Source organism: Neoroseomonas soli, from assembly GCF_018129065.1.
Taxonomy (GTDB): Bacteria; Pseudomonadota; Alphaproteobacteria; order Acetobacterales; family Acetobacteraceae; genus Neoroseomonas; species Neoroseomonas soli.
On the sequence record NZ_JAAEDM010000040.1, the window covers coordinates 1 to 43,703 of the forward strand.

Genomic DNA, 43,703 nt, shown 5'->3' on the forward strand with positions numbered 1-43,703 from the left:
CGAGCAGGCGGCGGCCCTCGCCGGCCTCGAGCAGCGCGCCCTCGCGCAGCGCCAGCACGCGTCCGGCGCCACGCAGCAGCCCCTCCCGGTGGGAGGTGAAGATCACCGCCGTCCCCGCCGCCGACAGCGAGGCGATCATGGCGGCGACCGCCGCCTCGCCCTCCGCATCCAGGAAGGCGGCGGGCTCGTCCAGCAGCACCAGGCGCGGCCGGCCATAGACGGCGCGCGCGAGCGCGACGCGCTGCCGCTGCCCCATGGACAGGCCGGCCCGTCCGCCGATGCGCGTGGCGAAGCCCTGCGGCAATCCGGCGACCATCCGCATCGCGCCCGCGAGCCGCGCCGCCGCGATCACCGCGGCCGCGTCGGGTGTTTCCTCGAGGCGCGCGATCGCCTCGGCGATCGTGCCTTCGGCCAGCATCGGGTCCTGCGGCAGGTAACCGACATGCCGGGCAAGATCCGTGCGGTCCCATTGCGCGGTGGCGTGGCCGTCGAGGAAGACCTCCCCGGCGTTGCTCCCCTGCAGGCCGAGCAGCACGCGCAGCAGGGTGGACTTGCCGCTGCCGGGCGGGCCGGCGAGCGCCACCACGTCGCCCGGCCCCACCACCAGGTTCACGTCGCGCAGGAGTGGCCGCGCCGCGCCGGGGAAGACCAGCGTGACATGCTCCACCACGAGCCTCCCCTCGGGGCAGGGAAAGGCGCGCATCGCCGGGACCGGCGCGGCCTCGTCCGCCGCGAGCAGGCGGTCGAGCCGGCGCCAGGCCGCACGCGCCGCCGCCGCGTCCTCGAACTGGCTGCCGACGCGCGAGAAGGGTTCCATCACCCGGGCCGTCAGCAGCAGCCCGGCAAGGATGCCGTAGCCGATCGAACTGCCGCCTTCGACGATCACCAGCACGCCGACCGCGACCGCGCCGCCCTGCGCGACGCCGAACAGCGTGGCGGTCGCCGCCTGCGCCATGCGGGCCGTGCCCTGCGCCCGCCGCAGCCCCTCGGCGCCACGTGCCAATTGCCGCGCCCAGCGGCCGACCAGGGCGGGCAGCATCCCCATGGCCTCCACCGCCTCGGCGGCGCGCGCCGCGTCGGCGACCATGCGCGAACTGCGCGCGGAGGCCTCGTTGGCCTCGACCAGTGCCTCCCGCGTGGCGCGCTCGGCGCCGAGGCCGAGCACCAGCGCCACCATCGCCGCAGCGGCGGCGAACAACACGAAGGCCCAGTGGAAGTAGGCGAGCAGCACCAGCAGCGCCGGCACCAGCACCGCATCCAGCGCGATGGCGGAAAGCGGGCCGACCACGCCGCGGCGCACCGTATCGATGTCGCGCAGCGCCTGGTCCGCGGCCACGGCCGGCACGGCGGCCCGCGCGGTCGCGGCGGGCAGCACGCGGGCCGCCAGGCGGCGCACCAGGCGCTCGGCACCGGCGAGCAGCAGGCGTTCGCGGATCAGCGTCAGCGCGACCACCACCACCGCCACCAGCGCGAAGCCGGCAGCAAGGCCGACCGCGGTGGACAGGCTGCCGGTCGGCACAACCAGCGCGTAGAACTGTACCGTCAGCATCACCAGGGCGAAGGGCCCGAAGGCCCCTGCCAAGCCAAGCAGCGCCGAGATGCGCGCAGTGCGCGCCAACTCGGCGGACAGCCCGGCCATGGCGGCGGAAGCCATCCTCAGCCCGCCCGCAGCCCGTGCGCTATCACGAGGGCCCCGATACCGATCGCGGCAAGCAGAAGCGCCAGCGCGGCGGTCCAGCCCCCCCGGCGGCGCCCCGCGGCACGCGCCGGAACGGCCGGGATGGTCGCGAGGCGCTCATCCATCCGGGTCAGCCAGAGGGTCAGCGTTTCCAGCCGCTCGCCAAGGTCACGCTGCCCCAGCGTCAGCGCATCGAGTGTCTCCCGCTCGCCGGCCTCGGGGACACGGGCGGCAATGGCGCGCATCTCCTCGAGCAGCAGCCGCTGGCCCGCGGCCAGGGACTCGATCGCGCGTTGCAGCCCCGATTCCGCGCGCTCGCCGGCGGGACGCGGCACGCGGATGGGCAGCGCCACCTCGGTGCCGTCGGCGGCGCGGGCGACGACGGACAGGTCCGCGCGCCGTTCCACCCATTCAGGCCTGAGGGGGATCTCGAAGGCATGGGAACCGTCCCCGATGCCGGCCTTGGCCAGGTCCGCGCGGGCGAAATCCGCGACGGTGCGGCTGACGCTCTCGCTGCCGAGACGCAGCTCGATCGCGACCCGTTCCTCCGGGGCGGCGGTGTTCCAGGCCCAGCCGCAGAGCTTGTCGGCGGCGGCGTTGTCCACCAGGCCGCGCAACTCGGCGGGGCGGGCCTGCGGTGCGTCAGCGTGGGGCGATGGGGTCGCGGGATCGGACGGCACGATACGTCCTCCTGGCTCTGGTCGAAACGAGGTCGCGGTAGAGGTCGAAATGGGCGGCCGCGGCCGCGGCGAAGTCGGGCGGCGGGCGGATGCCGGCGCGCAGGCGGTCCCACAGGCCCGGTGTCTCCGCCGCCTCGCGCATGACGGCGGCGAGGCCCGCGGGGTCGCCGATCGGGGCATGCAGGCCGTCGATGCCGGCGCGCACCGCTTCCGCCATGCCGCCGGCATCGCCGCAGATCACCGGGCGGCCATGGCGGAAAGCCTCGAGCACCACGAGCGGCGCGTTCTCCCACCAGATGGAGGGCACCACGACCCAGTCGGCGGCGGCGATGCGCGCGGCGACCTCCTCCGGCGCGTAGGCGCCGCGGTGCGCGGCATCGGGCGCCGCGGCGAGCGCCTCGGCGAATTCGGCGCGGAACTCCTCCGAGGTCCAGGCGGTGCCGCCGTGGATCTCCAGCCGGTGCGCGACGCCATCCCGCGACAGCCGCGCCGAGGCGCCAAGCGCGACGAGCGTGCCCTTGAAGCGGTTGACATTGCCGAAGACGGCGAAGCGGTCGCGCCTTTCGTCCTGCGCGATGCGCGCGGGCGCCGGCTCGGCCGCCGCGACGGCGTTGCGCATGATGCGGATGCGCTCCCCATCCCAGCCGGCGGCGAGGAACCGCCCGCGCAGGAAGTCGCTCGGCGCCAGCAGGGCGTCAAAGGCCGCGAAGGCGCTGCGGATGCCGAGGTCGCGCAGCGTGAAGTCGCTGCCGTCGCGGTCCGGGATGCAGCGCCGGCAGGCATCGGGCGACGGGCCATGGCAGAGACGCCCTTCGGCCGTGAGCAACTGGCCTTCGCGCGGGCAGAGCGCGAAGTAGTCGTGCAGCGTCGCCACCATCGCCGCGCGCGGCGCGGCGCGCCGCATCATGTCGATGCCCTCCACGCCCCAGAGCAGCGGGTGGTGGAGGTGGATGACGTCCGGCGCCAGGCGCTCGATCATCGGCGCGAGGGAAGCGAGGCCGTAGACATCGCTCTGCGAGAGATGGAAGCGGTCGAAATGGTCGAGCGAGACGAGCATCTCGTCGTTCGCCGCCCCCGCCGCCTGCAGCAGCGTGCCGGGGCGCCGTTCGCGCAGCAGCGACGTGGTGCCGGCAAGGAACAGGCCTTCGAGACCGATCTCGTCCCGCAGCGCGCGGAACAGGCCGAGGGCGAAGGCCTCGGTGCCGCCCGGCTGCAGCCGCGGATGGTTGTGGGTGAGGAAGAGCACGCGCATCGCCGTCACGCCGCCGGATGGCGCGCCATCAGCGCCGCGATGTCGCCGGCCCAGCGACGATGATGCAGGCGGCGGTTCACGGCGCCGGCCAGCGTGCGCGCGTGGCCGTCATGCAGCGCGATGGACTGGCGCTCGAAGTGGAAGAGTTCGGCCGCCGGCTCGTAGGCGATCCCCCCGCCCGCCGCGCGGAAGCGAAGGCAGAGGTCGGAATCCTCGAAGTCGCCGACGATGTAGTCGGTGCAGAAGCCCCCTGCCCGCTCGAAGGCCGCGCGGCGGGCGAGCAGCGCCGCGCCGGTCACGGCCGGCACGCGCCGCGCGCGCAGCGCATCCTCGTGATGGCGCGGATAGCCCTTGCAGTAGTGGTCGTTCAGCCAGGTCCCGTCCTGGCCAAGACGGAATAGCAGCCCCGCATGCTGGATCGAGCCATCGTCGAACAGCAGCCGCGGTCCCACCGCTGCCAATCGGGAATCGCGCCCGAGGCGCGCGAGCATCGCGCCGAGCCAGCCTGCCCCGGCCGGCAGCACGTCCGAGTTCAGGAACAGCAGCGCCGGCGCGCGCGCCACCGCCGCCCCCGCGTTGCAGGCCGCCGCGTAGCCGCCGTTGCGCGGCATCACCAGCAGCCGTAGCGGCAGGCCGAGCATCGCCGACATGCCGCGCAGGAGGTGATCCACCTCCTGCCGCTGCTCCGGGCTGTCGAGCACGTAGATGATGTCGGTTGCGCAGGTTTCCGCGTCGCGCGCGAGGGCTGCAACCTGGAAGCGCAGGAAGCGGAGATTGCGATAGAGCGGCACGATGAGGCTCGCGCGCGGGCGCGCGGGTGGCGAGCCGTAGGACAGGTGCTCCGGCGTGCCGGCCGCCTCCCGCTGCGCCGCGGCGTGCAGCAGCGCCGCTGCCGGGGCGATGCAGGAATCGAGCAGCGCGGCATCCGCTGCCGAGGGATGCACCGCGCGCAGCACAAGGTCGCGCGCCACGGCCGCCGGCATCAGGCCGGGTGGTGCGGTCACCTCCACCGTGCCGCCGCCACGCAGCCGCAGCGCAAGCCGCCACTGCGCCATGCCTGCGGGGTCGGCGCCCGCCAGATGCGCGAGGAAACCCGGACGATCGCCGCCCGCGCCGAGCGGCGCGCGCGCGAACGTCGGCGCCAGGTCGGGGCGCGGCACGCGGTGCAGCAGGTCGGCGGGCACGTCCCGCTCGACGCCCGGCGCGCGGATCGCCATGCCTTCGACCAGGCGCAGCGGGTCGCGCAGCCAGCCGCAGAGGAAGACGCCGCCGCCATGGTCCGGGAGCGCGAGTTCGAGTGCAGCGCCGAGCGGCCCCGCGGGGTCCTCGACGCGTGTGACGCGCGCCGGGTGAAGAAGTTGCGCTTCCTGCAGCAGTGCACGGAGGCGGGGCGCCTCCGCGGCGCGCCCCGCCAATGCGGGCAGGAGCGATGCCGCTGGGCTGCGCCCGGCGAGCGCCTCCCGCACCACCACGCGCAGCGGCTTCTGCGCGGCGCCTGGTTCGAGCCGCAGGCCGGCGAGCGGCGCCGGCGGTATCACAACGGCCCCGCGTGGCGGCCTGCCGTCAAGGATGAGTACATCGCCCACTGGCGGGAGCAGCGAACGGATGCCGGCGGCCGAGACGAGCCTCCAGGCCCCGGCAGGCGCAGGCGGGACGTGCCAGAGGGTCAGCCCGGCCTCGGGCCGGGCCAGCAAGGGTGCCACGCGGGACGGTGCCGCGAGGGCGACGCACAACGCGGCAAGGCCGGGATCGGCCGCCGCGCGCAATGCGGGCGCGCCCGTGGCGACGAGGAAGCGCAGCAGCCGCTGGCGATCCTCCGGCGCGATGCCGGCGACGAAGTCGGGCACCGGCAGTGGCGCGGGCAGGACAAAGGATAGCGTGCCCCCACCGGCGAAGGCGACCGCCCCCGCGGCGCCGGGCCGCGCCGCCGCGGGCATCCGGGCAAGATGCATCAGCCGCGGCGACTCCTCCCCCCCCAGGAGCGCCGAGGCGCTGGGTGGCGGCAGGTCGACGCCTTCGACCGACAGGCTTGTTCCGCCGGACGCCACCCCGCCGGGCAGCGGAAGGTCCAGCAGCGCGAGGCCGGCCGCCGTCGCGTAGTGGCGCGGCGCCGGGGAGCCGTGCGGCCGGCCGGGGCGCGAAGCCCCGGCCGGCAGCGTCCGCGTGGCGAGATCGCCGTTCAGGGTGACCTCAGACGATCTTGACGTAGCTGGAGAGGTTGTGGAGCAGGTCCTGGCTCGAGATGCCGACCAGCTTGATCTGGTCGCCATGGCCGAGGTCGATGACCGCGCCGGTGCCGCTGCTCGAGATGCGGCCGGCGAGGTCGTCCGCGCTGTTGATGCGCGTCCCGTTGATGTTCGCCTGGATGGCGATCACGTCCTCGCCGGGGCGGAAGTCGAGCACCACGTCGCGGCCGAAGCCGCTCTCGAAATAGAAGGTGTCGCTGCCGCTCTGGCCCGCCAGCGTGTCGTGGCCGGCACCACCCACCAGCGTGTCGCTGCCCGCCCCGCCGAGGAGGAGGTCGTTCCCCTTCCCGCCGTACAGCAGGTCGGCACCGTCATCGCCGGCGAGCAGGTCGTTGCCGTCCTCGCCGAAGACGACGTCATTGTCCGCGCCGCCGCTCATGACGTCGTTGCCGGCGCCGCCGAAGAGAACGTCGTTGCCCTCCTCGCCGAACACCCAGTCGCCGTCCTTGCCGGAACCCAGGCCGGGGGCGCCGTGCTGGTGATCGCCACCCGACGGACCGTCGCGATGGTCGTCGTGGCCGCGCCCGCGGCCCTGGTCGTTATCGTGGCCACGCCCGCGGCCCTGGTCGTTATCGTGGCCGCGCCCGCGACCCTGGTCGTCGTCGTGGCCGCGGCCGTGGTCGTCATCGCGACCGCGGCCGCGATCATCGTCGTGGTTCTTGCCGCGCCCACCGCCCGAGGCACCGGCAAAGACGATGTCGTCGCCCTGGCCGGCATGGATCGTGTCCGACCCGCCGAAGGTGATGATCAGATTGTCGAAGCTGCCCGGAATGTCGGCATCCGCGTCGATGAAATCGGGCCCGTTGGTGCCGAACAGAAGCCCGCCGGGCAGGGTCGCGAAATCGGCCATGGTCAACCTTCAATGGAGATGTTTGGTCGTATCGACCGGAGACACCTCCCGTATAGGTTGTGTTTACTGACCCCCGAACTCGATTTTGATGCGGTGCACAAGTTTACACACACGCGTCCGTGATTTCGATCGGAACGGCCAGGGCGTAGCCGATGTTGCGGACGGAATTGATCGCCTCGAACGGCAACTTGCTGCGCAGGCGGCGCACCAGGCTGTCCACGGCCCGGTCCTCGAGCCGCCAGGCGCGGCGAAAGATGCGCTCGCAGAGCACGTCGCGCGCCACCGGGTCGCCGCCGGCCGAGGCGAGGATCGCGAGGAGCGCGAATTCCGCCCCCGTCAGGCGCAGTTCCTCCCCGGCCGGTGGCTGGAGCCTCCGGCCGGCGGGCAGGAGGCGCCAGGGCGCGACATCCGTCGCCGGCTCGCCGAGCCGCCGCAGCACCGCACGGATGCGCGCGATCGCTTCGCTGGGTGGGATTCCCGTATGCAGGACTTCGTCGGCGCCTGCCTCGAGCGCGGCCACCCGCTCGTCGATCCCCTCCGCCGGAGAGGCAACTACCACGCAGGGGATCCGGGACAGGTCGCGCAGGCGCCGCACCGTGTCCGCGGCCGACGGCCCCGAGACGCCGTCCGCCGCCAGCAGCACGGCATCGGAACGGCCGTCCGCCACGCCGCGGATCAGCGCCTCCTCACTCGGCGCCACGGCGACGGCGATCCCACGTTTGGTCAGGTCGCTTGCAAGGGGCCGCACCAGCGCACGGTCCACCGCCAGAATCCGGTGGCCATGGCGTGCGAAGGCGCTCGTCTTGTCCATCGGCTTCATCAACACCCTCGGATTCATACAACCACAGAATGTGTTTCCTTAATATGGCACTACTTTGGCGTGCATGACTGATTCATCATAAAGGCTGATCGCGATTTCTTGAGTCTAAGTAACAATTTCTTGTATCGCATTTCTTGACGGCGCCCCTCGGATCCAAACTCACCTACGACCTGAAGGGCAGGCGTCAGGCCACGTTCGTGTCGTCGAGGCGGGCAAGCCGCTCGACACCAGGGGGAAAGGTTGCCCTTTCCGCGGAGTGTCTCAATTTTCTGCGAGACGGTGCGCGACGGCACGGATCCGGATGCGCCTGGAGGGAGCATCCCTGCCCCGTTCGATCAGTTCGGGCTCGATCATATCCGAGATCCGCGCTCCCTGATGCGCCACGCGCCGGGTGTGAGCAGGGAATGGCGCAGGAAAGGGAGCCGGCAGCGAAGCTTCGCCGTGAAGGGGAGTACAGGGAGACCCGGATATCCAGGCCCTTGCAGCCTGACCGATGATCCCCTGGTTCCCTCGCGCCTGTTACTCCTGCGATCGATCGGCGATCGCGGCGCCCCCATGCACATCCGCAAGTGGCGCGACCTGCGTGGCACTGCGCTCGGTCTCCAGACCCGCACGCCACGGCGGCGCGCAAGCCACGCGCATCATCAGCATCACGGCGGGCGGTTGCGGCGCTGAGTCTTGTCATTTCGTGATCGCGGTGGTTCGGCATGAGGCCGGGCGGGCGAGACGGCGCATCACCAGCGCGCCCGCTTGCGGCCGGTGATCATCGCCCGGACCAGGTTCTCGCCGTGCTCGAAGCTGGCGAAGAGGACGCCCGCCACATGGAGGCCGATGAGGATCACCATCGCGTTGGCGAAGCCCTCATGCAGGTCCGCCGCCCATTGCGCGCCCCAGAAGGCGTCCGTCCTCATCATGATGCCGGTCGCGACGAGGCCGGCCAGCATCGCGAGCAGGGCGACGACCATCGCGCCCCCGGCTCGATTGTGCCCGAGATGGCGCGGCGCCCGCAGTCGGGCGGCGTCGCGCAGATAGGCCAGCACTTCCCGCGGCGGGCGGACTAAGCCGGAGAAGCGGGCATGCCGACGGCCGACGACGGCTTCGGCGGAATCCATGCTACTGCACCGCCATGGAGACCAAGCCCCCCATTCCGCTCGCCGTCCTTGTTGGTATTCAAACCCCGGAGGTCGATGACATCGCGCACCAGGCGAGCCTCGAGGAACTGGGGCGCCTGGTGAAGACGCTCGGCTACCAGGTGATCGGCACGGTGTCGCAGCGGCGCGACGGCACCGGCGCCGGGTCGTTGCTGGGCAGCGGCAAGCTGGCGGAACTCGCGGCGCTCACGGGCGGCACCGGCGTGGTCGGCTCGATGGCGCCGCCGCCGAGATCCAAGGCACGGCAGCGCTTCGACGGGGCCGCCGAAACGGCGCCGAGGGCGGAGCCGGACGCGGATGCCGGCCGCAAGCCCGACTTCGTGATCGTGGACCACGAGCTCTCGCCCAGCCAGATTCGCAACCTGGAACGTGCGACCGGCGCCGAGGTGCTCGACCGCACCGGCGTCATCGTCGAGATATTCCATCGCCACGCCAACACACGCGAGGCGAAGCTGCAGGTGGAGATGGCGCGGCTGAAATACGTCGCACCCCGCCTGCGCGAATCCTCCGGCGGCGGCGGGCGGCAGCAGGGGCCGGGTGCGGGTGAGACCACCCTCGACCTCGACCGCCGCAAGATCCGTGACCGGATCTCGGAACTGAAGGAGCAGCTGGAGGCGGTGCAGCGCGACAGCGACAACCGTCGCACTGGCCGGCGGGACCAGCTGCGGGTGGCGCTGGTCGGCTACACCAATGCCGGCAAGTCATCCCTGATGCGGGCGCTGACCGGCAGCCAGGTGCTGGTGGAGGACAAGCTGTTCGCCACCCTCGACACCACCGTCCGCATCCTGCAGCCGGAGACCCGGCCCCGCGTGCTCGTCTCCGACACGGTCGGCTTCATCAAGCAATTGCCGCACGACCTCGTCGCCTCCTTTCGCTCCACCCTGGCGGAGGCGCTGGAAGCCTCGCTGCTGCTGTTCGTGGTCGATGCGTCGGACCCAACCTACGAGGCGCAACTCGATGTGAGCCGCAGCGTGCTGCGGGAAATCGGGGCGGATGCGGTGCCGTCGCGCCTGGTCCTGAACAAGATGGACCGAGTGGACGCCGCCGGGCGCGCCGCGCTGGCCGAGAAGCACCCGGACGCGATCATGCTCTCCGCCCACGCGCCCGAGGATGTGAGCGCGCTGCGGGATACCATCATCGCATTCTTCGAGGCGGCGATGGTGGAGGATGTGCTGCTGCTGCCCTATGCGAAACAAGGGCTGATCGGCGAAGTCTATGACAGCGCGCGGGTGCTGTCCGAGGAGTACGACGAGACCGGCCGGGTGCTGAAGATCCGGGGCCTGCCCGGCGCCATCACGCGGTTGCGGCGGAGCCTTGCCGCGCACTGAGGCCTTGGCCAACGCCTTCGTCGCGGGCGGGCTCATCATTGACGCCGGACAAACGCGTTCGACCGGATTCTACGAATGGCGGGCTGTGGGGATGTCGTTGAAGGCGCGCTCCTCGCCCGCCGGCACCGCCGCATTGCCGGTTATTCGCTCCCATCGCTGGACCTTGACGTCGACATTGTGCGTCGACGTCCGCGGCACGGCAGATCCGGCTGGTGCTCTCGGGGGTGATGATCGTGCCGCTGCCGCAGAATGGCTCGGCTCGTAGATCATACCGTTCGGCGCTGGTGCTGGCTCGGACGCGGTCGCCACCGTGCCGCTGCTACGACACCTCAGCGGGGTACGCGCCTTGCGATCTCGGCGAGGAGCGCGGCGGCTTCGCGGTCATGGGGATCCATCGCAAGGGCGGCCCTCGCATGCCGCTCCGCCTCCGCCAGCCGGCCGCGATCGCGCTCGAAGGTGGCGGCCGCAATCACGCTCTCGCGATGCCGCGGATGGCGTGCGAGCACGGCCAGCGCCTCATCCACGCGGCCCTGGCGATGGAGCGCGAGCGCGAGCGCATAGGCGTAGCGCGGCTGGTCCGGCGCCAAAGCCGCCGTGGCGGCCAGCGTGTTGGTCGCGTCGCCGATCCGCCCGCGCCGGACCTGCAGCAGTGCGAGCGCGTAGAGCGGCTCGGCCGCGATCGGATGCGCGGCCACGGCGCGACGCAGCAGCGCCTCCGCTGCCTCGGGCCGGCCGCGGGCTTCCTCGAAGGCGGCCTGGTTCACGAGCGCGGGCAGGAAGGCAGCATCGCGCGCCAGCGCCGCGCGATAGGCCGCTTCGGCGCCAGCCTGGTCGCCACGCCGGGCCAGCAGCGCGGCGATGTTCACATGCGCCTCCGGCCGCTCTGCCGCCACACGCTCGCTTGCCAACAGTTCATCCCAGGCCCGCGCGAAGGCAGGGCGCGCGGCTTCCGGGAGAGCATTCACCGGCACCGACGCAAGCGCGCGCGCGGCTTCGATGCGCACCAGCCGCACCTCGTCGGCAAGCAACCGTGCGGCGTGCAAGCGGTTCTGCGGCGGCAGGCCTTCCAGCGCACGCAGTGACGCGGCGCGCACCAGCGGCTCCGGGTCGAGCAGCGTGCCGCCCACCGCCTCGCCCACCGCGCGGGTCGGAGGGCTGGGCAGCAGCGACAGCGCCGTGGCGCGCAGGATGGCCGGCTGAGCACGGTCGAGCGCCAGCCGCGACAGCGCCTGGTCGGCGCCGCTCGCGCCCGTGCGCCCTGCATGGATCGCGAGTGCCGGATGCAGCCCGCCGCGCGGCGGGCCGTGCCAGGATGCAAGCTGCGCCGCCGCCCAGGCCTGCGTCTGGCCTGCGTGGCACGATGTGCAGGTGTCTGGCGCGTCGATCGCCGCCGAGACCTCGGGCCGCGGAATGCTGAACGCATGGTCGCGCCGGCGATCCACGCCCATGTAGGTGACGGCGGGCATGTGGCAGGACACGCATTGCGCCCCGGCACTGCCCGGCGCGTGCCGATGGTGCGCCGCCACTTCGAAGCGCGCCGGCAGGTGGCACTGCGCGCAGACGGCGTTGCCTTCGGCGCGCAGGCGGCCGCTGTGTGGGTCATGGCAATCGGCGCAGACCACGCCGGCCCGCTGCATGCGGCTCTGCGCGAAGGATCCCCATTCGAAGACCTCGCCCTGGATCTGGCCATCCGCGTGGTAGCCGCCGGGGGCCAGCAGCATCGGCGCATGGGTGTCGAGGAAGCGTGCGCCGGGCAACGGATCGGTCACGATCGGTCGGGCGCGGGCGTGACAGGGGGCGCACGTCTCGACCTGCGTGGCGGTGGCTTGGCGCGGCGGGCCGTCCCAACGGGCGATGCCGCGCGGGTCGTCCGCCACGAAGCGCCAGGCGCCGCCGGAGGCATCGCGCAGCATCACCGACAGGCCACGATGCGCGACATCGGCGCGCGTCCCTGACTGCGCCCACGCCACATGCGCGGCACCTGGCCCATGGCAGGATTCGCAGCCGACGCTGATCTCGGTCCAGCTCGTGTCGTAGCGGTCGCGCGCCATGTCGTAGCCGCGCTGCAGCCCGGTCGAATGGCACGATGCGCACATGAAGTTCCAGGTCTGGTCGCGCCCGGTCCAGTGCAGTGGGTCGCCGGCGCGCAGTGGCTCCTGCGCCATCAGGTGATACCAGCGCTGGCCGCCTTCAGCCTGCGGGCGGCTGTCCCAGGCCCAGGGCAGCGCCTGTCGGCGGCCATCGGAGAACAGCACCAGGTATTGCTGCAAGGGGTCGGCGCCGAAGGTCTCGCTGACCGCGAAATCCGCGACCGTGCCGCCAGGACCGTCGGTGCGGATGACGAAGCGATCGCCATCCCGCAGGAAGGTGGCGGTGTGGCGGCCATCGGCCACGGTCACGCCGGAGAAGTCGCCGAGCACGGTCGCCGGCGTCGCGGCGGCCATGGCGCGAGCGTGGTCGCTCTCCCGCCAGGCCGCGGTCTCGGCGGCGTGGCAGCCGGCGCAGGTGGCGGAACCGACGAAGCCGGCGCGCGCCCGCTCGGTTGCCGCAACCGGCGCGCCGCCGGTCAGCAGGGCGGCCAGCAGGAATGGCAGGGTGATGGCGAGGCACAGGCCCGCGAGCATCCCGCGACGCCATGCTGCCGGGCATGGGCTTCGGTCAGGCGCCACGCGGTGCTGTCCCTGCCTGCATCATCGGGACATCAGACCATGCCGCCACGCGTCGCGGCCAGCATGCTCGGGTGCGGCCGGCGTTGTCGTCCCGGAAGCGGAAATTCACCGCGGGATGCAGGCCGCTCATGGCCAGGTCCCGTACCAGCGAACGGCCGCCCTGGTCGTAGGACATGCAGCGGAGGCCGAGTTGCACGCCGGCATCTCGATCAGAATGCTGCCTAGCGGTGACGTTCGGCGAGCGACGACCAGATGAGCAGGCCGGCCATCGCCGCGTGCGTCGCCACCGCCGGCCAAAGGAGCACGCCAGCGTTCTCACCTCCGATCCCCAAATACGCAAGGAACAGGGAACAAAGGACGCTGAAGATGAGCAGGGCGAGGACGGGCTGCGCGGCCTGCCGTGGCAAAGTGCCGCGCGGCCAGCAGGCCAGCGCGAGCGCAAGCAGCGATATGCCGGCGAGCCGACCGAGCGCCGCCCCTGCCCCGGACAACTCCGCCCCGAGCAGCAGGCGAGCGAAGACGGCGGGGGCGACGACCAGCAGGCAGGCGGTCAGCACCTCGATCGCGGCCGCCGCAGCGATCACCCGTTTCGCGCGCATGACCGCCTAGCTTCGTTTGCCCGTAGGCATCGCTCGCTCCGAGCCTTCTGGAACTCAGGCCGCCGCCGTCACCCTAGAAACTGAAATTCACCGCGATATAAGCGCCGCTCATGGTCAGGTCCTGCACCAGCGAACTGCTGCCCTGGTCGTAGGACATGTAGCGCCAGCCGAGTTGCACGCCCGCCCATCCGTTCTGGAAGCCGATGCCCGCGAAGGTCTGCCAGGTGAAGTTCGAATCGCCCGCGCCGAGGTCGAGGTAGTAGGGGACGAAGAAGCCCGACTGCCCGATGTTGATGCGCCCGCGTACGCCGACGATGCCATTCCAGATGTCGTCGCGCCCCGACAGCCGCCCGGCGCCCCCGAAGGTCGGCCCGGCATTGCCGCGTGGCCCGACCAGCGTGACCGCGAGGTTGTAGTCGGACGTGGCCTCGATCCCGAGGTAGCGGAAGCCGGCCAGCACGTCGACATTGCCCCAGCTGCCCGCCGCCACCGTGTAGCCGCCCGCAAGCGTCCAGAGCGTCGTCTTGAGGTTCGTGTTGCCGGAGACGTTGACCGTGCTCGAGATCGGGTTGCGCCCGACGCCCAGGATGTCGGCGGCCTCGACGCGGCTGCCACCGGCATCGGCGCTGACGTACATGACGTCCGTCAGCAGCGAGAATCGGTCGTAGCGGGCTGTGGCGGCGAAGGCTGCGGCGAAGTTCAACTCGGCGAGATAGTCGTCGGCGTCAGCCTTGACGTCCGCGGACCCGCCGAGGCCCGGCGGAAGCGCGTAGCGCAGGTTCGCGTTGACCGAAGGCAGCCAGGCATAGGGCGCGACCTCGAAGCTCCAGCCCGTGCGCACGCCAGTCTCCTGCGCCGCGGCGCTGGAGGTGGCGCCGATGGCGATCAGCGCTGCCGCCGCGGCAAGGTTCCGCGCGGAATGGTGTGTCATGGCGCGTCTTCCTACGACCTGTTGCTTCCGCACCCTAGCGCATCCACGCGCGGCGATAGCCGCGGCGCGCAGCGCCGGCGAAGGATAGGGGCGTGCGCGGCATGCCGATGATATCGATGAAGACCGAAACCTCGTCGCCGGCGTCGGGCATCGTGCCGGCCAGGACCTGAACGGTGTAGGCCAGGCTACCGGCATCCAGCACCGGATTGCGCAGCACTACGACGACCTGCCGAAGTTCGCCGCCCTCGACGATCGACAGATCCGCGTTCGGTGGATCGGACAGGAAGCTTTCTCGTCCTTGGCTCCAGAACGGCACGAAGGCCGCGGTACGCATATTGCCGGCGATACGGTCCGGGCGGTCGGAGAAGAACAACGTGACCGGGCTGACATCGTGCAAGGTCAGCCGACTGGTCATGCGGTCGAAGCTCATGCGCCGGGCGGTCTGGACGAAGAGGAAGTCGGCGTGGCCGGAGGCTTCCCCTGCTGGCTGGGCCTGCACCGTCTGCGCCCTGGCGGGACCGGAGGCGGTTGCAAGGACCGTCGTCGCGGCCGCGGCCATGGCCAGATCACGCCGTGTCGTCATGCTACCGTACCTCCCTTTGCTGCCTGGCCGGGTGCCGCACGACCGGCCCACCAGCTTCGAGTCAGTCATGTGAGGATCCTCGGGCAACAAGGCTGCCCGGGGCCGTCAGGATCAGTTCCGTCGTTGCGGCGCCGGCGTGGCCGGCGTGGCCGGTGCGGCTGCACGCTGGCGCCGCGCCATCTCTTCCTCCAGCAGGCGCAGGGCCGCCGGCGTGATCGTGCTGTCGCCCAGGTCGATGGTCAGCCGCACGATCCGCCCGGTGAAGGGATTGGGCGAGGCGTAGTCGCGGTCGTCCACCCCGGTGCCGGTATCGAGGCCGACGTCGAAGGTCTCGTCCCAGGCGACGGTGAAGGGCAGCGTGTTCGGCAGCGCCTGCTGCGCCACCTGGGTGCCGTTGACCGTCAGCGTGCCGGTGCCGCCACGGCCGAAGGGAAGGCCCTGCGGCTGCATCTGCCAGTCGAAGACCAGCGTGTGGCGGCCCGGAGGCAGCGCGGCCGGCCCTTCCCAGCGGTGGCGCTGCACGTTCAGGAAGTTCCAGGTGAAGACCGGCCGGCCCTGCTGGAGATAGAGGGCGTAGCCGGAGAACCGGCCGCCCTGCGTGACCAGTACGCCGTTCGCGCCCCCCTGCGGCACCTCGATCTCCGTGGTGATGCGGTACGACCGGTTGAGCAAGCTAGGCGCCGCGTTGCCCTGGATGGCGGAGACCGGGCCGGTATAGGTGAATTGCCGCCGACCCGCCGCGGGGCCCGGCCGGGCGGCGATCAGCCGCGTCAGCGAAGAATTGTCGAGCGGCAGCACCTGGTAGCGTGTCGCCTCCATCAGGAAGACTTCCTGCATCATGCGCAGCCGTGCAGGCTCACGCGCCGCCAGGTCGTTCACCTGCGTCGGATCATCGGCCAGGTTGTAGAGTTCCCAGGCGTAGCCATTCAGCACGTCAGCGGGCTTCGGTGACTGCGTGTCCCAGGGCGGGGCGACCGGTGTCGTGCTGGCCATCCAACCCTCATGGTAGATGGCCCGGTTGCCCAGGATCTCGAAATACTGGGTCCGCCGGCGCGATGGCGCGTCGCGGCTGGCCGCGTCGAAGGTGTAGGCCATGCTCACGCCCTCGATCGGACGTTGCGCAACGCCGTTGACCATGGTGGGCGCTGCAATGCCGGCCACCTCCAGGATGGTCGGCACCACGTCGATTACGTGGTGGAACTGATTGCGGATGCCGCCACGGTCGGTGATGCGGCGTGGCCAGGACACCGCCATGCCGTTGCGCGTGCCGCCGAAATGGGAGGCGATCTGTTTGGTCCAGCGATAGGGCGTGCCCAGCGCGAAGGTCCAGCCGGCCGCCATGTGGTTGTAGGTACGGTCGGTGCCCCAGGCGTCGATGAACGGCATCATCTGCTCGGCCGTGAACACCACGCCGTTGAACCAGGCGACCTCATTCATGGTGCCTTCGAGCCCGCCTTCCGCACTGCTGCCGTTGTCGCCGCTGATGTAGATGATCAGCGTGTTGTCCAGTTGCCCGGAATCCTCCACCGCCTGGATCACGCGCCCGATCTCGTGGTCGGTGTAGGCGAGGTAGGCGGCGTAGATCTCCATCTGCCGGGCGAACAGCCGACGCTGGTTGTCGGTCAGGCTATCCCAGCGCGGAATGAAGTCGGGCAGCGGTGCCATCCGCGCATTGGCCGGAAGAACGCCGAGGCGCTGCTGGTTCTCGAAGATGCGCCGCTGCATCACTTCCCAGCCGCCATCGAACTGGCCGCGGAAGCGTTCCGCCCATTCGCGGGTCGGGTGGTGCGGCGCATGCGTCCCGCCCGGCGCGTAGTGGATGAACCACGGCCGGTTCGGCTCGACCGAGGTGATGAGCCGGATGTGGTCGATGGCGTCGTCCGCCATCGCGGTGGTCAGGTTCCAGCCCGGCCCGGCGCTGACATTGGGGTGGATCGGCGTGGTGTTGCGATACAGGTTGCCTGGCTGCCACTGGCTCGTGTCGCCGCCGACGAAGCCATAGAAATAGTCATAGCCCTGGCCGGTCGGCCATTGCGTGAAGGGGCCCGCAGGGGTCGCTGCCCAGGTCGGCACGTTGTGGTTCTTGCCGAACCAGGACGTGGCGTAGCCTGTCTGACGCAGCGTCGCCGCGACATGCGCCGTCTCGGGCGGGATGATGGAATTGTAGCCCGGGTAGCCAGTGGCCAGTTCGGAGACATTGCCGAAGCCGACCGCATGGTGGTTGCGCCCGGTCAGCAGCGCGGCGCGGGTCGGCGAGCACAGCGCCGTGGTGTGGAACTGCGTGTAGCGCAGCCCGGCCGCCGCCACGCGGTCGAGTGCGGGCGTGGGGATCACGCCGCCGAACGTGGACGGGGCGGAGAAGCCGACATCGTCGGTCAGGATCACTAGCACGTTAGGCGCGCCCTCGGGCGGCATCACCTGCGGCGGCCAAGCGGTCTGGCTGTCGCCAGCATTCGGCATGATTACGCCAGTGAAGGGCGGCGTCGGCGCCGGCAGGCTGAACGGGTTCGGGGTCATCAGCGCGTCCGGCGCGCCGGGTGCGCCTCGGATCTGCTGCGCCGCCGCGCCAATCGCCGTGACGGCCAGTGCGGCTGCGGCCAACAGCAGCCTCCGGCTCAGCCCGTACCAGGATGCCATGCGTGCCTCCCCAAAGTACCGGCTTGCGGGTCTGCGCCCGCTCAGGTTTCAGAGTGCCACCATACCCCTTCCGGATTCCAGGCGAACGTGGCCGGCGCTATCCTATTTGGGCAACTTCGTGCCGGCCGACGGTCAGGCGCCCGCCCCGACTGCAACGGTCTGCGATGGCAGTTCGCCGAACAGTGCGCGGTAGTCGCGCGCGAAGTGACCGAAGTGCCAAAAGCCATGCGACAGCGCGACGGCCTTCACCTGGGTCGGCCTGTCGCCCGCCGCCCGTAGAGCCCGACGCGCCAGCATCAGCCGCCGCACCTTGAGGTAGCTCTGCGGGCTCATCCCGGTGGTGGCGACGAAGGCGTCGTGCAGCTTCCGCAAGGAAACAGCGAGCGCGGCGCACAATTGCTCGCGATACACGGGGCGGGGGAGCGCGCTGCGCAGGAAGTCGTCGGCGGCGGCGACGATCCGCTGCGCCTCGCGCGCAGCACGGGGCCTTGGCAAGACCAAGACACCGGACGTGAGCGCGTCGGCAACCATTTCACCGAGTGACAGGGCCAGACCCTCCGCGCAGCCTGGGGCCGCCAGCACGTCCGGCAAATCGGCCGCCATCCGCGCCGCGGTCGCCATGACACGCGCAAGCTGCGCAGCCGGACCGGAAGGCAGCGCCAGGACGCTCGCTTCCCCACGCACGCGTACTGGCGGCGGCGCCAGTTCGGCCCAGGCCTCGAGCTGGGATTCCGGCACGGCAAGCGCGGCCCAGGTGTTCGGCCCAGGGCACTGGCCGAAGAACTCCGCCCCATGAGGCGCAAGGAACGCCTCCGAGCCGACAATTTCGGTCCCGTTCATCCGGGCATTTTCCTGCCCGTAGTGCAGCGGCAGGATCAGCGCGGCCATCCCGCCGCCCATAGCGCCTCGGCAGACGTGGGAGCGGTTCTCGCCGATCTGCACGACCAGTTCGCCAAGGCGCAGCAGGCGGAGCGTGGCGCCGAAGCGATGCCCCAGCATCGGCATGAACTCAAAGGAGCCGCCGACCAGCGCGGCCGAGAAGTCGTCGGGTTCATAGAATCGCCGGACGGCGCCCTCGGCGTCCGCCGCCTCCGGGCCATGCATCATGGCGAGTGTCCCCTCTCGGCCTTGCGGGTTCAGGCCATCCCGGTCAAGCCGCATACGGCGCGGCGCACAGACGCGGCGCAGAGCGCCGACTTCGATACGCTAACGGATGCTCGCACGAATTCGCCTGATCCGGATAGCGACCGGCGATGAAATGGAGCCCGATGCCCGGTGCGACGCATGGATTAGGGGGCTGCTTCACACCGCCAACATGATGGCCGGAGCGGCGACGGTTCGAATCCCGGCGTACTTCCTCCTCGAACTGCACCGGGCTCGGGTGACCGAGAGCCGAATGCAGCCATTTGTAATTGTAGACCTCATGGGTGAAGCGCCGGAGATCCGCGGCGACCTCTTCGAAGGTCTCGTAGGCCGTCGGGTAGGGGATCACGATCCTCGCCTCGCAGTCGTCGGCGGACATGGCCGGGTTCCTCGACCGACTGGACCGCGGAACGCCGACGCCTGTGCGCGAATGTTCTGGGGGCTGCGCATCCATGACGCCCCGTGGCCCGTCGTTGGAAGCCGGGGGGGGCGCCCGCCAGGCCGCCGGGAGGGCCCGGCACGTCCCGCCCCAGCCTTGACCGACCCGGCGATTGCGCGGGCCTCGGCTGGCGCTGCCCCGCGTTGCCGCCGAGCGCGCCCACATCGCGGCAGCAGCTGGCGCCCTTCGACGGGGCGGACAAGGGGATACGTGGTGAAACCGACCGTCGACCACAGGATCTCACGGCCTCCGATGTGGCACCGGCTCGCGCGGAGGGCGCGTGAGTCCCTTCGAGGTCATCGCCGCCTCCTTTGGCATCATGCGACGTCACGAACGCCGCTGGCCGTCGCCCCGGCCTCGCGCCACGCCCCTCCCGATGGGCCTCGCGAGGCTGCCTTTGGGGATCACCGGATAGCGGCGATCACACGCGCAGGGCGGCCTTTCGATGCCGGCCGCCGTGCGGGCCCTAGAAGGCGCCGGTCTAAGCGTCTGGCTTGCTGGGATGGCTTTGCGTCCGCCAACCGGGCGGCTATCGCTCCGGCTCGTGCGGCTGCTGGTTGCCGGCGCTGGCACCTGGGACGAGGCGAAGGACGCCTTCCGCGCGCGTTGGTGGGAGGCCGAGCAAGGGGAGATCATCGGCCGGCGGGGCGATAAACTCCCCCGCACGCGCGGACGCCGCGTGATCCAGACGTAGAATCCGCCCAAGGCGACCGGCAGCCCGCTTGGCCGCCGACGATCTGCACCATTGTGGGGTCGATTGTGGGATTTGGTCGGCTCGGCGCCGTGGAAGCCGCGGAAAACCTCATCCGCTGGCGTCCCCTACGGGATTCGAACCCGTGTCGCCGCCGTGAAAGGGCGGTGTCCTAGGCCTCTAGACGAAGGGGACCGGCCGTGGAGCGCGGGTTAATGCCAGCGCGCCGGTCGGTCAATAGCCGCAAGCGCAGCGGGCCGGCAAATCTCTCTCGCTGCCAGCCGCATCGCCTGAATCCGGCCGCCGTTGGCCGCGGCATGGCGGGGCCAGCGGCGCCAGGCCGTGCGGAAGCGCCTCGATCAGACTCACCCAGTGCGCCGATTGTCCCCCGGCCGCAGACGCAGCCCGGGCCGCAGATTCGTAAAGGGCAGCACCGCCGGATCGGCCACCACCGGCCCCGGCGCCGTCACCACGATCACCTCGGACGCGATCGGCTGGAAATCGGCGCGGAAATGCACCGAGGACTTCACCGCGACGATCTTCTGTTCCGCCGGCTCCACGCCGATGAACCGGAACAGCGCCTGGTCATGCGCCTGCATCTTCCGGCTGACGACCACGACTCGGACGCCCGGCGCCACCCGGATCAGCGCCGAAGGCCCGAGATCCGCCGGATTCCCCTTCCCCATCGGACCGGTCAGGGTGAAGCGCCCGTCCGAGAGCCGCTCGACCAGCGCGGTGACGCGCACCGGCGCGCCGTCGCTCTTGCCGCCGAGGTCGAGCGTGACCGTCGCGCCCTCCCCCGCCGCATGGCAGGCGGCGGCGGCCTCGGCGTCGTTCATCGGCGCCAGGACCGCGCCCTGCGCGTCCTGGCGGATGAGCTCCGCGAGCAACCCGGTGGTGTCGCCGTGGCCGCCGCCGCCGGGATTGTCCTGCGTGTCGGCGAGCACCACGGGGCCACGCGCGCCGCGCGCGGCCATCGCGCGCGTCACACCTTCGGCCGCAGTCACCACGCCGAGCGCGAATTCCGGTTCCTTCGCCGCGATGAAGGCGACGAGGCCATCCGCCGCCGCCGCCGCCTGCTCCGGCGTGTCGGCATAGGATGCGATCGCCATGCCGCAGCCCGGGAAATCGGCATAGGGAAAGCCGAAGCAGAAGCCGAGTTCCCACACGCCGTCGGCCTGGGACAGCCGCGCGCGCTCCACCATGACGTCGGCCATCGGCGCGACCATGGTGCACTGGCCGGGCAGAGGGGTCCAGAAATCGAGCTCGCGGAACGCCTTCATCGGGCGGCGCCCTTCGCGGACCATGCGTAGCAGCAGCCGCATCGCCTGCGCGCCCGCCGGCTTCATGTCCACATGCGGATAGGTGCGGTAGGGCACCAGAACGTCCGAATGCATGACCATCGCCGCCGTCTTATTGGCGTGCGGATCGAGGCTGGTGGCGATCGGCATATCCGGCCCCACCACCGCGCGCACCCGGCGCAACACCTCGCCCTCCGCGTCATTGAACCCAACCGCGACCATGGCGCCGTGCAGGTCGAGATAGACGCCGTCCAGCGGCCCCGTCTCGAGCGAATCCGACAGCGCGGCGACGAGCAGCGCGGTGATGCGCTCGAAGGCTTCCGCCGTCACGGGGCCGGCGGGATTCGCGAAGGCCCAGGTGAGCGGGGCGATCTCCACCCCTTCCTGCTCCGCCACCGCGATCGCGCCGGCGGCGGGGCAGGAGGTCGGCCGCATGGTCTCGACCATGGTCGCGGGCTTCTGCAGGGGCGGGAAGCCGCCGGGCTTGATGAACTCCGGCCAGCCCGTGGGCAGGGGCGCGAAGGAATGGCTCTCGTGCTGGAAGCCGCCGATGGCGATTCGTGTCATGGTCTCAGTCCTTGGCGATGCCCGCCGTGGCGAGGACGGCATCGGCCAGCACGCGCAACCCCGCTTCAGCCCATGCGGGCGTGATGCTCTCGGCCTCGTTGTGGCTGATCCCGCCATGGCAGGGGCAGAAGATCATCGTCGCCGGCACGCGGCGTGCGACATAGACGGCATCGTGGCCGATGCCCGTGGGCATGTCCATGTGCGGCAGGCCCAGGCGCTGCGCGGCATCGCGCACGCGGCCGACCAACGCAGGATCGAAGGGCGTGTGCGGCGAGTACCAGAAATCCGCCACCGTGATCTTCACCCCGCGCGCGGCCGCGATCGCGGTGGCGCGCGCCCGGATCTCCTCGGCCATTTTCGCGAGCAGGTCCGCGTCGCCGTGGCGCGTGTCGATGGAGAACCAGATGCGCGAGGGCGCGATGTTGCGGCTGTCCGGATAGACCGTCAGCCGTCCGACGGTCGCACGCCCCGGCTCGCCGCTGGCGCTGACGGCCTTCAGCGCGATCTCCTCGATGGCGGAGATGAGCGGCGCAGCGGCCATCATGGCGTCGCGGCGGCCGGCCATGGGGGAGCCGCCATGCGCCTCCTCGCCCTCCACCGTGACCTCGAGCCAGTTCTGCGCCAGCGCATGGGTGACGACGCCGATCTCCTTGCCGGCATCCTCCAGCAGCTTGCCCTGCTCGATATGCAGTTCGAAATAGGCACCGATGTCGCGCAGCGCGCCGGGGTCGGCGCCGCCCTTCCAGCCGATGCGGGCGAGTTCCTCGCCGAAGACCTTGCCCTCGGGGTCCTGCTTCGCGAGCACCTCGTCTTCCGTGAAGATGCCCATCGCCGCGCCGCTGCCCATCATGGGCGGGGAGAAGCGCGCGCCTTCCTCATTCGTCCAGTTGACGAGCATGAGCGGCGCCTCGGTCACGATCCCTGCCTCGTGCACCGCGCGCAGCACTTCGAGGCCCGCCAGCACGCCGAGGATGCCGTCGAACTTCCCGCCCGTCGGCTGGGTGTCGAGGTGGCTGCCGAAGGCGACCGGCTTGCGCGACGCATCGCGGCCCGCGCGCGTCAGCGTCATGTTGCCGACACGGTCGACCGCGAGCGTGCAGCCGGCCGCCTCGGCCCAGCGACGCAGCAGATGGCGGCCCTCGGAATCGAGGTCCGTCAGCGTCTGCCGGTTGCAGCCGCCCTTCGCGGTGCCGCCGAGCTTCGCCATTTCCATCAGGCTGTCCCAGAGGCGTTGGCCGGAAAGAGGGACGTTCATGCGAGGCCTCCTGCAGTCTCGATCACGGCCGGACCCAGCGCGGCGAGGCCCGCGGCCGACCATTCGGGGGTGATGCTCTCCGCCGGATTATGGCTGAGCCCGCCATGGCACGGGATGAAGAGCATGGCGGACGGCACGACGCGGCCGAGATGCAGCGCGTCATGGCCGATCGGCGTCGGGAGGTCGCGGTGCCTCAGTCCGGCGGCCTCGGCGGCGCGGCGCAGGCGATCGAGCAGCACGGCGTCGAAGCGGACGGACGGATAGCCGGAGACGTAGTCGATGGAGATCGGCATCCCGCGGCGATTGGTGATCTCCTGGCACGCGGCGGCCAGCGTCGCCTTCATCGCGTCCAGACCGTCCTGCTCGATGTTGCGCAGGCTGGCGACCAGGCGCACGACGGAAGGGATGTTGCCGCGCGCGTCCGGCTCCAGCGCGAGCCGCGTCGCGGAGGCAAGCCCCCTCCCCGCCGTGCCATGCGCGATGCTCTCGAGCGTCAGGATCACCTCCGCCGCACCGACCAGCGCGTCGCGACGGTCATCCATGCGGCTGCCGATATGGCCGTCCTGCCCCTGCACGGTGATGGTGCAGTAGTTCACGCCAAAGCCATGGGTCACGATGCCGAGCGGGATGCCCTCGCGCTCCAGCACCGGGCCCTGTTCGATATGCGCCTCGAAATAGGCCGCGAAGCGGCGCGCCTCGGCCGGGTCTCGCGTGCCGCGCCAGCCCGCGGCGTCGAGCGCGGCACCGTAGGTGGTGGTGCCGAAGCGGTCCGGCGTGGCGAGCACGGCCGCCGCGTCGGTGAAACCCATGGCGGCCTCGCTCGCCGCCATGGGCGGGGCGAAGCGGGCGCCTTCCTCGTTGGTCCAGTTGACGATGCAGATCGGAGCGCGCGTGTGCTTGCCGGCGGCATGCAGCGCGCGGACGATCTCGAGCCCGATCAGCACGCCATAGGCGCCATCGAACTTCCCGCCCGTCGGCACGCTGTCGAGGTGGCTGCCCACCGCGACCGCCGGCAGCGACGGATCGGCGCCGGGATAGGTCAGGACCATGCTGCCGAGGCCATCCACCGCCAGCGTGCAGCCGGCGGCTTCCGCCCAGTCGCGCAGCAGCGCGCGGGCCGCGCCGTCCGCCTCGGTCAGCGCCAGGCGATCCACGCCTCCGTCGGGTCGCGCGCCGACCCGCGCCATCTCCATCAGGCTGTTCCAGAGGCGTTCAGCCGAGAAGGTGATGCTCACCGCGCCTTCTCCACCCCGCACCACTCGGCCATGGTCAGCGCGATGGTGCGGGTGATGTCGTGCATGCTGTCGAGACCCACGCTCTCGTCGATGCCATGGATGTCCTGCGCATCGGGGCCGAAGCAGGCGACCGGCGTATCCTGGTAGAGCGTAAAGAAGCGCCCGTCCGTCAGGCCAGTGGCCGGGTAGTCGCGCAGGGTCGCTCCGGCGACTTCGGCGAAGTTCCGCTTCGCCATCCGTGCGATCGGCGCGTTCATGTCGAAGACGCAGGGGTCGGCCATGAAGCCCTTGAACTCGAGCTTCACCTTGGCGCCCCTCAGGCGTTCGTCCTGCGCGGCCTCAGCGACCAGCCTTTCGATGTCCGCCTTGGTTTGCGCCGCGGTGTACCCCATCATCACACCAACACGCATGCCGATGCGGCAGCGCGTGGCGACGGAGGAATTCCACTCGCCGCCCTCGATGGTGCCGAAGTTCACGTTCACCGGATGGTTCACGCCATGGAAGGAGGCATGGATGCGCTCGGCGCGGTTCATGTCGCGCTCATAGTCCTTGAACCGTGCTGCAATGGCGTTGGCGGCCTCGATGGCATTCACGCCGGCCTGCATGTCGCGCACATGCGCCGGACGGCCGGAGACGGTGACCCAGGCCCAGACCACGCCGACCTCGGCGGAATACATCGCGGGCAGGCCGGGGCCGGGCTCGGGGATGATGACCCCATCGGTGCGCGGCAGCGCGAGCATCGCGGCGAGCGCGCCATTGCCGCTGCATTCCTCCTCGATCACCGACTGCATCTGCACCTCGGCTGCCGGTTGCAGCCCCGCGACGCGCAACGCCTTGAACGCCGTGACGTAGGAGACGATGCCCGCCTTCATGTCGCCCGCGCCGCGCCCGTACATGCGGCCGTCGCGGATGGAAGGCTCATAGGGCGGCGTCTCCCACATATCCGCGGCGCCTTCGGGCACCACGTCCACATGCCCTTGCAGCGCCAGGCTGCGGCCGCGGGCCTCGCGTGGCGTGTGGACCGCGACGATGTTGTCGCGCCCCTCGTAGGAGATCAGCGGCGGCGAGAAGCCGGGGTGGGACGCCAGCTCCTCCGGCACCGTCGGCACGCGGCGCGGCGCCAGGCCCAGGCCGTCGTAGATCCGCGCCATCTCGCTCAGCGCCGAATGCTCGTTGCCCAGGGTGGAGGGGCAGCGCACCAACCTCTCCAGCGTGTGCACCGCGTCGTCGCGCAGCGTGTCCACGGCCTCCAGGATCGCGCGGCGCGCGCCGGGGTCCAGCATTTCGGTCATCGGTCGTGCTCCTCAGGCGGCGATCACCGGCGGCGTCCAGGACCGTCCGGGGATGCTGTCCAGCAATTGCCGGGTATAGGGGTGCTGGGGGTTGCCGAACACCTCGGCGGTCGGGCCTTGTTCGACGATCGCGCCGCGCTGCATCACCGCGATCCGGTCACAGACCTGCGCCGCGACGCGCAGGTCGTGCGTGATGAACAGCATGGTCAGGCCGAGCCGCGCGCGGATATCCGCGAGCAGCGCCAGCACCTGCGCCTGCACGGAGACATCCAGGGCGGAGACCGGCTCGTCCGCGATCAGCAGCTCCGGCTCCATCGCCAATGCGCGGGCGATGCCGATGCGCTGGCGCTGGCCGCCGCTGAATTCATGCGGGTAGCGGTCCATCGCGCCGGGATCGAGTTGCACCAGCCGCAGCAATTCCCGCGCGCGCGCCAGTGCCTCGCCGCGCTCGACGCCGTGGGTGACCGGCCCCTCGGCGATGATGTCGCCGACCGTCCGGCGCGGGTTCAGCGAGGCGAAGGGGTCCTGGAACACCATCTGGATCTTCTTGCGGTAGGGCTTCCAGGCGCCGCGCGAGAGCGGGCGCAGATCCGCGCCCTCGAAGATCATCTCGCCCTTCTCTGGCTCCACGAGTTTCACCACGCAGCGCGCGAGCGTGGACTTGCCGGATCCGGATTCACCCACCAGGCCGAGCGTTTCGCCCTTGCGGAGAATGAAGTCGGCATCGTGCACGGCCTTGACCACCGGCCCTGGCCCGAACCAACCGCCGGCGCGGCGGTAGGTCTTCTCGATGCCCTTCGCCTCCAGCACCAGCGGACCCTGCGCGGCCTGCTGCGGCCCAGCCGGATTGCCATGCGGGACCGCGGCAATCAGGGCCCGCGTGTAAGCGTGCTGGGGGCGGTTCAGCACGTCGGCCGCCGAGCCCTGTTCGACGATGCGCCCCTTCTGCATCACCGCGACGCGGTCGGCGATCTCCGCCACGACGCCGAAGTCGTGGGTGATGAACATGACGCCCGTGCCGCGCCGCGACTGGATCTCTCGGATCAGGCGCAGGATCTGCATCTGGGTCGTGACGTCGAGCGCGGTGGTCGGCTCATCGGCGATCAGCAAGGATGGTTCGAGCGCCAGTGCCATGGCGATCATCACGCGCTGGCGCTGGCCGCCGGACAGGCGGAACGGGTAGGCGCGCGCGGTCGCGACCGGGTCCGGCAGGTTTACCGCCGCCAGCAGTTCCGGCACGCGCTTCGCCGCATCGCGCCCGGCGCCGTGGACCCGCATGGCCTCGGCGATCTGCTCACCCACGCGCATGACGGGGTTCAGCGCCGTCATCGGTTCCTGGAAGATCATGGCGAGCCGCGCGCCGCGCAGCCGCCGCATCGCCTCGGGCGCCAGGGCGAGGAGGTCCTGCCCCTCGAAGGTGATGCGCCCGGACTTCACAGGCAGGCCCTTCGGCAACAGCCCCATCACCGCATTCGCCGTGATGGACTTGCCTGAACCCGACTCGCCCACAATGCAGACGATCTCGCCCGGGTTCACCGAGAGCGTGATGTCCTCGACCGCATGCGGGCGGTCACCACCCGGCGGCAGGGCCACGGTGAGGCCTTCGACGCTCAGCAGACTCATGCCGCGCCTCCCCGCTGGCGGGCCAGCCTCGGGTTCAGCGCGTCGGAAAGCCCCTCCCCCACCAGGTTCAGCGCCAGCACCGTCACGAAGATCGCGAGGCCGGGGAAGACGCTCATCCACCAGGCGAGACGGATCACCGACCGCCCTGACCCGATCAGGAAGCCCCACGTCATCAGGTTCGGATCGCCGAGGCCGAGGAATGACAGCGCGCTCTCCAGCAGGATCGCCGAGGCCACCATCAGCGAGGACAGCACCACGATGGGCGAGAGCGCGTTCGGCAGGATGTCCGTCACCACGATGGCGATGCGCGACTTGCCCAGCACCTCCGCCGCCTGGACGAACTCGCGAGAACGCAGCGACAGGAACTCCGCGCGCACCACGCGGGCAACCGGCGGCCACGACACCACGGCGATCGCGAAGACGACCGATCCGATCGTAGGGGTAAAGATCGCCACCAGGAGAATGGCGAAGACGAAGGACGGGATGGTCTGGAAGAACTCGGTGAAGCGCATCACCGCATCGTCCGCGACGCCGCCGAGGTAGCCCGCGACCGCGCCCAGGGTCACGCCGATCAGCAACGCCGCGACGGTCGAGACCGCGCCCACCATCAGCGAGATCCGCGCCCCATGCGCGATCCCCGCTGCGACATCCCGCCCGAGGCTGTCGGAGCCGAGCAGCATTCCCTCCTCGCCCGGCGGCACGAAGGGCGCGGTCGCCATGTCCCACGGGCTGCCCGGATAGAGCACCGGCGCCAGTGCCGCCACCGCGATGACCAGCACCAGGACGACCAGCCCCACCACGGCGCCGCGGTTGCGGCGGAAGCGCCTCCAGAAGTCGCTCATCCCTGCACCTCCACCCGGGGATCGACCACGGCGTAGAGCAGGTCCGTGGCCAGGTTGAAGGCCACCACCATCACGCTCGTGCAGAAGAAGACGCCGAGCAGCACCGCGTAGTCGCGCGCCAGCAACGCGTCGAAGGCGAGCCGCCCGATCCCCGGCCAGGCGAAGACCGTCTCGACGAGGATCGACCCGCCGATGAGCTGCCCCGCCTGGATGCCGGCGAAGGTGATCACCGGCAGCAGCGCGTTGCGCAGCACGTGCCGCCGCACCACCTGGCCTTCCGGCACGCCCTTGGCGCGCGCGGTCTTCACGAAGTCCTGGTCCGCGACCTCCAGCATCGTCGCGCGCGTCAGCCGCGCATAGACCGCGAGGTAAAACAGCCCGAGCGTCAGCGCCGGCAGCAGCAGATGCTTGCCCAGGTCCAGCGCCGCGTCGATGCCGTGCAGTTCGACGCCAACCGTCGCCATGCCGAAGGATGGCAGCCACTCGAGCCATACCGAGAAGAACAGCACCAACATCAGCCCAACCCAGAAAAGTGGCGTGGCGTAGAAGGTCAGCGCGATCACCGTGATCACGGAATCCGCCCAGGTCCCGACGCGCCGCGCCGCGAGCGTGCCGAGCGTGACCCCCGCCGTGATCGCGAAGGCGAAGGCCGCCCCGGTCAGCAGCAGCGTCGCGGGCAGCCTTTCGCTGATCAGGGTCCAGACCGGCTGCTGCTGCCGGTGGCTGAAGCCGAGATCCAGCGTCAGCACGCCCTTCAGGTAGATCCACAGTTGCACATGCAGCGGCTTGTCCAGGCCGAACTGTTCGCGAAGCTGCGCGAGGAAGCGTTCATCCGCCGCCCCGGACTGCCCCGCGATCACGCTCGCCGGGTCGCCCGGCGCGGCGTGGATCAGCAGGAAGTTGCAGACGACGATCGCCAGGATGACGATCGCCGCCTTGACGCCTCTCCGCAGGAGGAAGCCTGGCAGCCGCGACAGCTCCATCCGTCAGCCGGCGAGAAAGACGTCGTCGAAGGAGGTATGCACGCCAAGTCCCGTCGTGATGACGTTGCGCACCTTCTTGTCGTGGATGGTCGGGAAGGCGAGTTCCATCAGCCAGATCTGCGGCACTTCCTCGACCAGGATCTTCTGCACCTCGCTGAAGGCGCGCTGGCGCTCCGCCGCCACGGCGGCATTGCGCGCCTGCTGGAACAGCGCATCGACCTGCGGGTTGGCGTAGCCGCCGGTATTGGTGAAGGTCACGCGCTGGATGTTGGTCGAGACATAGGTGCGCTCGACCCCAAGCGTCGGGTCGCCGAACTGGTACACGAAGTTGATCGTCGTCTCGTATTCCCAGTTGCCGACCCGCCGCGCCCAGGACCCGGCATCGGTGCTTTCCAGTTCCAGCGCGATGCCGACATTGCGCATCGCCTGGCGCAAGTATTCCGACAGGCGCGTCCAGATCTCGCCATAGGGCAGCGGGATATGCTTCACCGTGAAGCGCACGCCCTGCGCATTGCGCGCGAAGCCGGCCGCGTCCAGCAATTCATTCGCCGCACGGACATTGAAGGCGGCGATCTTCGCGTTGGCGTCGTGGAAGCGCGTGGTCGAGGCGACCGGGTTGGTCGCCGGCTTGCCGACGCCGAACCACAGCCGGTTGACGATGAAATTGCGGTCGATCGCCATGGACATGGCACGCCGCACGCGCGGGTCGTTCAGCGGCGCGACGCGGTGGTTGATCTCCATCCAGGACAGCGGGGAGAAGTATTCCCACCCCGCCGTATTCACCTCGAGGTTCGGACGCTGGCGCAGCGCCGGGATGTCGAAGGGCTCGATGTCGCTCGCCTGGCTCAGCAGCACCTGGCCGGATTCCAGCGCGAGGCGCCGGCTCTGGCTGTCCGGGATGATGCGGTAGATGATGCTGTCGAGATACGGCTGGCCCGGCTTCCAGTAGTCGTCGAAGCGATCCATGCGGATGAAGTTGCCGCGCTGCCACTCCACGAACCTGAACGGTCCTGTGCCCACCGGCCGCTGCACCGCCGGCGCCGTGCGGTAGTCCCGCCCGTCGAAGAGGTGCTTCGGCACGATCGCCGCGGCCGTCGCGTCGAACATCAGCAGGAAGGGCTGGAAGGGCTGCTTCAGCACGATGCGGACCGTGTGCGGGTCGGTCGCCGCGCAGGTTTCGATCAACTGGAAGATGGCGCGGGCGCGTGGCGCCAGTTCCATGTGGAACTTCGTGATGGAGAAGACGACGTCCTCGGCCGTGAAGGGCTGGCCGTCATGCCACTTCACATTCTCCTGGAGGCGGAAGACGTACTCCTTGCCGTCCGGGCTGATCGTCCAGGACTTCGCCAGCAGCGGAAGCGGCTCCAGCGTCGACGAGAAGCTCAGCAGCCCCTGGAACATCTTCGGCGCGGCGGCGAGCGTCGGTCCCTGCTGGTTCACGCCGATCTGCAGCACCGGGGGTTCCGGCGTCAGCATCATCTGCAGCGTGCCGCCGCGGCGGGGAGCGACGCCCTGCGCCATCGCCTCGGACGCGCGCATCAGGACGGGGGCGGCGGCGGCAGCAGCCATCAGGCCACGGCGCGAGAGGTTCATGTTCGTGTCTCCCTGGGTCGTTGCCGGAGGCTATCCCCCCGCGGAGGCAGTGGACAAGGCGCCCTCTGGTCCGCCGCGTGGACAAGCCGTCCGCCGATGCCTAGCCTTCGCGCACCATGAAGACCTTCGCGCATCCCGATCAGGCAGGGCACGCGCCCAGCTTCTTTCTCCAGCGCGGCCAGGTCCGCCGCCTCTATGAGGTTCCGGCGCGCGCCGCCGCGCTCGAGGCGGCGTTGCACCGCCTGGGACTCGCGCCCGCCCGGCCCCCCGCGCTCGCGCCGCGCGCGATGGAATCCGTGCATGCCCCGGACTACATCGCCTTCCTCGCCAGTGCCGCGCAGGACTGGGCCGCGCTCCCGGATGCCGGCCCCGAAGCCGTCGCCAACATCCACCCCACGCCCGAGATGCTGGCTCAAGGCGGCTTCAGCGGGCCGTCCATCATCGCCCGCACCGGCTGGTACACGGCCGACACCTCCTGCCCCATCAGTCGCGGCAGCTGGGAAGCCGTCCAGGGCGCGGCGGCCTGCGCCCTGGCCGCGGCGGCGGAGGCCGCGAAGGGCGGCACCGCCTATGCGCTCTGCCGCCCGCCGGGCCACCATGCCTATGCCGCGCGCGCCGGCGGGCACTGCTACGTGAACAACGCCGCCCTTGCCGCACAGGCGCTGCGCGATGCCGGCGCGTCGCGCGTCGCCGTGCTCGACATCGACAGCCACCACGGCAACGGCACTCAGGGGATCTTCTGGGAACGCGGGGACGTGCTGACCATCTCCATCCACGGCGACCCGGACCGCTACTATCCCTGGTATGTCGGTCGCACCGCCGAACGCGGCGCGGGCGCCGGCGACGGGCGCAACATGAACATGCCCCTCGCCTTCGGCACGGCCGACGAGGGCTGGCTCGACGCCATCCGGCACGGGCTCGCCGCCATCCGCGACTTCAAGGCGGATGCGCTGGTCGTCGCCCTCGGCTTCGACGCGTCGAAGGATGAGCCGCTGGCATCGCTCGCCGTCACGGAGGACGGATTCGCGAAGGCCGCGGCGATGATCGGCGGCCTCGGCCTGCCCGCCGCGATCACCCAGGAGGGCGGCTACAACGTCGATGTCATCGGCACTCTGCTCGAACGCTTCCTGACCGGCTGGAGCCGCGCATGACCACCACCGCCGCCGCCATCCACGCCGCGACGCTGACGCTCGATACGCATATCGACATCCGCTGGCCCGACCCGCCGGATGCGACAGGCGAGACCGACCGCCGCGTGGACTTCCCGAAGATGCTGCGCGGCGGGCTGAAGGCCGCCGTATTCATCGCCTATACGCCCCAGGGCCGGCGCGACGAGGAAGGCCTCATCACCGCCTCGACACGCGCGGAGGCCATGCTGCGCCATATCCGCGGCCGCGCCGACGATGCCGCGCGCCGCTTCTGCGCGACCGCCGGAGAACTCGAGGCCGCCCACCAGGCCGGTGCGCTCGCCGTGCTCTCGGCGGTCGAGAACGCCAACGCCATGGCGCGCGATCTCTCGAAGCTGACGCTCTGGCGCGACCTCGGCGCGATCTACGTGACGATCACGCATGACGGCCACAACGACCTGGCCGACGCCGCACGCCCCAAGCCGGACCTCGGCGACGCGGAGGCGGAACACGGCGGGCTCTCCGCGCTCGGCCGGGCGGCGATCCGGGAGATGAACCGCGTCGGGCTGCTGGTCGATGTCTCGCACAGCGCGAAGTCGTCGATGATGCAGGCGGCGGAGCTCTCGCGGGTGCCGATCGTCGCGACCCATTCCTGCTGCCGCGCCCTCTGCGACCATCCGCGCAACCTGGATGACGAGCAGCTCGACATGCTGCGCGCCGTCGGCGGGCTGGTGCAGATCACCGCGCTCGATGCCTTCCTCCGTCCGGCGCCGCAGGGCGGCAAGTCGCCCGCGACGGTGAAGGACATGGCGGACCACGTGGACTACGCGGTGAAGCGGATCGGCATCGACCATGTCGGCCTGTCGTCGGATTTCGACGGCGGCGGCGGCATTCCCGGCTGGAAGGATGCCTCGGAGACGCTGAACCTGACCACGGAATTGCATCACCGCGGCTATGGGGCGCGGGAGCTGGACCTGCTCTGGTCGGGCAATTTCCGTCGCCTCATGCGCTTGGCGCGAAAGGCAGCACAGTAACCTTGAGTTGATAATTGCATGGCGATGCGCCACCCTGGCGCACCGCCATGACCATCGCCCGCATCGCCACCTTCGCCTTCGCCGGCATCGATCCCGTGCCGGTGGAGGTCCAGGTCCAGATCGCCCCCGGCCTGCCCGCCTTCCTGCTTGTCGGCCTGCCGGACAAGGCGGTGGCGGAAAGTCGCGAAAGGGTGCGCGCGGCGCTCACGGGGCTCGGCCTCTCGCTGCCGCCCAAGCGCGTGCTGGTGAACCTGGCGCCGGCCGACATCCTCAAGGAAGGCTCGCATTTCGACCTGCCGATCGCGCTCGCTCTGCTCGCGGCGATGGAGATCGTCCCGAAGGAGGATGCGGCGGGCTATGCGGCGCTCGGGGAACTCTCGCTCGACGGGTCGATCATGCCCGTGGCCGGCGTGCTGCCGGCGGCGCTCGGCGCCTCGGAGCGCGACCTCGGGCTGATCTGTCCCGCCGCGCAGGGCGGCGAGGCCGCCTGGGCCGGGCGCATCGAGGTGCTGGCCGCACCGGACATCCTCTCCCTGCTGAACCACTTCAAGGGCGTGCAACTGCTGTCGCCGCCGCAGCCGCCCGTCCTGGACACCGCGCCGCGCGCCGTCGCGTGCCTGTCCGAGGTCAAGGGGCAGGAAAGTGCCAAGCGCGCGCTCGAGATCGCCGCGGCGGGATCCCACAATCTCCTGATGGTCGGCCCGCCGGGCGCGGGCAAGTCGATGCTGGCGTCCCGCCTGCCCGGCCTTCTGCCAGACCTCTCGCCGAGCGAGGCGCTGGAGGTCTCGCTCGTCCACTCCATCGCCGGATTGCTGGAAGGTGGGCGGCTGGTGATGCGCCCGCCCTTCCGTGACCCGCACCATTCCGCGTCGATGCCGGCGCTGGTCGGCGGCGGGAACCGTGCGCGGCCGGGTGAGATCAGCCTCGCGCATCGCGGCGTGCTGTTCCTCGACGAATGGCCCGAATTCCCGCGCCCGGCGCTGGAGGCGCTGCGCCAGCCGATGGAGACCGGGCGCACGACCATCAGCCGGGTGCAGGCGCACGTCACCTACCCTGCGCGCTTCCAGTGCATCGCGGCGATGAATCCCTGCCGCTGCGGCTATCTCGGGGATGCCGGGCGCGAATGCGGGCGCGCGCCGCGCTGCGGTGAGGACTACCAGATGCGCCTATCCGGCCCGCTGCTCGACCGCATGGACCTGACGATCGAGGTCATGCCCATCCCGGCCGCGGAACTCACCCGCGCGCCGGCCGGCGAGACCAGCGCCACCGTCGCCGCGCGCGTGCACGCGGCGCGCGATGCGCAGCGCACGCGCTGGGGTGCCGGCGGCCCATCCAACAACGCCGAGGCGGAGATCCGCCACCTCCAGCCGCTGCTCGACGCCGAGGCCGAGATGCTGCTCACGACCGCGGCGACCCGGCTGCGCCTGTCCTCCCGCGCCCATGTGCGCACCCTGCGCGTGGCGCGCAGCATCGCGGACCTCGCCGGCAGTGCCGGCATCCGCCGGGCCCATGTGGCGGAGGCGCTAGCCTTCCGCCACCGCATGCCCGGCCGCGCCGCCGCCTGACGGCGCATCCCAGCCCCCGCACTTGGCCGCCGCCCGCGAGGGACGACCGGCCGCCCAGATCAGTCTGCGCGGATGCTGTTCTCCCGCACCACCGCGCCCCACTTCGCCACTTCGCGTTGCAGGAAGGTGCCGAGGCCGGCGGGGTCCGACATGATCAGGCGCGCCTGCTGCGTCTCCTCCATCGTGCGGCGGACCTGCGGGTCGCTCAGCGCCTCCTTCAGTGCCGCGTTCATGCGGGCGACGGCCGGTTCCGGCGTGCCGTGCGGGGCGAAGACGCCCCACCAGGCCTCTGCCTCCAGGCCCTGGATGCCGGCCTCGGCAACGGTCGGCAGGTCGGCGAGCGCCGGCAGGCGCTGCGGCCCGAACTGGGCGAAGGTGCGCAGCGTGCCGCCGCGGACATGCGGATGCACCACGGCGGCGGAACCGATCATCATGTCGACATGCCCCGCGACCGTGTCGTTCACCGCGAGGCCGCCGCTGCGGTACGGCAGGTGCGTCATGCGCGTCTGCGTCCGCCCCTGCAGCAGCACCATGGTCAGGTGCCCGATCGTGCCGTTGCCCGTGGAGCCGAAGGACACCGTGTCCGGCCGCGCCTTCGCCGCGTTCACGACGTCGGTAATGCTGCGGAACGGCTTGTCCGGCTTGCAGGCCAGCACATAGGGCGCGCCGCCGATCAGCATGACCGGATCGAGGTCGCGGTCCGGGTTGAAGGGCAGTTGCGGGATCAGTGCGGCGAGCGTCGCGTGGCTGTCGAAGGTCAGCAGCCAGGTCTGGCCGTCGGGCCGCGCCTTCGCGACCGCATCCGTGCCGATGGAGCCCGCGGCGCCGGCCCGGTTGTCCACCACCACGGGCGCGCCGAGCCGCTGCGTCAGGCCAGGCGCGACGAGCCGCGCCACCGCGTCGGTCGAACCACCCGGTGCGAAGGGCACGACGATACGGATCGCCGCCCCCTGCGCGCGAACGGCAGGCGCGGCAAGCGTGGTGGCGGCGGCGGCGCCCAGCACGGCGCGGCGGGTGACGAAGGGCATGGGCGTTCTCCCGGTTGTATTGCGCCAGTGATGCGGCCGGTGCCGCCCGCAGGCAACCCCTCAGAGCGCATCCAGGAGGTCGAGCACGGAGGAGTGGAACAGCGCCTCCGGCGCGATCTCCGTCGCGGCGAGGCCGTCGGCTGCCGCAAAGCGCGTCATCGCCGCGATCTCCTCCCGGTTGCGCGCGAAGCCGTAGGGCCAGGGATTGCCGCCCATCGCGGCGATCTGCGCCTCCGCTTCCGCCGCGATCCAGGGCAGCGAGACACGCAGCACGTTGACCAGCCGCAATTCCGCGAGCGAGGCCGCCTTCGCCGCCGCGAAGGCGCGGAAGAGTTCCACCGGCAGCCAGGGGTGGCGTTCCGCCACATCCTTGCGCACGGCGAGGCAATGCATGATCGGGAAGAAGCCGGTGGCCCTGAACCACGCCTGTTCCTCGCTACGATAGTCCGGCCAGAGCCGATCGACCGGCGCGGAGCGATCGATGAAGCAACGCGGCGGTCGCGGGGCGATCAGCGCATCGATCCGCCCGGCGGCGAGCGCCGCCTCCAGGTCCTCGCCCAGCGGCTTCACGTTGAAGCCCTCCGGCAGGGTGATCGCCACGCGCTCGCCCCCGGTGCGCCAGGCGATGCCCCGGGTGTCCACGCCGTAGTGCTCGCGCAGGAAGCCGCGCACCCAGAGCGCCGCGGTCTGCTGGTATTCGGGAAGGCCGATGGTGCGCCCGGCGAGGTCCGCCGCGCTGCCTATGCCGCGGTCGGTGCGGACATAGACCGCGGAATGGCGGAAGGCGCGCGAGAGGAACACCGGCACCCCGACATAGGGGCTGTCACCCCGCGCCGTGGTCACGATGTGGCTGCCCATCGAGAGCTCCGTCACCTCGAAGGCGCGGTCGCGGAGGGCGCGGCGGAAGATGTCCTCCGGCTCGCCGGGCAGGAAGGTGATGTCGCAGCCGGGCACGCGGAAGCGCCCGTCCATCAGCGGACGCGTGCGGTCGGAGGAGGTGCAGGCGAGGGTCAGCGGGATCATGCGGAAGCGAGGGTCTCGGGCGTGAAGGGCATGGCGCGCGGCCGGATGCCGAGCGCGTCGTGGATGGCATTGGCGATGGCGGCGACGGTGGGCGCGAGCGAAGCTTCCCCTGCCCCGAGCGGCGGCATTTCCGGACGGGGGATCAACCGCGCCTCCACCGCCGGCACCTCGGAGAAGCGCAGGATCGGGTAGGTCTCCCAGTCGTCGCTGGTGACGGTCCGGGCATCGAACAGGACCTGTTCCTTCAACGCCATGGAGGTGCCATGGATGGCGCCGCCTTCGTACTGGTTGAGCACGCCGTCGGGATTTATGGCCTCCCCGACATCCGCCGCGATCCAGAGGCGGCGGCAATGGACCTGCTCCAGCGCCTCGATCTCCGCCGCCACGGCGCAATAGGCGCCTGAGTTCTTGTAGCGGGCATAGGCCAGGCCCAGGCCGAATCCTTCGCGCCGCGCGCGGCCGCGCCACCCGCACATCTCCGCGGCCAGCAGCAAGACGTCGCGCCCACGTGGATCGTCGAGATGGCGCAGGCGGAAGTCGAGCGCATCCTGCCCTGCCATCCGCGCCAGTTCGTCCATGACGGATTCGATGGCGAAGACATTGGCCGGCGCACCAAGACCGCGCAGCGCCGAGACGCGCAGCGGCATCTCCGCGACCCGCTTCACGCCGACATGCAGCCGCGGGATGCGATACGCCGGGATGGCATTGCGCTGCGCCCCGCCGCCGGACGCGAGCGGCGGATTGATCGCGTTGGGAATGCGCCGCGGCGGGTTCATGTATTCCACCGCCAGCAGCGTCGGCGCGGGGTTGCGGCCGGGACGGGAGGAATGGCCGTGGCTGGTCACCTCCTCCTGCCAGGAAACGATGCTGCCGTCGGCGTCGATAGCGGCCTCGACCTCCACCAGCATCGTCGAGGAAACCGGCGCCCAGCCGAGTTCCTCCGCCCGCGACCACAGCAGGCGCACCGGCCGGCCCGGCACGGCACGCGCCGCCAGCGCGGCATCCAGTGCGACGTCGTCCGCGCCGTTGTGGCCGTAGCAGCCGGCGCCTTCCATGTGGCGGACGAGGATGTCCTCCTCGGCCATCGCCAGCGCCTTCGCGAGATCGGCGCGAAGGTTGTAGACGCCCTGCGAGTGCGTCCAGACTTCCAGCGTCCCGTCCAGCCAGCGCGCCACCGCGCAGCACGTGCCGACGGAGGCATGCGCGACATAAGGGCGGAAGAAGTGGGCACGCAGCGTGCGCACGGGATCGCCGGCAGGGTCTTCGCGTGCGGCGATCGCCTCGCGCTCGCCCGGCGCGGCATGAAGCCAATCCGCCAGCGCATGACACGGCGGCAGCGTGTCCTCCGCTTCCCAGGTGGCGCGCGCGGCGAGGCGCTCCGCGGCGCGTTCGGCATCGTGCTCGGACGCTGCCAGCACGGCGAGGAACGACCCATCGCGCGCGACCGTGGCGTCGCCGGGCAACGGTCCCTCCGCGAGCGCCACCAGCCGCGCGCGCCGCGCCGGCGGCCGCACCACCCGCGCATGGAGCATGCCCGGCAGGCGCAGGTCGTGGACGAAGCGCGGCGCGCCGAACACCTTGTCCGGCAGGTCGAGCCGCGGCACCGAATGCCCCGCGACTTGCCGTGCGGAGGGGGGCTTGGGTTGCACCTCGGCGGGGGCATCGCAGGCAAGCAGCCCGGCCTCGGCCTGCGACCAGTAGGACCCGACCGAAAGCCCGTCGGGCGCGAGGAAGGCGCCATCCTCGACCCGCAGCGCCTCGACCGGCACGCCGCTGCGCTGCGCCGCCACCTGCAGGTGGATCGCGCGCGCGGCCGCCGCGGCGTGGCGCAGCGCCATGCCGCTGTCCTGCACCGAGAGGCTGCCCGACGTGACACCCTCGTTCGGGCTCGCCGGCGTCGAGGCCGCCTGCACGCGGACACGCGCCAGCGAGACATCCAACTCATCGGCCGCGATCTGCGCCAGGGCGGTCAGGATGCCCTGGCCGAGTTCCACCTTGCCGGGCGTGACCGTCACGCCCCCTGCGGCATCGAAGGCGAGCCAGCGGTCGAGGCGCGGATTGGCCGCAAGGCTGCCGGGCAGTCGCCCCGGCGGCGCCGCGCGTCGGTCGAGGTCGGAGGTCATGCCGCGCCCCTCATCTCCGCCGCCGCGCGCCGCACGGCGCGGATGATCCGGTTGTGGCTGCCGCAACGGCAGAGATGCGGGTCGAGCGCCGCGCGGATCGCCGCGTCCTCCGGGTCCGGGTCGCGGGCCAGCAGCGCGGCCGCGGCGACCAGGATGCCGGAAAGGCAGAAGCCGCACTGCCCGGCCTGCTCCCCCAGGAAGGCGCGCTGCAGGGGATGCGGCGTCTCCGGCGTGCCGAGCCCTTCCACCGTCGTCACGCTGCACCCGGCGACGGCGGAGACGGGGAGCGTGCAGGCATAGGCCACGCGCCCGTCCAGCAGCACGACGCAGGCGCCGCATTGCTCTGCGCCGCAGCCGAAGCGCGGACCGGACAGCCCGAGCGGCCCGCGCAGCGCGTGCAGCAGGGGCGTGGTTTCGGGCATATCCACGATCGCCGCCGCGCCGTTGAGGGTGAAGGCGAGCACGGCGCGTTCAGTTCGCCTGGATGCCGGCGAGGCGGATGCCCTCCGCCTGGCGGGTGATATCCTCGCGCAGGAAGCGGTCGAAGGCCTCGACACTCATCGGGTTGACCAGGGCACCGACACGCTGCTGCGCCTCCCGCGTCGCGGGCAGGCCCATGATGCGGTTGATCTCGGCGTTGAGGCGCTCGCGGATCGGCAGCGGCGTCGCGGCGGGCGCCATGAGGCCGAGCCAGATGCTCGCCTCGTAGCCCGGCAGGACCTCCGCCACCGTGGGCACATCCGGCAGCAGCGGGCTGCGCTGCGGGCCGGTGGTGGCGAGCGCCCTCACCCGCCCGCCGCGCGCCTGCTCGGCCATGGTCGGGATGGCGTCGAACATCATCGGCACCTGGCCGGCGATCAGCGCGGTGCGCGCCTCATTGGATCCGCGGAAGGGAATGTGGGTGATCTCGATGCCGGCCATGGCGCGGAATACCTCGCCCGCCACATGGTACGGCGTGCCGGGGCCGGAGGAGGCATAGTCGACCTTCCCCGGGTTCGCCTTGGCGTAGGCGATCAGTTCCTGCACCGAGGCCACGCCGAGCGACGGATGCACCGCCAGCACGTGATGGGCGACGTTGATGAAGGCCACCGCCGAGAGGTCCCGCATCAGCACATAGGGCCGGTTCGGCAGCAGCGTCTCGTTCGCCGTGTGGGTATTGGACATCAGCAGGAAGGTGTGGCCGTCCGGCGCCGCCTTGGCCACCGCCTCGGCGCCGATGGTGCCGCCGGCGCCGGGGCGGTTCTCGATCACCACCGGCTGCCCGAGGGCCTGCTGCAGCGGTTCGGCCAGGAAGCGCCCGGCGACGTCGGCCGAGCCCCCCAGCCCGAAGGGCACGATGATGCGGATGGGCCGCGACGGCCAAGCCTGCGCCGAGGCCCCCCGTGCCGCGAGCCCCGCCGACAGCGCACTCAGCGCCAGCACCGCCCTGCGTCCGACCATGGCCCCTTTGCCTCCCGTTCCCTCGCCCCATTAGCGGCTCCGGGGCGCGGCCGCGCAAGGGTCAGGCCGGCACCCAATCCGGCACGGGCAGCGCGCGGTATGCGTCCCGCAGGCTGTCCGACCAGCCGTCGCGGACGGCGCGGAAATAGGGATCGTCGTCGGTGATGCGTTTCCTCAGCGTCACCCGCTGCGTGCCTTCGCGATAGACCAGCAGGTCCAGCGGCATGCCGACCGTCAGGTTCGACCTCAGCGTGCTGTCCATGCTGATGAGGGCGAGCTTCACCCCGTCCACCAGGCTGGTCTCGGGCGTGACGACGCGATCGAGGATCGGCTTGCCGTACTTGTGCTCGCCGATCTGCAGGAAGGGCGTGTCGGCGGTCGCCTCGATGAAGTTGCCGGCGGCGTAGATCATGAAGAGCCGCTGCGGCTGCCCGCCGATCTGCCCGCCCAGCAGCAATGCGACGTCGAAGGCGATGTTCTGCGCGCGCAGCGCCGGGCCGTCCGTCTCGAACACGGCGCGCACCGCGGCGCCGGTCAACTGCGCGGCACGGAACATGGTCGGCACGTCGCGCAGGGTGTGCACCTGGCCGTCCAGCCACATGCCTTCCTGCAGCCGGTTCCACACCGCCTGGCTGATGGCGAGGTTCCCGGCGGAGAGCATGGCGATCATGCGCTCGCCCGGCACTTCCTCCACGCACATCTTGCAGAAGGTGGAGATGTGATCGACGCCCGCATTGGTGCGGGTGTCGGACAGCAGCACGAGCCCCTCGTTGAGGTAGAGCCCGACGCAATAAGTCATGCCTGATGCCTCCGCGCAGCGTGTCGTGCCGGCGCGGGCGGATCAGGCCTGGAGGTAGAAGTCCTGGATCTGCCGGCCGAGCTCTATGTTACGGTCGATTGTCACCGTCAGGAAGGCGTGCAGCCCGCCCGCCATGATGTCCTCGATCCGGCCGAAGCGCAGGCGGGCGTGCATCTCGCCCGCCAGGCGGTGGCATTCGCCGCGCCGCCCGCCATGGGCGACGGCGATGTCCTCCAGCGTCTCCTCGATGCGGGCGTAGCAGGCGATCACCGAGCGCGGCAGTTCCGGGCGCAGCAGCAACAGTTCCGCGATCCGCTGCGGCTCCAGCCGCGCATGATAGACCCAGTGATAGGCCCGCAGCGCCGAGACGGACCGCAGGATCGCCTGCCACTGCACATAGGCGACCGCGCCCTGTCCCTCGGCACCGGCCAGGGCGTGATGGTGCACGTCCAGCACGCGCGCGGTGTTGTCGGCGCGCTCGATCATCGTGCCCAGGCGCACGAAGCGCCAAGCCTCGTCGCGGAGCATGGTGTCGGCATAGGCGCCGTTGAACAGGATGGTGCGGCTCTTCACCCAGTCGAGGAAGGCCGGCAGGTTGTCGGGGGCGAAGGTTGCCTCGGTGGTGCGGCGGGCCTCGCCCCAGGTCTCGTTCACCGCCTCCCACATGTCCACGGTCAGCGCGGTGCGCACGGCGCGGGCGTTGCGCCGCGCGGCCTCGATGCAGGCAAGGATGGAAGACGGGTTGGCCGGATCCGCGGCGAGGTGGCGCACCACCGCCTCCTGCGTCGGCGCCGCGCCAGTGGCGCGGAAGCCCGGCTCGCAGCCGGATGCGACGAGCAGCGCGCGCCAGGCGCCGTCGCGCTGGTCCACGCCGCGGGTCAGGCTCGCCATGCGCAGCGCCACCTGCAGGCCGCGCGCGTTGTTGCCGGCGCGCTCGATGTAGCGGCCGAGCCAGTAGAGGCTGTCGGCGGTGCGGCTCAGCATCAGCCTGCACCCCCGGTCGGCTTCGCGATGTCGGCAGGATCGTCCTCCAGCACCCAGGTATCCTTGGTGCCGCCGCCCTGGGAGGAATTCACCACCAGCGAGCCCTCCCGCAGGGCCACGCGCGTGAGGCCGCCGGGCACGATGCGCACCTCCTTGCCGAAGAGCACGAAGGGCCGCAGGTCCACGTGCCGCGGCGCGATACCCTTCTCGACCAGCGTCGGCACGGTGGAGAGCGCGAGCGTCGGCTGCGCGATGTAGTCCGCCGGCTTCGCCCTGATGCGGGCGGCGAACTCGGCGCGCTGCTCGGCCGTGCTGTGCGGCCCGACCAGCATCCCGTAGCCGCCCGAGCCTTTGGTGAGCTTCACCACCAGCTCGTCGAGATGGCCGAGGACATGGGCGCGGTCCTCGTCCCGCTCGCAAAGCCAGGTCGGCACGTTGGCGAGCAGTGGTTCCTCGCCGAGGTAGAAGCGCACCATCTCCGGTACGTAGGGATAGATCGCCTTGTCGTCCGCGATGCCCGCGCCCGGCGCATTGGCGAGCGTGACGTTGCCGGCCTTGTAGGCGGCCATCAGCCCCGCCACGCCAAGCACGCTCTCGGGCTTGAACACCCGCGGGTCGAGGTAGTCGTCGTCGATCCGGCGGTAGATCACATCCACCCGCTGCGGCCCCGTCGTCGTGCGCATATGGACGACATCGTTCTCGACGAAGAGGTCCGGCCCCTCCACCACCTCGACGCCCATCTCGTCGGCGAGGAAGCAGTGCTCGTAATAGGCGCTGTTGTAGGAACCCGGCGTGAGGATCGCGACGCGCGGCAGGCCGCGGCAGTTGGGCGGCGCGACGGATTTCAGCGCCTCAAGCAGCTCCTCCGGATAATGCCCGACCGGCGCGATGCGGTGGCGTGCGCAGAGGTCCGGGAAGAGGCGCAGCATCGCCTCCCGCCCCTCCAGCATGTAGGAGACGCCGGAGGGCGTGCGGCAATTGTCCTCGAGCACCCAGAATTCGTGCGGCGCGGTGCGCACCACGTCGATGCCGGCGATGTGGGTATAGACCCCGCCGGGGGGGACGAAGCCCTTCATCTCGGGCCGGAAGGCCTCGTTCCCGCGCACCAGCGCGGCGGGGATGCGGCCCGCGCGCAGGATCTCCTGAGCACCATAGACGTCGAGGAGGAAGAGGTTCAGCGCCTTCACCCGCTGCGCCAGGCCGCGGGAGAGTTCCTCCCACTCCGCATGGGCGAGGATGCGCGGGATGATGTCGAAGGGGATCAGCCGCTCGGGGTCGCCGCCCTCGCCGTAGACGGCGAAGGTGATGCCGACGCGCCGGAACAGCAGCTCGGCCTCATGGCGGCGGCGCTCCAGCGCCTCCCGCGGCGTGGCGGCGAGCCAGCGGGCGATCTCGGCATAGGGGCCGCGGACCAGGCCGTCGGTCGTCATCTCGTCGAAGGCGGGGGTGGTCTGGGTCACCGGCGAGATATCCTCCGTGACCGAGCCTCGCCGGGCGCAGGGGGGGTGCGCAAGGGCGCGATGGCGCCGAGTTGCCCGTTCCGTGCGTTCCGTGCCCAGAAAGCGGGCGATCGCTGCCCAGGATATGGGCCGGATGGGCAGCGCGACGAGGCCCGCCTATCCTCGGCCCGGAAACACCGGAGCGAACCGCATGAACGACGCCGCTGCCCCGACCACCGCCGCCGATGCCCTGGCCGCCGCCTTCGCAGCCGCCGGCACGAAACGGATCTTCGGCGTGCCGGGCGGCGGTTCGAGCCTGGACCTGATCGCGGCGGCCAAGGCGCGCGGGCTCGACTTCGTGCTGGCGCGGCATGAGACCTCGGCGGTGATCATGGCGGCGACGGATGCCGAGCTCTCGGGTGCGCCAGGCGTGGCGCTGTGCACCCGTGGCCCGGGCGTGGGCAATGCCGCGAACGGCATGGCGCATGCGGCGCTGGACCGAGCCCCGGTGGTCCTGCTGGCCGACGGGTTCGGCCCCGCCGAGCGCGCCTTCGCGACGCACCAGTATTTCGACCACGCGGCGATGCTCGCGCCGGTGACGAAGGCGCAGCTCTCGGTTGGCCAGATGGCGGCGGGGGAAGCCGCGACGCGGGCGATCGACGCGGTGCTGGCCGCCCCGCGTGGCGCGGCCCTGATCGAGCTTTCCGGCGGCGCGGCGAAACAGCCGGCCGCCCTGCCCGCTGCCGTGGCGCG

36 protein-coding genes and 1 tRNA gene are annotated in these 43,703 nt (G+C 71.1%); 5 read left to right on the forward strand and 32 right to left on the reverse strand.

Translation table 11 applies throughout. From position 1 onward, the window contains the following. From GXW76_RS14620 to GXW76_RS14650, 7 genes are all read right to left on the reverse strand, one after another. Positions 1–1,639: ATP-binding cassette domain-containing protein (locus GXW76_RS14620; protein WP_211862825.1), on the reverse strand; the 1,639-nt coding region annotated here is incomplete at its 3' end. Between the two features lie 17 nt (positions 1,640–1,656). Next, positions 1,657–2,358, reverse strand: a complete 702-nt coding sequence (locus GXW76_RS14625) for a hypothetical protein (protein ID WP_211862826.1) — start codon at positions 2,356–2,358, stop codon at positions 1,657–1,659. Beyond that, the gene (locus tag GXW76_RS14630; protein ID WP_211862827.1) at positions 2,321–3,604 is read right to left on the reverse strand and encodes a glycosyltransferase; all 1,284 of its coding nucleotides are present in this window, start codon (positions 3,602–3,604) and stop codon (positions 2,321–2,323) included. The genes GXW76_RS14625 and GXW76_RS14630 overlap by 38 nt, the downstream gene beginning before the upstream one ends. A gap of 11 nt (positions 3,605–3,615) precedes the next feature. Beyond that, entirely contained in the window at positions 3,616–5,562 is a 1,947-nt protein-coding gene (locus GXW76_RS14635; RefSeq protein ID WP_211862828.1) for a glycosyltransferase, read from the reverse strand. 238 nt (positions 5,563–5,800) lie between these two features. Further along, positions 5,801–6,706, reverse strand: a complete 906-nt coding sequence (locus tag GXW76_RS14640) for a calcium-binding protein (protein WP_211862829.1) — start codon at positions 6,704–6,706, stop codon at positions 5,801–5,803. 103 nt (positions 6,707–6,809) lie between these two features. Continuing rightward, positions 6,810–7,517 carry a response regulator transcription factor gene (locus GXW76_RS14645; protein ID WP_211862830.1) on the reverse strand — a complete coding sequence of 236 codons (708 nt, stop codon included), beginning with the start codon at positions 7,515–7,517 and terminating at the stop codon, positions 6,810–6,812. 743 nt (positions 7,518–8,260) lie between these two features. Next, positions 8,261–8,638 (reverse strand): cytochrome b/b6 domain-containing protein, encoded by a 378-nt coding sequence (locus tag GXW76_RS14650; protein ID WP_211862831.1) that lies wholly within the window; start codon positions 8,636–8,638, stop codon positions 8,261–8,263. A 14-nt stretch (positions 8,639–8,652) separates the two neighbouring features. Between GXW76_RS14650 and hflX the strand changes: the two genes are divergently transcribed. Beyond that, positions 8,653–10,005: a GTPase HflX gene (gene hflX / locus GXW76_RS14655; RefSeq protein ID WP_211862832.1), complete on the forward strand. Its 1,353-nt coding sequence runs from the start codon at positions 8,653–8,655 to the stop codon at positions 10,003–10,005. A gap of 69 nt (positions 10,006–10,074) precedes the next feature. On the opposite strand, the gene GXW76_RS26005 is transcribed toward hflX, so the two are convergent. The 17 genes from GXW76_RS26005 to GXW76_RS14735 form a co-directional block, all read right to left on the reverse strand. After that, positions 10,075–10,203, reverse strand: a complete 129-nt coding sequence (locus GXW76_RS26005; RefSeq protein WP_272876075.1) for a hypothetical protein — start codon at positions 10,201–10,203, stop codon at positions 10,075–10,077. Between the two features lie 131 nt (positions 10,204–10,334). Next, positions 10,335–12,629, reverse strand: coding sequence for a cytochrome c3 family protein (locus GXW76_RS14660; RefSeq protein ID WP_211862833.1), 2,295 nt, complete (start codon positions 12,627–12,629; stop codon positions 10,335–10,337). Between the two features lie 266 nt (positions 12,630–12,895). Further along, on the reverse strand, positions 12,896–13,273 hold the full coding sequence (locus tag GXW76_RS14665) for a hypothetical protein (protein ID WP_211862834.1): 378 nt from the start codon (positions 13,271–13,273) through the stop codon (positions 12,896–12,898). Between the two features lie 73 nt (positions 13,274–13,346). After that, complete coding sequence (locus GXW76_RS14670) at positions 13,347–14,204, reverse strand: hypothetical protein (RefSeq protein ID WP_211862835.1); 858 nt, start codon at positions 14,202–14,204, stop codon at positions 13,347–13,349. A 34-nt stretch (positions 14,205–14,238) separates the two neighbouring features. Next, positions 14,239–14,856: a hypothetical protein gene (locus GXW76_RS14675; RefSeq protein ID WP_211862836.1), complete on the reverse strand. Its 618-nt coding sequence runs from the start codon at positions 14,854–14,856 to the stop codon at positions 14,239–14,241. Positions 14,857–14,898: 42 nt separating this feature from the next. Next, positions 14,899–17,424 carry an arylsulfatase gene (locus GXW76_RS14680; RefSeq protein WP_211862837.1) on the reverse strand — a complete coding sequence of 842 codons (2,526 nt, stop codon included), beginning with the start codon at positions 17,422–17,424 and terminating at the stop codon, positions 14,899–14,901. A 132-nt stretch (positions 17,425–17,556) separates the two neighbouring features. Continuing rightward, on the reverse strand, positions 17,557–18,531 hold the full coding sequence (locus GXW76_RS14685; RefSeq protein ID WP_211862838.1) for an AraC family transcriptional regulator: 975 nt from the start codon (positions 18,529–18,531) through the stop codon (positions 17,557–17,559). A 43-nt stretch (positions 18,532–18,574) separates the two neighbouring features. Beyond that, positions 18,575–18,946, reverse strand: coding sequence for a hypothetical protein (locus tag GXW76_RS14690; protein ID WP_211862839.1), 372 nt, complete (start codon positions 18,944–18,946; stop codon positions 18,575–18,577). Between the two features lie 870 nt (positions 18,947–19,816). Next, positions 19,817–19,892: transfer RNA gene (locus tag GXW76_RS14695), tRNA-Glu, on the reverse strand. A gap of 170 nt (positions 19,893–20,062) precedes the next feature. After that, entirely contained in the window at positions 20,063–21,565 is a 1,503-nt protein-coding gene (locus tag GXW76_RS14700) for a M81 family metallopeptidase (protein WP_211862840.1), read from the reverse strand. A 4-nt stretch (positions 21,566–21,569) separates the two neighbouring features. Further along, positions 21,570–22,820 (reverse strand): Zn-dependent hydrolase, encoded by a 1,251-nt coding sequence (locus GXW76_RS14705; RefSeq protein WP_211862841.1) that lies wholly within the window; start codon positions 22,818–22,820, stop codon positions 21,570–21,572. Further along, positions 22,817–24,055 (reverse strand): hydantoinase/carbamoylase family amidase, encoded by a 1,239-nt coding sequence (locus GXW76_RS14710; protein ID WP_338150966.1) that lies wholly within the window; start codon positions 24,053–24,055, stop codon positions 22,817–22,819. Before GXW76_RS14710 ends, GXW76_RS14705 begins: the two co-directional genes overlap by 4 nt. Next, the gene (locus GXW76_RS14715; RefSeq protein WP_211862842.1) at positions 24,052–25,347 is read right to left on the reverse strand and encodes an ArgE/DapE family deacylase; all 1,296 of its coding nucleotides are present in this window, start codon (positions 25,345–25,347) and stop codon (positions 24,052–24,054) included. The genes GXW76_RS14710 and GXW76_RS14715 overlap by 4 nt, the downstream gene beginning before the upstream one ends. 12 nt (positions 25,348–25,359) lie before the next feature. Next, positions 25,360–26,970, reverse strand: coding sequence for an ABC transporter ATP-binding protein (locus GXW76_RS14720; RefSeq protein WP_211862843.1), 1,611 nt, complete (start codon positions 26,968–26,970; stop codon positions 25,360–25,362). Next, on the reverse strand, positions 26,967–27,812 hold the full coding sequence (locus tag GXW76_RS14725) for an ABC transporter permease (RefSeq protein WP_211862844.1): 846 nt from the start codon (positions 27,810–27,812) through the stop codon (positions 26,967–26,969). Before GXW76_RS14725 ends, GXW76_RS14720 begins: the two co-directional genes overlap by 4 nt. Further along, complete coding sequence (locus GXW76_RS14730) at positions 27,809–28,795, reverse strand: ABC transporter permease (protein WP_211862845.1); 987 nt, start codon at positions 28,793–28,795, stop codon at positions 27,809–27,811. Before GXW76_RS14730 ends, GXW76_RS14725 begins: the two co-directional genes overlap by 4 nt. 3 nt (positions 28,796–28,798) lie before the next feature. Further along, positions 28,799–30,388, reverse strand: coding sequence for an ABC transporter substrate-binding protein (locus GXW76_RS14735; RefSeq protein WP_246514345.1), 1,590 nt, complete (start codon positions 30,386–30,388; stop codon positions 28,799–28,801). Positions 30,389–30,504: 116 nt separating this feature from the next. Here GXW76_RS14735 and GXW76_RS14740 point away from each other — a divergent pair, with 116 nt between their 5' ends. Genes GXW76_RS14740 through GXW76_RS14750 form a run of 3 tightly spaced genes read left to right on the forward strand, consistent with a single transcriptional unit; the run spans position 30,505 to position 34,114 of the window. Then, positions 30,505–31,539: a histone deacetylase family protein gene (locus GXW76_RS14740; RefSeq protein ID WP_211862846.1), complete on the forward strand. Its 1,035-nt coding sequence runs from the start codon at positions 30,505–30,507 to the stop codon at positions 31,537–31,539. Beyond that, the gene (locus GXW76_RS14745; protein ID WP_211862847.1) at positions 31,536–32,549 is read left to right on the forward strand and encodes a dipeptidase; all 1,014 of its coding nucleotides are present in this window, start codon (positions 31,536–31,538) and stop codon (positions 32,547–32,549) included. Before GXW76_RS14740 ends, GXW76_RS14745 begins: the two co-directional genes overlap by 4 nt. Before the next feature lie 47 nt (positions 32,550–32,596). Beyond that, positions 32,597–34,114: a YifB family Mg chelatase-like AAA ATPase gene (locus GXW76_RS14750; protein WP_211862848.1), complete on the forward strand. Its 1,518-nt coding sequence runs from the start codon at positions 32,597–32,599 to the stop codon at positions 34,112–34,114. 59 nt (positions 34,115–34,173) lie between these two features. Here the strand turns inward: GXW76_RS14750 and GXW76_RS14755 are convergent, their stop codons facing one another. The 8 genes from GXW76_RS14755 to GXW76_RS14790 form a co-directional block, all read right to left on the reverse strand. Beyond that, positions 34,174–35,142 (reverse strand): tripartite tricarboxylate transporter substrate binding protein, encoded by a 969-nt coding sequence (locus GXW76_RS14755; protein ID WP_211862849.1) that lies wholly within the window; start codon positions 35,140–35,142, stop codon positions 34,174–34,176. Between the two features lie 60 nt (positions 35,143–35,202). Beyond that, the gene (locus GXW76_RS14760) at positions 35,203–36,165 is read right to left on the reverse strand and encodes a type 2 periplasmic-binding domain-containing protein (RefSeq protein ID WP_211862850.1); all 963 of its coding nucleotides are present in this window, start codon (positions 36,163–36,165) and stop codon (positions 35,203–35,205) included. Then, a complete protein-coding gene (locus GXW76_RS14765; protein ID WP_211862851.1) occupies positions 36,162–38,288 on the reverse strand; it encodes a xanthine dehydrogenase family protein molybdopterin-binding subunit in 2,127 nt (708 codons plus the stop codon). Before GXW76_RS14765 ends, GXW76_RS14760 begins: the two co-directional genes overlap by 4 nt. Continuing rightward, on the reverse strand, positions 38,285–38,752 hold the full coding sequence (locus GXW76_RS14770; RefSeq protein ID WP_211862852.1) for a (2Fe-2S)-binding protein: 468 nt from the start codon (positions 38,750–38,752) through the stop codon (positions 38,285–38,287). The genes GXW76_RS14765 and GXW76_RS14770 overlap by 4 nt, the downstream gene beginning before the upstream one ends. Before the next feature lie 7 nt (positions 38,753–38,759). Next, positions 38,760–39,728, reverse strand: a complete 969-nt coding sequence (locus GXW76_RS14775; RefSeq protein WP_211862853.1) for a Bug family tripartite tricarboxylate transporter substrate binding protein — start codon at positions 39,726–39,728, stop codon at positions 38,760–38,762. A 61-nt stretch (positions 39,729–39,789) separates the two neighbouring features. Continuing rightward, the gene (locus GXW76_RS14780; RefSeq protein WP_211862854.1) at positions 39,790–40,527 is read right to left on the reverse strand and encodes a proteasome-type protease; all 738 of its coding nucleotides are present in this window, start codon (positions 40,525–40,527) and stop codon (positions 39,790–39,792) included. A 42-nt stretch (positions 40,528–40,569) separates the two neighbouring features. Continuing rightward, positions 40,570–41,511 carry an alpha-E domain-containing protein gene (locus tag GXW76_RS14785; RefSeq protein WP_211862855.1) on the reverse strand — a complete coding sequence of 314 codons (942 nt, stop codon included), beginning with the start codon at positions 41,509–41,511 and terminating at the stop codon, positions 40,570–40,572. Continuing rightward, positions 41,511–42,971 (reverse strand): circularly permuted type 2 ATP-grasp protein, encoded by a 1,461-nt coding sequence (locus GXW76_RS14790; RefSeq protein WP_456307110.1) that lies wholly within the window; start codon positions 42,969–42,971, stop codon positions 41,511–41,513. Before GXW76_RS14790 ends, GXW76_RS14785 begins: the two co-directional genes overlap by 1 nt. A gap of 190 nt (positions 42,972–43,161) precedes the next feature. Between GXW76_RS14790 and GXW76_RS14795 the strand changes: the two genes are divergently transcribed. Next, the coding region (locus GXW76_RS14795; RefSeq protein WP_246514347.1) for a thiamine pyrophosphate-binding protein at positions 43,162–43,703 on the forward strand (542 nt) is incomplete at its 3' end.

What these genes read in the sequence shown, in the direction of transcription:
- GXW76_RS14635 (WP_211862828.1), bottom strand. Translation starts at nt 5,562, where the DNA reads ATGCATCTTGCCCGGATGCCCGCGGCGGCGCGGCCCGGCGCCGCGGGG.
- GXW76_RS14640 (WP_211862829.1), bottom strand. Translation starts at nt 6,706, where the DNA reads ATGGCCGATTTCGCGACCCTGCCCGGCGGGCTTCTGTTCGGCACCAAC.
- GXW76_RS14645 (WP_211862830.1), bottom strand. Translation starts at nt 7,517, where the DNA reads ATGGACAAGACGAGCGCCTTCGCACGCCATGGCCACCGGATTCTGGCG.
- GXW76_RS14650 (WP_211862831.1), bottom strand. Translation starts at nt 8,638, where the DNA reads ATGGATTCCGCCGAAGCCGTCGTCGGCCGTCGGCATGCCCGCTTCTCC.
- hflX (WP_211862832.1), top strand. Translation starts at nt 8,653, where the DNA reads ATGGAGACCAAGCCCCCCATTCCGCTCGCCGTCCTTGTTGGTATTCAA.
- GXW76_RS14660 (WP_211862833.1), bottom strand. Translation starts at nt 12,629, where the DNA reads ATGCTCGCGGGCCTGTGCCTCGCCATCACCCTGCCATTCCTGCTGGCC.
- GXW76_RS14665 (WP_211862834.1), bottom strand. Translation starts at nt 13,273, where the DNA reads ATGCGCGCGAAACGGGTGATCGCTGCGGCGGCCGCGATCGAGGTGCTG.
- GXW76_RS14670 (WP_211862835.1), bottom strand. Translation starts at nt 14,204, where the DNA reads ATGACACACCATTCCGCGCGGAACCTTGCCGCGGCGGCAGCGCTGATC.
- GXW76_RS14675 (WP_211862836.1), bottom strand. Translation starts at nt 14,856, where the DNA reads ATGACTGACTCGAAGCTGGTGGGCCGGTCGTGCGGCACCCGGCCAGGC.
- GXW76_RS14680 (WP_211862837.1), bottom strand. Translation starts at nt 17,424, where the DNA reads ATGGCATCCTGGTACGGGCTGAGCCGGAGGCTGCTGTTGGCCGCAGCC.
- GXW76_RS14685 (WP_211862838.1), bottom strand. Translation starts at nt 18,531, where the DNA reads ATGATGCATGGCCCGGAGGCGGCGGACGCCGAGGGCGCCGTCCGGCGA.
- GXW76_RS14690 (WP_211862839.1), bottom strand. Translation starts at nt 18,946, where the DNA reads ATGTCCGCCGACGACTGCGAGGCGAGGATCGTGATCCCCTACCCGACG.
- GXW76_RS14700 (WP_211862840.1), bottom strand. Translation starts at nt 21,565, where the DNA reads ATGACACGAATCGCCATCGGCGGCTTCCAGCACGAGAGCCATTCCTTC.
- GXW76_RS14705 (WP_211862841.1), bottom strand. Translation starts at nt 22,820, where the DNA reads ATGAACGTCCCTCTTTCCGGCCAACGCCTCTGGGACAGCCTGATGGAA.
- GXW76_RS14715 (WP_211862842.1), bottom strand. Translation starts at nt 25,347, where the DNA reads ATGACCGAAATGCTGGACCCCGGCGCGCGCCGCGCGATCCTGGAGGCC.
- GXW76_RS14720 (WP_211862843.1), bottom strand. Translation starts at nt 26,970, where the DNA reads ATGAGTCTGCTGAGCGTCGAAGGCCTCACCGTGGCCCTGCCGCCGGGT.
- GXW76_RS14725 (WP_211862844.1), bottom strand. Translation starts at nt 27,812, where the DNA reads ATGAGCGACTTCTGGAGGCGCTTCCGCCGCAACCGCGGCGCCGTGGTG.
- GXW76_RS14730 (WP_211862845.1), bottom strand. Translation starts at nt 28,795, where the DNA reads ATGGAGCTGTCGCGGCTGCCAGGCTTCCTCCTGCGGAGAGGCGTCAAG.
- GXW76_RS14735 (WP_246514345.1), bottom strand. Translation starts at nt 30,388, where the DNA reads ATGAACCTCTCGCGCCGTGGCCTGATGGCTGCTGCCGCCGCCGCCCCC.
- GXW76_RS14740 (WP_211862846.1), top strand. Translation starts at nt 30,505, where the DNA reads ATGAAGACCTTCGCGCATCCCGATCAGGCAGGGCACGCGCCCAGCTTC.
- GXW76_RS14745 (WP_211862847.1), top strand. Translation starts at nt 31,536, where the DNA reads ATGACCACCACCGCCGCCGCCATCCACGCCGCGACGCTGACGCTCGAT.
- GXW76_RS14750 (WP_211862848.1), top strand. Translation starts at nt 32,597, where the DNA reads ATGACCATCGCCCGCATCGCCACCTTCGCCTTCGCCGGCATCGATCCC.
- GXW76_RS14755 (WP_211862849.1), bottom strand. Translation starts at nt 35,142, where the DNA reads ATGCCCTTCGTCACCCGCCGCGCCGTGCTGGGCGCCGCCGCCGCCACC.
- GXW76_RS14760 (WP_211862850.1), bottom strand. Translation starts at nt 36,165, where the DNA reads ATGATCCCGCTGACCCTCGCCTGCACCTCCTCCGACCGCACGCGTCCG.
- GXW76_RS14765 (WP_211862851.1), bottom strand. Translation starts at nt 38,288, where the DNA reads ATGACCTCCGACCTCGACCGACGCGCGGCGCCGCCGGGGCGACTGCCC.
- GXW76_RS14775 (WP_211862853.1), bottom strand. Translation starts at nt 39,728, where the DNA reads ATGGTCGGACGCAGGGCGGTGCTGGCGCTGAGTGCGCTGTCGGCGGGG.
- GXW76_RS14780 (WP_211862854.1), bottom strand. Translation starts at nt 40,527, where the DNA reads ATGACTTATTGCGTCGGGCTCTACCTCAACGAGGGGCTCGTGCTGCTG.
- GXW76_RS14785 (WP_211862855.1), bottom strand. Translation starts at nt 41,511, where the DNA reads ATGCTGAGCCGCACCGCCGACAGCCTCTACTGGCTCGGCCGCTACATC.